The organism is Bacillus sp. XB1 (assembly GCF_053557995.1).
Genome location: NZ_JBNRIL010000006.1, coordinates 133,117 through 190,787, shown reverse-complemented (window position 1 = coordinate 190,787; position 57,671 = coordinate 133,117). Strand labels below are relative to the sequence as shown.

The 57,671-nt window shown below is 35.7% G+C and carries 55 protein-coding genes and 1 pseudogene (2 of these 56 only partly in view); 17 read left to right on the top strand and 39 right to left on the bottom strand.

Translation table 11 applies throughout. The annotated features are described in order from the left end of the window. The 7 genes from gerLC to ACK1U5_RS26050 form a co-directional block, all read right to left on the bottom strand. On the bottom strand, positions 1–1,069 hold the 5' portion of the coding sequence (gene gerLC, locus ACK1U5_RS26080; protein ID WP_113710806.1) for a spore germination protein GerLC. 98 nt of this gene lie to the left of the window's left edge; only the first 1,069 of its 1,167 coding nucleotides appear in the window; its start codon is at positions 1,067–1,069; its stop codon lies beyond the left edge, outside the window. Continuing rightward, positions 1,053–2,177: a spore germination protein GerLB gene (gene gerLB, locus ACK1U5_RS26075; protein ID WP_000802004.1), complete on the bottom strand. Its 1,125-nt coding sequence runs from the start codon at positions 2,175–2,177 to the stop codon at positions 1,053–1,055. Before gerLB ends, gerLC begins: the two co-directional genes overlap by 17 nt. Then, positions 2,178–3,656, bottom strand: coding sequence for a spore germination protein GerLA (gerLA, locus tag ACK1U5_RS26070; RefSeq protein WP_002004436.1), 1,479 nt, complete (start codon positions 3,654–3,656; stop codon positions 2,178–2,180). A gap of 221 nt (positions 3,657–3,877) precedes the next feature. After that, complete coding sequence (locus ACK1U5_RS26065) at positions 3,878–5,350, bottom strand: sodium:solute symporter family protein (RefSeq protein WP_000125933.1); 1,473 nt, start codon at positions 5,348–5,350, stop codon at positions 3,878–3,880. Beyond that, positions 5,347–5,544, bottom strand: a complete 198-nt coding sequence (locus tag ACK1U5_RS26060; protein ID WP_000719833.1) for a DUF3311 domain-containing protein — start codon at positions 5,542–5,544, stop codon at positions 5,347–5,349. The genes ACK1U5_RS26065 and ACK1U5_RS26060 overlap by 4 nt, the downstream gene beginning before the upstream one ends. A gap of 1 nt (position 5,545) precedes the next feature. Next, a complete protein-coding gene (locus ACK1U5_RS26055) occupies positions 5,546–6,721 on the bottom strand; it encodes an amidohydrolase (RefSeq protein ID WP_000382089.1) in 1,176 nt (391 codons plus the stop codon). Between the two features lie 132 nt (positions 6,722–6,853). Next, on the bottom strand, positions 6,854–7,564 hold the full coding sequence (locus ACK1U5_RS26050; RefSeq protein WP_000734482.1) for a C39 family peptidase: 711 nt from the start codon (positions 7,562–7,564) through the stop codon (positions 6,854–6,856). 375 nt (positions 7,565–7,939) lie between these two features. On the opposite strand from ACK1U5_RS26050, the gene ACK1U5_RS26045 reads away from it, so the two are divergent. The 8 genes from ACK1U5_RS26045 (at position 7,940) to ACK1U5_RS26010 (ending at position 16,222) form a co-directional block, all read left to right on the top strand. Then, on the top strand, positions 7,940–9,355 hold the full coding sequence (locus ACK1U5_RS26045; protein WP_113710807.1) for an amino acid permease: 1,416 nt from the start codon (positions 7,940–7,942) through the stop codon (positions 9,353–9,355). A 282-nt stretch (positions 9,356–9,637) separates the two neighbouring features. Next, positions 9,638–10,513: a cytochrome aa3 quinol oxidase subunit II gene (locus ACK1U5_RS26040; protein ID WP_001176165.1), complete on the top strand. Its 876-nt coding sequence runs from the start codon at positions 9,638–9,640 to the stop codon at positions 10,511–10,513. 33 nt (positions 10,514–10,546) lie between these two features. After that, positions 10,547–12,481, top strand: a complete 1,935-nt coding sequence (qoxB, locus tag ACK1U5_RS26035; RefSeq protein WP_000762367.1) for a cytochrome aa3 quinol oxidase subunit I — start codon at positions 10,547–10,549, stop codon at positions 12,479–12,481. Between the two features lie 13 nt (positions 12,482–12,494). Further along, the gene (qoxC, locus tag ACK1U5_RS26030; protein WP_000729318.1) at positions 12,495–13,097 is read left to right on the top strand and encodes a cytochrome aa3 quinol oxidase subunit III; all 603 of its coding nucleotides are present in this window, start codon (positions 12,495–12,497) and stop codon (positions 13,095–13,097) included. Then, on the top strand, positions 13,098–13,409 hold the full coding sequence (qoxD, locus tag ACK1U5_RS26025; RefSeq protein WP_000068425.1) for a cytochrome aa3 quinol oxidase subunit IV: 312 nt from the start codon (positions 13,098–13,100) through the stop codon (positions 13,407–13,409). Between the two features lie 221 nt (positions 13,410–13,630). After that, complete coding sequence (locus tag ACK1U5_RS26020) at positions 13,631–15,460, top strand: monovalent cation:proton antiporter family protein (protein ID WP_000399972.1); 1,830 nt, start codon at positions 13,631–13,633, stop codon at positions 15,458–15,460. Positions 15,461–15,512: 52 nt separating this feature from the next. Next, the gene (locus ACK1U5_RS26015) at positions 15,513–15,770 is read left to right on the top strand and encodes a DUF4022 family protein (protein ID WP_044129536.1); all 258 of its coding nucleotides are present in this window, start codon (positions 15,513–15,515) and stop codon (positions 15,768–15,770) included. A gap of 14 nt (positions 15,771–15,784) precedes the next feature. After that, positions 15,785–16,222, top strand: a complete 438-nt coding sequence (locus tag ACK1U5_RS26010) for a GNAT family N-acetyltransferase (RefSeq protein WP_000587680.1) — start codon at positions 15,785–15,787, stop codon at positions 16,220–16,222. 39 nt (positions 16,223–16,261) lie between these two features. On the opposite strand, the gene ACK1U5_RS26005 is transcribed toward ACK1U5_RS26010, so the two are convergent. From ACK1U5_RS26005 to ACK1U5_RS25995, 3 genes are all read right to left on the bottom strand, one after another. Continuing rightward, on the bottom strand, positions 16,262–16,690 hold the full coding sequence (locus ACK1U5_RS26005; protein ID WP_000706629.1) for a hypothetical protein: 429 nt from the start codon (positions 16,688–16,690) through the stop codon (positions 16,262–16,264). 1 nt (position 16,691) lies between these two features. Continuing rightward, positions 16,692–16,895, bottom strand: a complete 204-nt coding sequence (locus tag ACK1U5_RS26000; RefSeq protein WP_000301183.1) for a helix-turn-helix transcriptional regulator — start codon at positions 16,893–16,895, stop codon at positions 16,692–16,694. A 198-nt stretch (positions 16,896–17,093) separates the two neighbouring features. After that, entirely contained in the window at positions 17,094–18,386 is a 1,293-nt protein-coding gene (locus ACK1U5_RS25995) for an NCS2 family permease (protein WP_000487191.1), read from the bottom strand. Positions 18,387–18,667: 281 nt separating this feature from the next. On the opposite strand from ACK1U5_RS25995, the gene ACK1U5_RS25990 reads away from it, so the two are divergent. Further along, complete coding sequence (locus ACK1U5_RS25990; protein ID WP_069604829.1) at positions 18,668–20,059, top strand: amino acid permease; 1,392 nt, start codon at positions 18,668–18,670, stop codon at positions 20,057–20,059. Positions 20,060–20,240: 181 nt separating this feature from the next. Then, positions 20,241–21,788, top strand: coding sequence for a DNA-binding protein (locus tag ACK1U5_RS25985; RefSeq protein WP_000791508.1), 1,548 nt, complete (start codon positions 20,241–20,243; stop codon positions 21,786–21,788). A gap of 35 nt (positions 21,789–21,823) precedes the next feature. On the opposite strand, the gene ACK1U5_RS25980 is transcribed toward ACK1U5_RS25985, so the two are convergent. Together ACK1U5_RS25980 and brnQ1 are read right to left on the bottom strand one after the other, a co-directional pair. Continuing rightward, the gene (locus tag ACK1U5_RS25980) at positions 21,824–23,545 is read right to left on the bottom strand and encodes a DUF2339 domain-containing protein (protein ID WP_000710924.1); all 1,722 of its coding nucleotides are present in this window, start codon (positions 23,543–23,545) and stop codon (positions 21,824–21,826) included. A gap of 139 nt (positions 23,546–23,684) precedes the next feature. Beyond that, entirely contained in the window at positions 23,685–24,986 is a 1,302-nt protein-coding gene (brnQ1, locus tag ACK1U5_RS25975; RefSeq protein WP_061140060.1) for a branched-chain amino acid transport system II carrier protein BrnQ1, read from the bottom strand. Positions 24,987–25,238: 252 nt separating this feature from the next. Here brnQ1 and ACK1U5_RS25970 point away from each other — a divergent pair, with 252 nt between their 5' ends. Then, a complete protein-coding gene (locus ACK1U5_RS25970; protein WP_044584139.1) occupies positions 25,239–26,624 on the top strand; it encodes a peptide MFS transporter in 1,386 nt (461 codons plus the stop codon). Between the two features lie 29 nt (positions 26,625–26,653). On the opposite strand, the gene ACK1U5_RS25965 is transcribed toward ACK1U5_RS25970, so the two are convergent. The 5 genes from ACK1U5_RS25965 to ACK1U5_RS25945 form a co-directional block, all read right to left on the bottom strand. Further along, a complete protein-coding gene (locus ACK1U5_RS25965; protein ID WP_069604830.1) occupies positions 26,654–27,733 on the bottom strand; it encodes a YHYH domain-containing protein in 1,080 nt (359 codons plus the stop codon). A 139-nt stretch (positions 27,734–27,872) separates the two neighbouring features. Further along, positions 27,873–28,505 (bottom strand): class A sortase, encoded by a 633-nt coding sequence (locus tag ACK1U5_RS25960; protein WP_001041724.1) that lies wholly within the window; start codon positions 28,503–28,505, stop codon positions 27,873–27,875. Between the two features lie 116 nt (positions 28,506–28,621). Then, complete coding sequence (locus ACK1U5_RS25955) at positions 28,622–29,095, bottom strand: hypothetical protein (RefSeq protein WP_001080043.1); 474 nt, start codon at positions 29,093–29,095, stop codon at positions 28,622–28,624. Further along, positions 29,088–29,306, bottom strand: a complete 219-nt coding sequence (locus ACK1U5_RS25950; protein ID WP_000154020.1) for a helix-turn-helix transcriptional regulator — start codon at positions 29,304–29,306, stop codon at positions 29,088–29,090. The genes ACK1U5_RS25955 and ACK1U5_RS25950 overlap by 8 nt, the downstream gene beginning before the upstream one ends. A gap of 112 nt (positions 29,307–29,418) precedes the next feature. Continuing rightward, the gene (locus ACK1U5_RS25945; RefSeq protein ID WP_001105785.1) at positions 29,419–30,675 is read right to left on the bottom strand and encodes a 3D domain-containing protein; all 1,257 of its coding nucleotides are present in this window, start codon (positions 30,673–30,675) and stop codon (positions 29,419–29,421) included. A 631-nt stretch (positions 30,676–31,306) separates the two neighbouring features. On the opposite strand from ACK1U5_RS25945, the pseudogene ACK1U5_RS25940 reads away from it, so the two are divergent. From ACK1U5_RS25940 to ACK1U5_RS25930, 3 genes and pseudogenes are all read left to right on the top strand, one after another. Further along, positions 31,307–31,837: pseudogene (locus ACK1U5_RS25940) on the top strand (methyl-accepting chemotaxis protein); the annotation flags it as partial. A 136-nt stretch (positions 31,838–31,973) separates the two neighbouring features. After that, positions 31,974–32,786: an undecaprenyl-diphosphate phosphatase gene (locus tag ACK1U5_RS25935; protein WP_000434796.1), complete on the top strand. Its 813-nt coding sequence runs from the start codon at positions 31,974–31,976 to the stop codon at positions 32,784–32,786. 179 nt (positions 32,787–32,965) lie between these two features. Then, positions 32,966–33,253 (top strand): hypothetical protein, encoded by a 288-nt coding sequence (locus ACK1U5_RS25930; RefSeq protein ID WP_000471239.1) that lies wholly within the window; start codon positions 32,966–32,968, stop codon positions 33,251–33,253. A gap of 128 nt (positions 33,254–33,381) precedes the next feature. On the opposite strand, the gene ACK1U5_RS25925 is transcribed toward ACK1U5_RS25930, so the two are convergent. Beyond that, the gene (locus tag ACK1U5_RS25925; protein ID WP_001268332.1) at positions 33,382–33,585 is read right to left on the bottom strand and encodes a hypothetical protein; all 204 of its coding nucleotides are present in this window, start codon (positions 33,583–33,585) and stop codon (positions 33,382–33,384) included. A gap of 171 nt (positions 33,586–33,756) precedes the next feature. Here ACK1U5_RS25925 and ACK1U5_RS25920 point away from each other — a divergent pair, with 171 nt between their 5' ends. After that, a complete protein-coding gene (locus ACK1U5_RS25920) occupies positions 33,757–34,908 on the top strand; it encodes a VanZ family protein (RefSeq protein ID WP_000128014.1) in 1,152 nt (383 codons plus the stop codon). A gap of 94 nt (positions 34,909–35,002) precedes the next feature. Here ACK1U5_RS25920 and ACK1U5_RS25915 read toward each other — a convergent pair whose 3' ends face one another. The 6 genes from ACK1U5_RS25915 to bdhA all read right to left on the bottom strand — a co-directional run bounded on the left by ACK1U5_RS25915 (position 35,003) and on the right by bdhA (position 41,286). Continuing rightward, positions 35,003–36,319: a D-arabinono-1,4-lactone oxidase gene (locus ACK1U5_RS25915; RefSeq protein WP_000948949.1), complete on the bottom strand. Its 1,317-nt coding sequence runs from the start codon at positions 36,317–36,319 to the stop codon at positions 35,003–35,005. Continuing rightward, positions 36,307–37,479, bottom strand: a complete 1,173-nt coding sequence (locus ACK1U5_RS25910) for an amino acid deaminase/aldolase (RefSeq protein WP_000373747.1) — start codon at positions 37,477–37,479, stop codon at positions 36,307–36,309. The genes ACK1U5_RS25915 and ACK1U5_RS25910 overlap by 13 nt, the downstream gene beginning before the upstream one ends. Before the next feature lie 107 nt (positions 37,480–37,586). Next, positions 37,587–38,588 (bottom strand): sphingomyelinase C, encoded by a 1,002-nt coding sequence (gene sph, locus ACK1U5_RS25905; protein ID WP_000676789.1) that lies wholly within the window; start codon positions 38,586–38,588, stop codon positions 37,587–37,589. Between the two features lie 76 nt (positions 38,589–38,664). Further along, positions 38,665–39,516 (bottom strand): phospholipase CerA, encoded by an 852-nt coding sequence (gene cerA, locus ACK1U5_RS25900; RefSeq protein ID WP_000730997.1) that lies wholly within the window; start codon positions 39,514–39,516, stop codon positions 38,665–38,667. Between the two features lie 253 nt (positions 39,517–39,769). After that, positions 39,770–40,114 (bottom strand): potassium channel family protein, encoded by a 345-nt coding sequence (locus tag ACK1U5_RS25895; RefSeq protein ID WP_000948209.1) that lies wholly within the window; start codon positions 40,112–40,114, stop codon positions 39,770–39,772. Between the two features lie 119 nt (positions 40,115–40,233). Then, entirely contained in the window at positions 40,234–41,286 is a 1,053-nt protein-coding gene (gene bdhA / locus ACK1U5_RS25890) for a (R,R)-butanediol dehydrogenase (RefSeq protein WP_000645827.1), read from the bottom strand. Between the two features lie 225 nt (positions 41,287–41,511). On the opposite strand from bdhA, the gene ACK1U5_RS25885 reads away from it, so the two are divergent. After that, entirely contained in the window at positions 41,512–42,666 is a 1,155-nt protein-coding gene (locus ACK1U5_RS25885; RefSeq protein ID WP_069605039.1) for an MFS transporter, read from the top strand. Positions 42,667–42,682: 16 nt separating this feature from the next. On the opposite strand, the gene ACK1U5_RS25880 is transcribed toward ACK1U5_RS25885, so the two are convergent. From ACK1U5_RS25880 to ACK1U5_RS25825, 12 genes are all read right to left on the bottom strand, one after another. Next, positions 42,683–43,012 carry a hypothetical protein gene (locus ACK1U5_RS25880; protein WP_000964465.1) on the bottom strand — a complete coding sequence of 110 codons (330 nt, stop codon included), beginning with the start codon at positions 43,010–43,012 and terminating at the stop codon, positions 42,683–42,685. A gap of 21 nt (positions 43,013–43,033) precedes the next feature. Beyond that, the gene (locus ACK1U5_RS25875) at positions 43,034–43,375 is read right to left on the bottom strand and encodes a hypothetical protein (RefSeq protein WP_000658666.1); all 342 of its coding nucleotides are present in this window, start codon (positions 43,373–43,375) and stop codon (positions 43,034–43,036) included. A gap of 318 nt (positions 43,376–43,693) precedes the next feature. Next, complete coding sequence (gene inhA2, locus ACK1U5_RS25870) at positions 43,694–46,093, bottom strand: M6 family metalloprotease immune inhibitor InhA2 (RefSeq protein ID WP_001252961.1); 2,400 nt, start codon at positions 46,091–46,093, stop codon at positions 43,694–43,696. A gap of 384 nt (positions 46,094–46,477) precedes the next feature. Next, positions 46,478–47,125 (bottom strand): fructose-6-phosphate aldolase, encoded by a 648-nt coding sequence (fsa, locus tag ACK1U5_RS25865; protein ID WP_000667698.1) that lies wholly within the window; start codon positions 47,123–47,125, stop codon positions 46,478–46,480. 34 nt (positions 47,126–47,159) lie between these two features. Continuing rightward, positions 47,160–48,086 (bottom strand): ribose ABC transporter substrate-binding protein RbsB, encoded by a 927-nt coding sequence (rbsB, locus tag ACK1U5_RS25860; protein WP_000758974.1) that lies wholly within the window; start codon positions 48,084–48,086, stop codon positions 47,160–47,162. Between the two features lie 14 nt (positions 48,087–48,100). Further along, positions 48,101–49,036, bottom strand: coding sequence for an ABC transporter permease subunit (locus ACK1U5_RS25855; RefSeq protein ID WP_000162129.1), 936 nt, complete (start codon positions 49,034–49,036; stop codon positions 48,101–48,103). 2 nt (positions 49,037–49,038) lie between these two features. Further along, positions 49,039–50,523, bottom strand: a complete 1,485-nt coding sequence (gene rbsA / locus ACK1U5_RS25850) for a ribose ABC transporter ATP-binding protein RbsA (RefSeq protein ID WP_002100767.1) — start codon at positions 50,521–50,523, stop codon at positions 49,039–49,041. An 18-nt stretch (positions 50,524–50,541) separates the two neighbouring features. Beyond that, the gene (rbsD, locus tag ACK1U5_RS25845) at positions 50,542–50,937 is read right to left on the bottom strand and encodes a D-ribose pyranase (RefSeq protein WP_000716154.1); all 396 of its coding nucleotides are present in this window, start codon (positions 50,935–50,937) and stop codon (positions 50,542–50,544) included. Beyond that, positions 50,934–51,830, bottom strand: a complete 897-nt coding sequence (rbsK, locus tag ACK1U5_RS25840; RefSeq protein ID WP_001132861.1) for a ribokinase — start codon at positions 51,828–51,830, stop codon at positions 50,934–50,936. Before rbsK ends, rbsD begins: the two co-directional genes overlap by 4 nt. 13 nt (positions 51,831–51,843) lie before the next feature. Continuing rightward, the gene (rbsR, locus tag ACK1U5_RS25835; protein ID WP_000104056.1) at positions 51,844–52,815 is read right to left on the bottom strand and encodes a ribose operon transcriptional repressor RbsR; all 972 of its coding nucleotides are present in this window, start codon (positions 52,813–52,815) and stop codon (positions 51,844–51,846) included. Between the two features lie 137 nt (positions 52,816–52,952). After that, on the bottom strand, positions 52,953–54,566 hold the full coding sequence (locus ACK1U5_RS25830) for an MDR family MFS transporter (RefSeq protein WP_000437641.1): 1,614 nt from the start codon (positions 54,564–54,566) through the stop codon (positions 52,953–52,955). 19 nt (positions 54,567–54,585) lie between these two features. Next, positions 54,586–55,044: a MarR family winged helix-turn-helix transcriptional regulator gene (locus tag ACK1U5_RS25825; RefSeq protein WP_001132365.1), complete on the bottom strand. Its 459-nt coding sequence runs from the start codon at positions 55,042–55,044 to the stop codon at positions 54,586–54,588. Between the two features lie 269 nt (positions 55,045–55,313). Here ACK1U5_RS25825 and glpT point away from each other — a divergent pair, with 269 nt between their 5' ends. Next, positions 55,314–56,663, top strand: coding sequence for a glycerol-3-phosphate transporter (glpT, locus tag ACK1U5_RS25820; RefSeq protein ID WP_000466384.1), 1,350 nt, complete (start codon positions 55,314–55,316; stop codon positions 56,661–56,663). Between the two features lie 118 nt (positions 56,664–56,781). Here the strand turns inward: glpT and ACK1U5_RS25815 are convergent, their stop codons facing one another. The 3 genes from ACK1U5_RS25815 to ACK1U5_RS25805 all read right to left on the bottom strand — a co-directional run. After that, a complete protein-coding gene (locus ACK1U5_RS25815) occupies positions 56,782–56,898 on the bottom strand; it encodes a DUF4027 family protein (protein WP_000834733.1) in 117 nt (38 codons plus the stop codon). Positions 56,899–57,101: 203 nt separating this feature from the next. Beyond that, on the bottom strand, positions 57,102–57,524 hold the full coding sequence (locus ACK1U5_RS25810) for a universal stress protein (RefSeq protein WP_000277999.1): 423 nt from the start codon (positions 57,522–57,524) through the stop codon (positions 57,102–57,104). 65 nt (positions 57,525–57,589) lie between these two features. Further along, positions 57,590–57,671, bottom strand: partial view of a SulP family inorganic anion transporter gene (locus tag ACK1U5_RS25805; protein WP_000487871.1) — the 3' portion only. Its footprint extends 1,370 nt past the window's final position; 82 of the gene's 1,452 nt are visible here — the last part of the coding sequence; its start codon lies beyond the right edge, outside the window — the gene reads right to left on this strand; the stop codon is at positions 57,590–57,592.

Genomic DNA, 57,671 nt, shown 5'->3' with positions numbered 1-57,671 from the left:
CCCAATTCTTACTTACCTTTTTCCACTCTTTATAATTATGTCGCTTATACACTTCCCCTAACTCTAGTACATCTACCTTATATTTTTTTTGAACAAGTTTAATTGATTTTTGAATACGCTTCTCCATTTCTTCCGATATATCCTTCTCTAAACGCTTTTCACTCAAAACCTTTTTATGATCACTAAAATGCAACTCAGCCAATGTGCCTTCCAGAGATAAATGAATATCAAACTTTGGTTTTGTAGCATTCGTTGTGGATACTTTAATTTTTCGACGTAACTTATGAATTTCATATGTAATAAGTTGATTCTTTTTACGGATGGTAAAAAAACCTCCAATTTTTTTACCTATTATATAATTCATCCCTACTGTTTCTTCCCCACTCAAATTGCCTACACACTTATTATCCTTTCCACGAAACAATGCTGCACCGTTCATTTGTACCCCTTGTTTTGTTAGTTCAAGAATAGGTAATACAAAACTTCGGTTAGAGATCATCTTTTCCTGTACCTCACCAATTCTTGCAGCCTCAATCATTTGGGCATTTTTCGGAGGGTGTTCAGCTAACATATCAATATACTGCGCCGGTAAATTTTCAGGCTTGGCACTTTGTTTTAAAATAGCTTCGGCATTTTTATTAGAAACGAACAAACGAATATTTCTTCTCATCTCATGATCGCGAATATATACATCTAACGTATTTTGTAAAATGTATGGATGTGAAAGTAATTCTTCAGAGAAAATAATCACCTGTATATGAGGGAAAAATAACGTACGACTAATTTTTTTAGCGATTATTCTTATTTGTTCAAATACACTATCTGCTTTTGCACTAACATTAATATAATTTTCGCTATCCCCACCCCCTTGTCCACCCTGTTGAGACAATTTACTGGGGAGTACCATCTGATAGGTCCCTTTCATAATTGGATTCGCTTTCTTTTCCTTCACGATATCGTAAGCCGCTCCTACTACAAATCCTCTTTCTTCTATCTCTTCTAACTCAGAACACCCACTCATAAATCCAGTTAAAGCCATAACCATTATAATTTTAAGAAGGTGTTTCATTTCCACCATTCCTTCTTTTTATTTTATATACAATTAAAACGAGCAAAGGTGCTAACACAACACACCCCATATCTATCCAAGCTAAATAAGTCCCATAACTTGATAAAGCATTCAAACTACTAGGTATCATATTCGCCATAAAAATAATTGGGGCACTTACGAAAATAAAAATATGTTTCTTCACTTTCGGAAACATAGCACAAAACAATAAAGATGCAACGTCATAATACATTGCTGTCGTGTTATAAATAGTAATAATCCAAGTCGTAAAAAAAATCGCATCAAACCTTTCTAAAAATCCTCCACCAATTTCAATTTCTTTCCCTAATTCAATTGTTGGATATGTCAATCCACGTGTTGTCATATAAGTAAAAACACTAATACAAGTTACATAAATTAAAATGTATGACAGCACGTTTACCATCACCGCTTTCGCAACTGCCATTGGCGCTTTTTTCGCTGTCTTATCATTCAGCAAAACCGCATAAAATAACGCTACTTCAAATCCAATAAACGTAAAAATAGAATTTTTAACTCCAACAGCATATTGACTTACTTTCGTTTGAAAAGCTGGTAGTAAATTATTTATTTCCATTAAATTTATATTCAATAAAGAAAGAAGTACTATCGCAATTAAAACAATAGGCAAGAATAAAACATTTAACCTTAATAAGGCTGCTCTTGATCCTGCTATTCCATAAATAACAACTAATAAGAAGAAAAAAGACAGTAGTTGTATTGGTGTATCACTAAATAAATACGTTTGAGAAATAACTGAAATCATTCGCGATTCATACGCTGTCAAAGCAGCAAACGTTAATACTAAAATGCTACTAATTGTGTATGCAACAGGCTTCGTCAAATGCGCACTCGTATATTGAACAAAATTTTGTTTCGGAAATAAGATAGCCACTCTCGTCACAAACCAGCCTAAAACTGCACAGATCAATCCACCCAAAAGCAAAATAATCCAACCGTCCGAAAATAAAGTTTGGTTAGCAATATCTCTTGGCATAGACAATGCCCCTATACCAATAATGGTCGATGATACCGCAAACCCAATTTCCCGAGATCCAATCTCTTCATCGCCATACTCAAATGGTTTCAATTATTTTCGCTCCTTTGGACGTATTGTAGAATCTTTTGTTTGTAAGTACTCCGGTCTATCTTTCAACATCGCTTTTGGTATGCGAATAAATTCTTCTTTCCAATCTTTATAAAATGCAGGAGCAATTGGAGTTGTATACGGTATACCAACACTTGTTAAATTTGTAATATGAACAGCAAGTGCAATCAGAGCTAGAATGATTCCATACAACCCAAAAGCAGTTGCAGCTAATACAAAGACGAAAAGTAAAATCCGGAACGTAATCGTAATACTATATACAGGAAGCGAGAACGTAGCAATCGCAGTAACTGCAATAATAATAACTAAAAACGGATTTACAATCCCTGCATTTACCGCAGCTTCTCCAATTACAAGACCTCCTACAATCCCTATCGTTTGTCCCATTGGTTTGGGCAATCGGATTCCAGCTTCTCGTATTAATTCCATAGTCAAGGCCATCATTAACGTTTCAATATATGCTGGGAACGGAACACCTTCCCTCGCACCTGCAATTGAATAAGCCAGTTTAGAAGGAATAAGTCCTTGATGATAAGATACAAGTGCTACATACATAGCTGGTAACAAAACCGCAATTATGCCTGAACCCATACGTAAAAATCTTAATAACGTTCCAATCACCCAGCGCTCGTAATGATCTTCTACAGATTGAAAAATATCAACAAACACAAGTGGTGCAATAAGAGCAAACGGGGATCCGTCTACTAAAATGGCCGCCTTCCCTTTCGCTAATGAGGCTATAATATTATCAGGCCTCTCTGTATTCAAAAACTGTGGAAATGGGGATAAATTATTATCCTGAATTAATTGTTCAATCGTACCTGTTTCCAAAACGACATCTGTCACTATTGATTGAAGACGGCGATCTAACTCTTTTACAATGTGAGGATTAATAATATCTTCTATATATACTAGGGTTACTTCTTTCTGCGATCGCTTCCCCATAATATAAGATTGGAACCTCAACTTTGGATCGCGTAAGCTGCGTCGGATTAACATTTTATTCACATTAATATCTTCATTTAATCCAACTCTCGGTCCACGTATTAAATCTTCTGTCACTGGTGGTTCTAAACTTCGCTTCTCCCAAGCCCTACTATTAATAATGATAGCGGTTTGAATATTATCAATTAATATAACTGTATCTCCCGCTAAAATCGCATTTATAATATCCGGAAATGTTGTCTTCTTACCCACTTCCGCAATAGAAATAAAACGATCCAATAACGTCTGAACGACAGCCGCTTCATTTTGCACTTCTTCATATTGAAGAGTACGAACTACATATTTATAAACATTATCCTTGTCTGTTAACCCACATAAAAATACAACCGCACAACGTGTAAAACTCCCAGCAAGAGCAACTTCTCTAATTGTTAAATCATTAGGTGAACCTAACTCATCCCTAATTTCTTTCATAACTTCAAATAAGTTACCTTCAAGCTCTAACAATTTCCCCACCTAACTTCCTTTTCAACAAGTTTTTAGTTAGATTCCGCTAATTGAAGAAAATATATACAAAAAAGAGCTATCTCTTTTCAAAGATAGCTCTAATAAAGTAAAACTTTAATCAACCCTCACCAATCGGGCTTTTACAGGCAGCAGGGCCCCCACCTAACTTCTTTGCTTCCGCTGAATTTTGAGGTGGGGGTCTTACTGCTTGTTAATGCGGGATAAACGAATTACTTTTCCACTATTATAGTGTTTTTCTTTATAAATACACCTTTTGTAAATCCACTGACTCCAAACATCACAATTATATTAATTAGCAATGCGACTATACCTACATTCAAATCTTTTATATACTGCGGGAAACTCGGAAACATCGTGGCTATAGTTGAACCAGATAAGGTAATATATGCGACCACTAATAGCCCAACTCCCATTCCTGCAATAGCTCCTTGCTTCGTAATAATTTGACGTGGAAACAAACTACATACAAGTGCAGGGAAAAGTTGTGTAACGATACTGTATCCCATTAATAGAAGCGCTCCTATCGTTTCTCCTCCTTTAAATGTAAATAAAACTGCCACGAGCGTTACTACAGGCACAAATAATTTTGCCATCTTAGCAACTTGTCTATCTGAAGCAGCTGGAACTATCGTTCGATAAATATTTTTCGCTAACAATGTAGAAGCCGCCATAACAAGCATCGAACCCGGAACCAATGCCGTTAATACTCCCGCACTACCAATAATTCCAATAAACCAAGGGTCAAACGTTTGAAGAGCAAGTCTGAACAATGAAAGGTCTACATCCCCTCCTTTTAATCCCGGAACCTGTAATATAGCAGCAAATCCTGCAAAAAATACGAAAAGTAAAACTAAAGAATACAATGGCATAATTGCTGCATTTTTACGAAATACTTTTTCATTTTTTGCAGAAAAAGCAGAAGCAAATGTATGAGGCCACATATAGAAACCGAGGGCCGTTAATATAATAGTAGAAACAAACCAAGAAATACTCATTCCTTCTTCAGGTAAAGATAAAAATCCCGGTTTCGCTGCCTCTACAGCCTCAAACATCGGCTGAAATCCTCCATAATAATGATACGGTAAATATATACCTAAAAACATAACGATAAACAGTATCATAATATCCTTCAAAGCGGCCGTCCAAGCCGAACCATGTATACCTGAAACCATTACATATATAGTTATAACAATAGCACCAATCCAAACCGCAACAACAGGTGACACCCTTCCGTAAGAAGCTTCTGAAACGATAATTCCCAGTCCTTTTAACTGTAAAACAAGATATGGGATGATGGAAACAACACCAACAATTGAAACAATAATCCCAAGCGCTTTACTTCTATATTTCTTCGCAAAAAAATCCGACTGTGAAACAAGGTTATGCTCTTTCGCATACTTCCAAATCGGTGGCAATAAAAAATACGATAAAAGATAAGCTAAAGCGCCATAGCCTAAAATATAAAAGGTAGGTGCTCCTTTACTATACGCCCAGCCACTTCCTCCCAAAAATGTAAACGTCGTATAAATTTCACCTGCCATAAGGAGAAAAACAAAAATAGTGCCAAACCCTCTTCCCCCAACTGACCATTGCTCTAAATTCATATCTTTTCCATGTTGTGCCCGAATCCCTAAAAATAGTGCGAGAAACAAAAATAAAATAATGATAAGTAATGCAGTCATTTTACATCCTCCTTATTAGCAGGATCAAACACGTACACAAGCCCCATACAAAAAGATGTAATAAACACTGATAATAATACCCAAAATAATAAAAATGGCATCCCTAATACGTAAGGAGTAACTGAATTCGCAAATATTGGCCCAACTACTAAACAAAGAACTGGGATAAGCGCTAGAATGTGTATTTTCTTCATCTCATTCTCCTTTACTTATAAATTTCATAATGGCTGATACAAAGACTTCCACTCCAATCGGTAATGCATCTTCGTCAATCGTAAAACGAGGGTGATGGTGAGGATATATAATACCTTTCTCTTTATTTCCCGCTCCGATAAAAAAGAATGTCCCCGGTGCCTTTTGTAAAAACGCTGAAAAATCTTCTCCAGCCATCGTCGGCTGTAAACGAACAACTCTATCCCTTCCATAAAGTTGTAAGGCCGTTTGTTCAATAAGCTCTGTAGCTTCATAGTCATTTACAACTGGTCGATACCCATATTCATATGAAAATGTATATTTCGCTCCGTAAGATTCCGTAATATGCTTCACAATCCGCTCAATCTTCTTCTCTGTTTCACCTCGTAATTCATGTCTTAAACTTCTCACTGTCCCTTCAATCTCGGCTTGCTCTGGTATTACATTATGAGTTGTCCCCGCATGAAATTGCGTAACAGATATTACGAGAGAATCTAATGGATTCGTGAGGCGAGATACAATTTGCTGAAGTTGCGAAACGACTTGTGTTCCGATTGCAATACTATCCACCGTTTCATGAGGGATTCCAGCATGTCCACCTTTTCCCTCTATCTTAATTTTAAAAACATCCGGTGCAGCCATTGCAGGACCATAAATAACACCTATTTTCCCAACCTCTAACGACGCCCAAAGGTGAGCACCAATAATATAATCCACACCTTCCATTACACCTGCAGCAACCATCTCCTCTGCACCACCAGGAAAATTCTCTTCAGCATGTTGGAATAGAAAACGAATCTCCCCTTTAATCTTCTCTCTTTCTTCTACTAACTTATATACAACCCCAAGTAATATCGCTATATGTCCATCATGACCACATGCATGCATTACACCTTTATATGTAGAAATAAAATCAAACTCATTTTCTTCATGAATAGGAAGAGCATCCATATCGGCGCGAATCGCAACTGTTTTGCCCGGATGTTTACCTACTAACTTTGCCATCACACTATATTTAGTCGGTCGTGACACTTCTAAACATGGAAATTTCCGAAGTATATCGAACACAAACTGCGATGTTTTTTCTTCTTGAAAAGATAACTCTGGATACTTATGAAAATGCCTTCTCCACTCAACTAACTGATTTTTTAACAAAACAAGTTCCTTTGCAACATCCATTTCTCTTCTCCCCTTCTTCACCAAGTTAAATGTTATTATAACGTGAATTGTTAACTTTTAAAAGAATGTTCTGAATTTTCAGTGATGATAAACTAAAAAGAAAAAGCCATCCAAAAGATGACTTTTTCATTATTATAAAATAGTAATTGCTTGTTTTCCCATTTGCTCCCAAGCTTTCTCAAATTCTGCTCGCGGAACAGCCAAACGTGGATTATTTTTAAGAGGATCATTTACATATACAAAGTTTTGATCATATCCAATTACTACTGCACTATGCTCATAATATGTAATTTTCACTTCGCCTGAACTCGTATTCCATGTTTCAAAACTACTTTCAGCTAGCGGCTTAAACGTCGTATTAATAATGACCCATACCGGAGAGCCTGAACTAATTACTTTATATATATCTTGCATGTCTCTACCTGTTAAATTAATTACTTTTTCAGGAACATATTTTTCTGCTAAATCAAAGATTGGTTTATTGTACACACCATATCCAGGCTCTGCCTTTGTATAAATATTTCCCACAAATCCCTCGTAAGGATTTCCACGCAAACCATTTTGTTCAAATGGAACACGATGAATTTCGCTAGCAAGTTGCATCTTATCTACTTGTACACCTTTATATTGCAGCAACATAGCTAAACTTGTCACTTCACATCCTCGAGGTAATTCTGGTAATTGTTTAATAAACGGAACATCTTCAATCATAGCTGCTTCTTTCATTTCAGATAGAAATTCTAGGCGTAGAACTTGCGCCTTTTGCATGATTTTATCTTTCCCTATAAAAAACGCAGCAGCAATTATAATCCCAAAAACAAAAAGATATTTTAACTTTTTCATTATAAACAAAACTCCATTAATTATTATTTTACAGACACAACTCTTATCATTGTACCCTTCTTCTTACTAGTTTGCTAGAAAGATCATGTGAATTATCGCTCATAGAATGAATTATAAAAATTCTAATTATTTTTAATAAAAAGAAAAATAAATATACATTTCCAGAATATTTTGCTAAAATCAAAATTGTTAACATAGTGAAGATATCACCATGTTAACAAACATTCTTAGAGTATTTAGTCATAGTTCGTTTTTTTACATACTCCATTCATTTCATAGCAAATAAACCGAGTGTGTGTTGCATCCCCCACTAATGATTAAAAACTCAGAATAAAACGAAGTTCACACATTCAAGAAAATACGGGGTGAGGGCATATGAATCAACAAATTGAACAAACAGATTTAAAACGAACAATGAAAAGTAGACACCTATTTATGATTGCACTCGGCGGTGTTATCGGAACCGGGCTATTTATGGGATCTGGTCAAATTGTCCATAATGCCGGACCTGGTGGTGCTATTCTTGCATTTTTAGTCGGTGGATTTGTTATGTATTTAACGATGTTATGTCTTGGTGAATTATCCGTTGCTATGCCAGAAGCAGGTTCATTCCAAAGTTATGCAAGCAAATTCATTTCACCTGGTTTTGGATTTGTTATCGGTTGGATGTATTGGTTAAATTGGGCTGTTACAGTTGGCGTAGAGTTAACAACTGTAAGTATTTTAATGAAACGCTGGTTTCCAGACGTTTCTTCATGGATTTGGTGCGTTACATTTGCAGCGGCACTCTTCCTCGTAAACGCTTTATCAGCAAAAGCATATGCAGAAGCAGAGTTTTGGTTCGCAAGTGTAAAAGTCGCAACAATTGTTATTTTCATCGTACTTGGCGGCGCTGTTATGTTCGGTCTACTAGACTTTAATGGAAAGCCAGCTCCAATGCTTCATAATTTCACTGAAAATGGCGGGCTATTTCCAAATGGTGCATTAGCTGTTCTTCTTACGATGATTACAGTAAATTACTCCTTCCAAGGAACAGAATTAATTGGAATCGCTTCAGGCGAAAGTGAAAATCCTGAAAAAACAATTCCAAAAGCAATTAAAAACACAATTTGGCGAACTCTCTTCTTCTTCGTCTTAGCGATATCAGTTGTTGTAGGTTTACTCCCATGGCAAGAGGCTAATCTAGTCGAAAGTCCCTTTGTACTTGTATTTGATGTAGCCGGTGTCCCATATGCAGCAGACATTATGAACTTTGTTATTATTACAGCTGTATTATCCGTTGCTAACTCTGGTCTATACGCAAATTCTCGTATGCTGTGGGCGATGGCAAAACAAGGAATGGCAAGTCCAGCATTTACGAAATTAACTAAAAAAGGTGTACCGCTAAATGCATTAATTTTCAGCCTAATTTTCGCCAGCCTGTCCTTACTAACAAGTGTATTTGCGGCAGATACTGTCTTTCTAGTTTTAACATCTATTGCAGCAATGGCTGCCGTTGTAGTTTGGATGTCAATCGCCGCTTCACAGTTTTTCTTCCGTAGAAATTTCGTGAAAAATGGTGGCGACATAAATGATTTAAAATATCGTACACCGCTCTATCCACTCGTTCCAATCGTAGCGTTCTCGCTCAATTTCATTACATTTGTTAGTTTGGCTTTCATTCCAGATCAAAGAATTGCTCTTTATTGCGGCATTCCATTTATGATTATTTGTTACATTTTATACCAAGTTAAATATAAAAAAATTGTCACACTTGAACAGCCACGAACTGTCACACGAGAAATAAACTAAATATACAAAATATTCAGCTATCTTTCTTATCATAAGATAGCTTTTTTCTATTTCTTGGATATCCTGGTATAACTTTATTTATCTTAAAATTTTCACAATCACGTTTTTCTCTGGAAAATAGTTTACAATGTAATCAAGTTACAAATGATATTCACCTTAAAAAGTGTGCATTTGTGTCTATTTTTTAACAATATATCAAAAACTATTGCCTTCTATAAATTAATAGGTTTATATTGTTTTATTGGCATAGTTTCAATCCAAGGAGAAAGGAGATTTTCAATCGTGCAACTAAAGAAAGCGTTTTGGAAGTTGGCTTCGCTTCTTCCGTTATCATTACTTCTGTTCCTCGGTGGCTGTGATAAAAAACTCGCAGTATTAAATCCGCAAGGACCTGTTGCAAAAGCACAGTATGATTTAATTGTTTGGTCATTCTTGCTTATGTCATTAATTATCGCAATTGTATTCATTCTGTTTACAGTCATCTTGATTCGTTATCGTGAAAAACCAGAGAATATGGACTATGAGCCACCTGAACAACACGGTAACACATTACTAGAAATTATTTGGACGCTTGTTCCTGTTATTATCGTTATCGCATTATCGATTCCAACAGTAAAAGCAACTTATGCTTCGGAAGAGGTTCCGAAAGAGTCCAAACATATTAAACCAGTTGAAATTTATGTTACATCTGCAAACTGGAAATGGTTATTCAGTTACCCAGAGGAAAAAATTGAAACCGTTAACTATTTAAACATCCCAGCTGGTGTACCAATTCAATTCAAACTGACTTCTGTCGGCCCAATGAATGCTTTCTGGGTACCAGAACTTGGTGGTATGAAGTACACAATGGATGGCATGATTATGGATCTTTATTTACAAGCTGATAAGCCAGGTTCTTACCTAGGCCGTAGTGCGAACTTCTCTGGTGAAGGATTCACACACATGGAGTTCGAAGTTGAAGCAAAAACTAAAGAGAAATATGACAAGTGGGTTAAAGAAGTACAAGAAACTGCTCCTAAACTAACAGAAGCTAAGTACAACGAAATTGTTAAACCTGGTGTAGTTGGTCGTATGACATTCTCTAGTCACCACTTAAGTTATGTAGATCCAAAATCACTTGAATATTGTGATTACAACTACTACAAAAACAAAAAATAATAGCTATTATTCCAACAGATTGGAGTGAACACAGTGAAGCTTGATGAATTCTTTGTCACAGGTGACCCGATTATTTACGGTGCAGACGCTTCTATCGTTCTTGTGACATTAGCAATCATTTTCGTACTAACAAAGTATAAAAAATGGAAATGGCTTTGGGACGAATGGTTAACAACTGTTGACCATAAAAAAATCGGAGCTATGTATATTATTTCTGCGGTTATCATGTTATTCCGTGGTGGTATGGATGGTTTAATGATCCGTGCACAATTAACATTCCCAGAAACAACTTATTTAAACGCTGAACACTATAACGGGATCTTTACAACACATGGTACAGTAATGATTCTTTTCATGGCAATGCCATTCGTTATGGGATTAATGAACCTTGTAGTACCATTACAAATTGGTGCTCGTGACGTTGCATATCCGTTCTTAAATGCTTTAAGTTTCTGGTTATTCTTTGTCGGAGCAATGTTATTCAACATCGCTTTCGTAATTGGTGGTTCTCCAGACGCTGGGTGGACTTCTTACTTCCCAATGGCAGGTACAGAGTTTACTTCGGGCGTAGGAAATAACTACTACGCAATTGCATTACAGATTTCAGGTCTCGGTACGCTAATGACCGGTATTAACTTCCTTGTTACTATCTTAAAAATGCGTACACCTGGTATGACTTTAATGAGAATGCCAATGTTTACTTGGTCAATCTTAATTACAACAATTATCATTATTTTCGCTTTCCCAGTATTAACAGTTGCTCTTGCATTAATGACATTTGACCGTCTATTCGATGCTCACTTCTTTACGATGGCGAGCGGCGGTATGCCGATGTTATGGGCCAACCTGTTCTGGGTATGGGGTCACCCTGAAGTATATATCGTTATTTTACCGGCATTCGGTATTTTCTCTGAAATCATTAGTACATTCTCACGTAAGCGTCTATTCGGTTACAGTGCGATGGTATACTCAATGGTTGCAATTTCTTTACTAAGTTTCGTCGTATGGCTTCACCACTTCTTCACGATGGGTGCAGGTCCAGCGGTTAACTCATTCTTCTCGATTTCGACAATGGCGATTTCGATTCCAACCGGGGTTAAGATCTTTAACTGGTTGTTTACACTGTATAAAGGACGTATTCGTTTTACAGTTCCAATGCTTTGGTCATTGGCATTTATTCCAAACTTCGTAGTCGGTGGGGTTACAGGGGTTATGCTTGGAATGGCAGCAGCTGATTATCAATACCATAACAGCTACTTCCTAATCGCTCACTTCCACTACGTATTAATCGCAGGTACAGTATTCGCTATGCTTGCTGGATTCACATTCTGGTATCCAAAAATGACTGGTCATATGTTAAATGAACGCCTAGGTAAATGGACATTCTGGATCTTTATGAGCGGATTCAACATCTGTTTCTTCCCAATGTACTTCTTAGGTTTAGACGGTATGACTCGTCGTATGTACACTTACTCTGAAAGTCTTGGATGGGGATGGCTAAACCAAATCGCATCTGTTGGTGCGGTAATGATGGGTATCGGCTTCCTACTTCTTTGCTACAACGTAATTTGGAGTGCACGTCACGGTGAACGTGACACAACTGGAGATCCATGGGATGGTCGTACACTTGAATGGGCAACTCACTCTCCTGTACAACATTACAACTTCGCGAAGCTTCCTGAAATTAAAGAAGCTGATGCTTTCTGGTACATGAAAAAACGCGGAGAAACAGTTACACCAGCAGCAGAAGATATCAAACCAATTCACATGCCAAGTAACTCTGGTGTGCCTATTATTGCGTCTGGATTCTTCGGTCTTGCAGGTTTCGCATTAGTATTTAGCTGGTTCTGGCTTGCAGCAATCGGTGGAGTTGGTATTTTAGCTTGCTTAATCTATCGTTCATTCGATTATGATGAAGGTTACTATATCAGTGTTGATGAAATTAAAAAAACAGAACATATAGCATGAGAGGTGAAATGACATGGCGGCTTTAGATAAAAGCTTACCTTTGGAATATCAATCCGAACAAAGCAGATTGAATATCCTAGGATTCTGGATTTTTCTTGGGGCTGAAATTATGCTGTTCGCAACACTTTTCGCCTCTTATCTAGTCCTTGCTGGTCGTACGGCAGATGGCCCAACACCAGCGCAACTGTTTGAACTTAAAACGCTTTTAATTCAAACATTACTACTTTTAACAAGTAGTTTCACATGTGGTATCGTAATTCATGAAATGCGTAAGCATAACCAAAAAGCGATGCTTGGATGGTTCGTCCTTACATTACTTTTAGGTGCAGGTTTCCTATTCTTTGAGATCGAAGAGTTCATTATGTACATTGGTGAAGGCGCAACAATTCAAACAAGTGCTTTCTTATCTGGATTCTTCGTTCTTCTTGGAACGCACGGAGCTCACGTAACAGGCGGTATCATTTGGGCAACTTGTGTTATTATCCAAATTTTAAAACGAGGTTTAACACCAGTTACAGCTCGTAAAGTATTCATTATCAGCTTATACTGGCATTTCCTTGATCTAGTTTGGGTCTTTATTTACACACTAGTTTACTTGAACGGGATGGTGGCGTAAATGGCTCAAAACAACAATCAAGCAAACGGGCATGCGCATAGCGGATTCCCTTGGTCACACGTTTTCGGATTTATTTTATCGCTTGCATTAACGTTTCTAGCGTTATACGTGGCACTTTACACAACATTGCCACTTTCAACAGTCTTAACAACTATTATCATAATGGCTGTTGCGCAAGCATTGTTACAATTAATTATGTTCATGCATTTAAAAGAAGGAGAAGGAAGAGTTCAAATTCTTACAATGATATACAGTTTCTTCGTTGCAACTGCAACAGTTGGTTTAACTGTATGGATCTTCTTCTCAATGTAATGTACATGAAAAAGACTGCTGAGATTCCTCAGCAGTCTTTTTTTTATCCCCTCCCCTATTACATCCACATTACGGAATTAACAACAGAATCATGAAAAATATACTTATTATGACAAATGTTAAGAAAAATCTTTCTTTATGAAATCGAATCCATATGCGTTGCTTTTCTACCTATTATATGGCTAAATAGGTACTATATTTATTTGAAGGGAGAGAACGCAATGGAACATCATACTTCTGTTCTATCACTTATGGTTGTCGTTGCAATCGCGTTTTTCGTTCCCCTTTTGTTACAACGCTTTAAATTAAAAGCACTTCCTGTTGTCGTTGCAGAAATTATTGCAGGAATCTTTGTAGGTAAAAGTGGGTTTAATATTATTGAGCCAGATATATGGCTTCAAGTTTTATCAACATTAGGATTTATCTTCCTCATGTTCTTAAGCGGTTTAGAAATTGATTTTTCTATCTTTAAACAAAAAGGGAAAAAAAATACGACAAACGAGCCAAATACATTTCAAGTAGCAAGCATTATCTTCTTATTTATTTTCATCTTATCTTATGCCCTATCATTACTATTCGTATGGCTAGGATTTGTAGATAATGCAATGTTCATGACTTTAATTATTTCAACTATTTCTTTAGGTGTTGTTGTACCAACATTAAAAGAAAACAACCTAGGAAAAACTGCAATCGGACAAATCATTTTATTAGTTGCTGTTATCGCAGACTTAGTTACAATGATTTTACTCGCTGTTTTCGTCGGATTAAATTCCGAAAGCGGTCAAAGTATGTGGCTCTTACTTATTCTATTCGGTGCCGGTATTGTCATTTACTTTATTGCAAAACGCTTTAAAAACATTCCATACTTAGATAGTTTAAAAGCTGGTAGTGTACAAATTGATACACGAGCTGTTTTTGCACTCATTTTAATCTTAGTTGGGTTATCGGAATCTGTTGGAGCAGAAAATATTTTAGGTGCCTTCTTAGCAGGTGTACTTGTATCGTTATTATCACCAAATGAAGATATGGTGGAAAAACTTGATTCTATCGGCTATGGTTTCTTCATCCCTATTTTCTTCGTAATGGTTGGTGTAAATCTAGAGGTGTGGTCTATTTTCAAAGAACCTTCTAGCATGCTAATGATTCCAATCTTAATTGTAGGACTCTTTATTTCGAAACTCTTACCATCACTCGTCTTAAGAAAATGGTATCCACGTAATATCGTACTTGGAAGTGCAATCTTATTAACATCGACACTTTCTTTAGTTATTGCGGCTGCACAAATTGGTGAAAAACTGGAGATCATCAGTCCAAGTTTATCTGCCTCTCTTATTTTAAGCGCAGTTATTACTTGTATTTTTGCACCTATATTGTTTAAAAAAATGTTCCCAAAAGTAGAAACACCAAAACCAAAAGTAGCTATTATTGGCGCGAGCAGAATTACCCTTCCGTTATCACTAGATTTAAAACGAGAAGATTATGACGTAACGCTATATATGATGCGTCAAAACAAAATAAATGATGAAGAAGCGAAATCACATGACTTCCCTATCGTGAAATTAGATGACATCACAATCGCATCATTAACTGAACAAACAGCATTTGATGCAGATCGCGTCGTTGTTGCAACAAGCGATGATGAACAAAACTTATTATTGGCAGAACATGCAAAAGAGCTAGGTGTTGAACATGTTATTGCAAGTGTAGAAGATCCACTTCTACAAGAAAAAGCAACGCAAGAACATATCGCTGTATTCTCAACAATTAACTCTACACGTATTTTATTACGTGCACTTATTGATAAACCTAGTCTCGTTCGCTTAATTACAACAGCAAACGAAACAGTACGTGAAGTTGAACTGCGCAGCAATAAATATAACGGCGTTGCGCTTCGCCGCCTCCCGTTTTTAGGTGATGTACTTGTCATTCAAATCTACCGCGGTAACAAAGCATTAATACCACATGGTGATACAAGACTACAACACGGTGACACATTACTTGTAACAGGTTCAAAAGAACATATCGATACACTAAAAAACATATTAGAGTAAAAAAATGCCCCTCACATAATTGAGGGGCATTTTTTTAACTTCATATGGTAAAATGTTACTATCACATATTATGAGGATGGATCACATTATGTCTATTGTAACTTTAGCTCTTTTATTATTAGCAGAAATACTCGTTGCCATTATTCTCATCGGTGTTAGTATTGAGATTTGTAGTTACGGATGGAAAAAATCGAATGGAATAAAATATTCTTGCCTCCTACTTTCACTCCTTCTCGGAACTGCTAGCATACTCGGACTTCTCGCCGCACCTGCTTATTTCTTTATACAATTAACAGAAAAGGCCTTATAAGAAAGGATGTTAATATGATTATCGTGAAAAATATTGAGGGATCTGAAACTTACGTATTACGTCAAAAAATTTTACGCCCCAATCAAACATTAGCAGATTGTAAATATCCTTCCGATTATGAAACAGACACCTTCCACTTAGGCGCATTTATAAACGATGAACTAATTAGTATCGCTTCCTTCTCAAAAGAAATATACCCTGACCTACCAGCCGGTATTCATTATCGTCTACGAGGAATGGCCACATTACCTGAGTTTCGAAACAACCACGCTGGAAGCTCCTTAATTCAGAATGCAGAACAAATCTTACAAGAGCGTCAAGCAAATATGTTATGGTGTAATGGCCGAATTACTGTAACTGACTATTACAAGCGATTAGGCTTTCAGGAGCATGGTGAAATTTTTGAAATTGAACCAATTGGCCTTCATAAAGTTTTGTATAAAAAAATATAAGAAAAGCTTTCCTCAATACGGGAAAGCCTTTCTTATATTTCAATCTTCTCTTTTTATTTTTTTCATATATATGTATATAAACAAACTAGGAACTAAAAAACAAGCAAACATAATAAGTCCTGTCATACTAATTTCCTTTATCGAAATATCTGGTGTTACAACGATACAAATAGCTAAAATCCCAATAATAATACCCACCGGAATGAATAATAGCTTCATAAAATAACGACGCGACACTCCGCCCGTATGCTCATACACTTCCACTGAATTTTTCAGATTTAAAAAGTTAATAATTATTATCCCGCCCATAAATACCATTAATAAATCCGAAACACTTTCATATCCTGCCCCTTGCAAGACATAGCGGTAAAAGACGATAGCTAGTATGACGATATTTTGTAAGATGAAAGCTAATCTAATATGTTTTAACCCTTCAATCATTAAACGTTCATCTTTCACGATTTTCATCCTACCACTCCTTTTCCTCCCAAAATAAATCATTCAACGTTTTATCTACTGCATAACAAATTTTTAAACATAAATCTAAAGATGGATTGTATTTCCCCTTCTCAATTAAACTAATCGTTTGCCTTGTAACGCCTACTTTTTCTGCTAATTGTTGCTGTGTTAAATCTAACTGAACACGCGCGACTTTTATTTTACTTACAGCCATTCATGTTCCTCCTCTATCTATATTGTAACATATATATTCCATTACGTAATTTATATTTTACGAAACCAATTAAGTTTTCACCTTATCTGAATTGGTGTGGGCTAATACACAGTGAGGACATCCCCTACTGCCTATAGTTTCACTTTATTATACACAAAAAGGGAGCCTCCCATAAGAAGGCCCTCTCCTATATTTATATTATAAGAATAAATGACATCCAAATAAGAATGCAAATAAGTATAGTAATGGATGTACTTCCATCCCTTTACCCTTCACAATTTTCAAGACTGGATATACTAAAAATCCAATTGCGATTCCATTTGCAATACTAGATGTTAACGGAATACCTATAAAAATTAAAAATGCTGGTAACGCATCTTCAAATTCATTCCAATTAATATCTCGAATGCTTTGCGCCATTAAACTACCTACTATAATTAATGAAGGAGCTGTAATAGCGGCTACACTTGATAGAGAAGCAATAACAGGACTAAAAAATGCCGTTATAATTGTTAGACCAACAACTACAATCCCTGTTAATCCAGTTTTACCACCTGCAGCAATACCTGCTGATGATTCAATCGTCGCTGCTGTTGGGCTTGTTCCAAAGATAGAACCTGTAGTCCCGCCAATTGCATCTGCAATAAACGCTTTACCAAAACGCTTCTCTGTATTGTCTGTAATTAAACCTGCTTGTTTAATTAAACCGAGTAATGCACCTGTTGTATCGAATAAAAGTACAAGTAAAAATGAAAATACAACGCCGTATAATCCGTATTCAATTACATCTGAAAAGGCATTGATTGGGTTTGAAACGATGATACCCTCTGGTAAATGAGGCATCGCCACAATTTTATCAGCAAACTTCAATTGCCCTGTAAAGAAGGCAATAATTCCTGTCACAATCATACTAATAAATAATGCACCGCTCACACGCAATGTCATTAATACCGCCGCTAATATTAAACCAATTAAAGTTAAAATAACAGCTGGAGAATGAAAATCACCAATCGTAACTAAATTAGACGGATGATCCACGATAATTCCAGAAAGGCGCAATCCAATAAAAGCAATAAATAGTCCAATTCCACCTGCAATTGCATGCTTTAAACTATCAGGAATTGCTAAAATTAACTTTTGCCTAAACGAAGTAAAAGATAATAAAAGAAAAATAATCCCCGTTACAAATACAGCTGAAAAGGCAACTACATATGTAATCCCTTCTGCCTTCTGTACAACAGAATAAGCAAAATATGCATTCATTCCCATAGCTGGAGCAATAACAATCGGGTAATTCGCGAAAATCGCCATACCTACTGTTCCAACAACGGTTGCAATAATTGTTGCTGTAAACGCTTGGTCAAATGGTACACCTGCATCAGATAATATTTTTGGATTGATGACAAGAATATACGCAAATGTAAAAAAAGTTGTGATGCCAGCTAAAAACTCTTGCTTCACAGAAGTGTTATATTTTTGTAATTGAAACATGCTTATGTACCCTTCCTACACCTGAATTATTATCACACATTCTTTTTCTTACTAGTATGTGAGAAAATATAATACTTAATCTTAACAATCAATAAAAAGAAGAGTCAATATATTCCCTAATAGTTCGAATTTTAAGTTTAAGTCTGACAAGTACAGATGTAGTACAGTTCATTATGATTATTTTTGTAGCATAACAGATAGAAATGTTTTATAATTTGAAATAGTTAAATATTTAGTAAACGCATTCAAATATCGTTCACTCTACAAGGGGGATTCTTCTTATGCAGCACACAAACAAATCTGGAACTTTAAATCGTGGTTTAAAAGAACGACATATTACTTTAATGTCACTGGGCTCAGCTATTGGCGTTGGGCTATTTTTAGGATCCGCTTCCGCCATTAAACTAGCAGGTCCTTCTATTTTGCTAGGCTATATGATTGCCGGTCTCGTTATTTTTTTCATTATGCGAGCGCTTGGGGAAATGGCAATTGAACAACCTGTTGCTGGTTCTTTTAGTAAATATGCATATGATTATATTGGACCACTCGCTGGTTATATTACTGGTTGGAATTACTGGTTCTTATGGGTTGTTACTTGCATGGCTGAAATTACAGCAGCTGGCATTTACATGCAGTACTGGTTCCCTGATATCCCGCGCTGGACTTGGGCGTTACTTGCTCTATTATTAATGAGCGCTTTTAACTTCTTATCGGTAAAAGTATTTGGAGAACTTGAGTTTTGGTTTGCTCTCATTAAAATTGTCACAATTATCTGTATGATAGTAGTCGGAGCTGGTATTATTTTATTCGGATTCGGAAACGGTGGTATCGCTACTGGTATTTCAAATCTTTGGTCACATGGTGGCTGGTTCCCAAATGGATTTTCTGGGTTACTACTCTCCATGCAGATGGTACTATTCGCTTATTTAGGCGTTGAATTAATCGGTGTTACAGCTGGTGAGGCTCAAAATCCGAAGAAAACACTCGCAAAGGCAATTGATAACGTATTTTGGAGAATTCTACTCTTTTACGTTGGGGCATTATTCGTTATGATGGCAATTTATCCATGGAACGAACTTGGTGAGAAAGGCAGTCCATTCGTATTAACATTCCAGCAAATTGGTATCGCAAAAGCAGCAGGTATTATTAACTTTGTCGTATTAACAGCAGCTCTTTCTTCTTGTAACGGTGGTTTATTTAGTACAGGCCGTATGCTATATACATTAGCTCAGCAGAAAAAAGCTCCTGAAAGATTTGGTCGTTTAAATAAAAACGGTATTCCAAGCCAAGGAATTGTAGCAACTGCTATCGTTTTACTCATTGGTGTTATATTAAACTATCTCGTACCTGCAAAGGTATTTACATGGCTTACTAGCATTTCAACTTTTGGTGCAATTTGGACTTGGGGCATTATATTAGTCGCTCAAATTAAATTCCGTAAAAGCTTGCCTACTCAAAATAAACAAAAGTTATCATATAAAATGCCTTTATACCCATTAAGCTCATATTTCTCACTTGCCTTCCTTGCACTAGTCTTATGTATAATGGTGTATTCAGAAGATACACGAATTGCATTGATTGTCGGCCCAATTTGGCTTATCGGCTTAGCAATCGTATATTACATGAAAGGGTTTCATAAGATTGATGAAACACCTAACTCAAAAATTAGTTAAGCAAAACATCCCTTCCTTATTACTTGGAAGGGATGTTTTTATATCTATATAAATATTTCTCAACAAAATTCACGGTATTTTTACAATTTTTTAATATTTTTTATGTTTTCCGTCTTTATTTTTACAGAAAAATAAATTACATTATTAAAGCACATATATTTATTATTAGGGGGATTCTTCTATGAAGAATAAAAAATGGATTACATTTTCTTTAGCAACAGCAATTACACTAAGTATAGGGACCTCGTTCATACCGTCTACTTATGCCGAAAGCTCTGTAGACCCAGCTCCTGAAATCGCTGCAAAAGTTGTAAATCAAAACAATGGGAAGAAAGTATTATTTGATAATACACACGGTCAAACTGCTGGGACAGCTGACTGGGTTATTGACGGCGGCTTTTCTGACTTCGGAAACGGCATTGCAAAAAACGGATATCACGTAAAGGAACTTCGTAAATCAACACCTATTACGTACGAAGATTTAAAAGATTACAATGTATTTATCGTTCCAGAAGCTAATATTCCTTACAAAAAATCTGAGCAGGATGCTATGTTACAATATGTAAAAAATGGTGGTAGTATCTTCTTTATTGCTGATCATTACAATGCAGATCGTAATAAAAATCGCTGGGACTCTTCTGAAGTATTTAATGGATATAGACGCGGTGCTTGGGATAATCCAGCAAAAGGAATGTCTAATGAAGAAGCAAATTCACAAGCTATGCAAGGAGTAGAAAGCTCTGATTGGCTCTCTGACAACTTCGGTATTCGCTTCCGCTACAATGCACTTGGTGATGTTTCAGCGAAAACAATTGTATCACCTGAACAATCTTTCGGAATTACAAAAGGTGTTTCGTCTGTAGCAATGCATGCTGGTTCTACTCTAGCAATTACAAACCCAAAACTAGCAAAAGGACTTGTTTACCTTCCAGAAAATCCATCAAAATGGAATAACGCTGTTGATAGTGGCGTTTATAATGGCGGTGGTATTGCAGAAGGCCCATATGCTGCAATTGCAAAAGTAGGACTTGGAAAAGCTGCCTTTATTGGTGACTCTTCTCCTGTTGAAGATGCTACGCCAAAGTACGTTCGTGAAGATTCTGGCCAAACAAAGAAAACTTACGATGGTTATAAAGAAGAAAACGATGCTATCTTATTAGAAAACATCGTAAATTGGTTATCAAATAAAGAGACATTTACAAGTTTAGATCAAGTAAATGGTTTACAACTTGATTCACCTACAGCTCTACAGACATTTGAACAGCCAAGCTTATCAACAGAACCACAACCTGAACCTTGGGGTGCACCAAATGCAGGTTATCAATGGTTTAATACAAATACTTTCAAACCAGGTTCATACGGTTATAATGGTGCGGTAACAACAAGCGACTACGTCGTTACACACCCTAGCATTCTACCAAACAATGAAATTTTCCAAATGAAGATTCAAGTAAACAACTTACTACCTAATACAACTTATAACAACTATTCTTTAGGTATCTTCACTACTGGAGGAACACAAGTGGCTAAAGTACAAAATGCAAACGGCACTTGGCCATCTACTTTTGGATATAGCAGTGCATTTTCTTTCACAACAAACAGCTTAGGCTCTGCTGAGAAAGTTGTAAATGTACAGATTGATTCAAATACAATTGGACAAGCAACGCTTCGTCTACGCCAAAATACAACAACGAAATATAATGAAACTGTAACAATTAATAAGAAATAATAAAAAAGGCAATCCATACATGGATTGCCTTCTTCTCACTTCTCTTCCTTCGAGAAAAACATTCTTGAAATAACGATACCTATACTACCGACGATTAGGAATAACACTGCCCTAATCATCATCGATACCTCTGGTAAGTCAAGTAAGAATAACTTCCCTACCGTTACGACTAAAACGACTAAACCAGCATATAATATTTCATTCATATTTCTATTTCTTCCAAACCAAACCGCAAATAATGCATATACCATCCATAATAACGATACTGATACACTAATTACGCTTCCATCTGTAGATAAAACTTCACCGATTCTCGTAATTGTAATAAATACAATTATCATAAACCAATAGAGCACTATAGAATACATATATTTGCCGAAGCTCGCTAATACTTCTTTCGCTTCTCTCATGCAATAATAGAACGTTCCTATTAAAATAAGATGAGCAACAAAGCCTGCCGAAATAAATTGATCAAACGGGCTAAAAATAGTCTGTATCATTCCAATTGCGTAAACCGTCGCACTAACATACAATTTTATCTGTTGTTTTACTTTAATAGAAGTGACCATGCCGAGGAAACCTTGTAATAATAGTACAATCGCTGCATTCACTAAACTATACTCATATAAAATTGCTAAACTAAATGCTCCCATTGCGAAACCAAATAAGAGATTTGTAAATGTAGAATGTCTATTTTTCCTATATTCAAATACGAACATAGCGGCATGCACGATTGCACTAATAATTAATCCCCATGTTGTAAAATCAGGTATTTTTGAAATAGCTAGTATAAAGAACACTGCATTTGCACTAAATATCGCCAAACGTGGTTCTAGTATAAAACTTCTCTCCGTAAACATATGCCAAAATAATAGTAAATGAATCAAACCATATACAATCGTTAACTGTATTTGCAAGTTCTCTACTAACATTGACATAACAGCAAAGAAAACGAAAAGGACAATGGCAGCAACAGCGTAAGAAATCATATATAAGTATTTATAACGATTTTTCAACGCATACCATAATAAACTAAGTGTTAATACTGTCTCATATCCAAAGAAAATATAAGGATTAGGAGTCGTACTATTTAACAAGAATGGTACGAAGAACGCTCCGACCGCTACGAAAATAGTGAGATATTCCGATTGATATCTTTTCGCTAAATAAATACCTAAAATAACCCATGCAATATTACAGAGAAACGCGACACTTGCCGGAATAAATCCATATAAATAATGTGCTGCAAACGTTGTTAGAACAATCCCGGTAATACTTCCTCCAGCTAATACTAACCCTAACGCCTGCCGCTCTCTTTTAATTTGAATATCTCCTATATAATACAATCCGATAGATAATACGATACCAAACACAATTCGTATCGCTGGTGTTAATAAGCCAGCATCTACCCCTGCTTTAAATAACCAGATCACTCCAAGCAACATAATACCGACAAATACACGCGGTAACCATGTTTGACAAAACTTAATAATATTAAATGGCTCTGGTTTAAAAGCAGATATATCTACTTGTTTTACCTCACGTTCTTGCAAAGGCTCTTTTATCTTAACTATTTCTTCTTTTGGCTTTTCCTCCATTACCGTTTCAATATATTCTTTCTTGTTCTTACTAACATGTTGCTGAGCGTTTTCTACTTCTATTTCCCTTTGCTTCACTTTTAATTCAGCAAGTGCTTCTTGAATTGTTTCAATTGCCGTTTCGAGTGCTTCTATTTTCTTATCCAAATCCTTCTTCATACGCTCCCCCCTCATTTGTAACTCTCATTAAACCTATATATTACCAATTATCTTTATCATACTCTTAGTCTATTCATTTTCAATAGTATTTTTTCCAAAAAAGAAAGGCGTCTTCCAAAATCGGAAAACACCTTTTTACTCAGTTATTCTTATTTAAAACAATGCTAACGATGAAACCAAGACACATGCCTACAATAGCTGGAACAATCCACCCAACACCTTCTGTATAAAACGGAATGTATTTTAATGCTGACGTCCACTGATTCATCATTACATTTTTATTTAAAATATCAATTGCACTAAATATCGCTACAACCAAAACAGTTACTGCATATACGTATGCATACTTTCCAATATACTTATGGAATAACCCTAGAATAATAAGAGTTAATGCAATTGGATAAATAAATCCAAGAATTGGAACTGATACTTTTAAAATTTGCGTTAATCCTAAATTAGCTAAGATCATACTAACAACGCTTACTATAAATGCCCACACTTTATAAGATACTTTCGGAAATGCACTCGCAAAAAATTGACTACAAGACGTAACAAGTCCAATTGAAACACATAAACATGCGATAGTAAAAATAAGACCTAATAAAACGACTCCGCCCTGCCCAAATAATGTAGTCATAACTTGCGCTAACACTTTCGCACCGTTATCGAATGTTCCTAATGAGCCACTAATTGCCCCCACATATCCAAGGATGACATAAATAATCGATAATAATAATCCTGCCACAATGCCAGCAATACTCATATATTTCGCTAAACTTTTATCATCTTCAATATCTTTTGCACGTAATGCATTTGCAATAACAATTCCAAAGATTAAAGCAGCTAACGCATCCATTGTTAAATATCCATCTAAAAACCCTTGAAACATAGGAGCTTGTCCATAGTTCCCTATTGGTTCTTTCATATTTCCTACCGGTGTAAACATACTCTTTATAAAAATAAGTGCAATCATACATAATAATAACGGCGTCAATACTTTTCCAAACAATCCCATTAATTTAGATGGAGATAAACTTAACCAGTAAACAATACTAAAGAAAATAACTGTGTAAAACAACAATAGTCCGCTTCCTGCTTCAGGGAATAACTGACCTGGCCCCATTTCAAAAGCTAAACTTCCCGCACGTGGTATACCAAGCCCAGGTCCAATAAATACATACACGATACATGGAAAAATAATTGCAAATGAAGAATGAACCCTACCCGCTAACGTTTGAAAACTTCCTGCTTTTGCAATAGAGATAACACCTAATATAGGAAGACCTGTTGCTGATATAATAAACCCTACTAATGAAATCCAAACATGTTCTCCTGCTTCATACCCAAGGAAAGGTGGAAATATAAGATTCCCTGCTCCAAAGAACATAGAGAATAACATAAGGCTAATAAGTAAAATTTCTTTTTTCTGTAACAATTTCATTTCTTTCTCCTTCTTTAATTTCATCTTTTATGAAATCAATTTCACATATAAAAAAGTACAATAACCCGCTTCCTTACAAAGAAAACATAGTCCATAGTCTATCACAAAAGAAACACCCATTCTATAGCTATTCCTCTTTTCCAATTTCTTCTGAAAAATCAACCTTTATTGACTTATAATAGTTAATAAGGTAAAATATTAAATGTACAAAATTATTAACTTTGTTTTTGTTTGTGTCAGGAGGAAAATAACATGGAATCAGCGATACAACTAGAAAGAGAACAACAAAGAAAAAAGAAACATCCTCCAGGTTTATACTTACTCTTCTTTACAGAAATGTGGGAAAGATTTAGTTACTATGGATTACGAGGATTATTAACATTATATTTAACGACAGCTTTAGTAAGCGGTGGTCTTGGGTTTAGTCCCGCATGGGCACTCTCTATTTACGGATTTTATACTGGAGCCTGTTATTTCACACCAATGATTGGTGGATACTTAACAGACCGTTTTCTAGGTAGACGAAAAGCAATCACAATTGGTGGTATAACAATGGCAATCGGTAACCTTACACTATTTGCCTTGCAAAACCAATTAGGTCTATACCTCGGATTAGCGCTTATTATTATAGGTAACGGATTCTTCAAACCGAACATCTCTACACTGGTTGGAGAATTATACGAAGAGAACGATCCAAAACGTGATAGTGCATTTACCATTTTCTATATGGGTATTAACGTCGGGTCATTTTTAGCTCCACTCGTTTGCGGATTTTTATCAGAAAATTTATTCAAAACAACAGTTGATGGCGTTGTACATTACGGATTCCGTTACGGTTTCTTAGCCGCTTCAATCGGAATGATCATTGGACAAATTTTATTTACAACACTATCAAATCGCTTCCTTGGTAATATCGGTAAAAAACCAACTCGCGATTTACAAACAGCTGCTGGACAACCATCAGTAGGAGATACACCGTTAACCAAAAAAGAAAAACAACGTACCGCAGTTATTGTCATTTTAACATGCTTCGTTGTCTTCTTCTGGGCTGGCTTTGAACAAGCTGGTAGCTCATTAACATTATATACAAACAAATTTGTAGACCGCTCTGTGTTCGGATGGGAAGTTCCAACATCTTGGTTCCAATCGGTCAATCCATTATTTATTATTTTACTTGCTCCAGTCATTTCTGCATTATGGGCAAAACTTGCAACTCGCAAGCAGGGTGATTTAAAAATCCCAACTAAAATGGGACTTGGTATGATCTTACTCGGTATCGGTTATATCATTCTCGTTATCGCTACATTAAAAACAGGTAGTGATGAACATAACATTACAGAAAAAGCAAACTTACTGTTTATCGTCTTTACGTATCTTTTCCATACGTTAGGTGAGCTATTCTTATCACCTGTCGGACTATCAATGGTTAGTTCGCTTGCTCCGGTAAAATTAGCATCTTTATTAATGGGTGTATGGCTAGCAAGTTCAGGTATCGCCAACATTTTAGGCGGACAACTTGCAAGCTTCACAACTTCACTTGGATACGCTGAAGTATTCACAGTTATTGGCGCTGTGGCAATTGTATTAGGCTGTGTTTTATTATTAATTTCTAAGAAATTAGTGAAATGGATGGATTAAAAAAGATGAGGAATTTCTCCTCATCTTTTTTATGCTGTTTTACCTTTTTCTATTGCTTGTTCGTACAGCTCTTTATGTTCTTTATATTCACTTGGTACGAAACTCTTATAGAAGAATGAGAACCAGCTGTCTCCTTTTTTATACCCTTCTTCTCGAATTTCCGCTGCTTTTTTATTCGATTTAAATCCTTCAGTAAACCACTTCTTTAACAATTCATTTCGTTCATACTTAGCAGGAACTTTTAAATCATAGTTTTCAAATGCATACTTATAGCCAGCCTTTTCTACTGCCTTTTTTGTAGACTTATAGCCTTTTTCATACGCTGTTTCATATGCCTTCACGTATACTTCTTTCTCTCTATTTTCAGGATTCTTTTCAGCTAGTTCTTTCCCTGTCTTTTCCCCTAATTCAGCTTGCTCTTTTTCAATTTTTTCGGTTCTTTCTTTATTCCCTACTTTGAACCCGTCTGCAAAGTTTACCTTAAACTCTGGAGCAACTTGACTATCGTCCTTCGTCTCTTGTGCTAAACCTTGTTCTTTTCCTTTTTCAAAATGCGTTTTCTTCTGCTCTTCTAAAGACCATGCGGCTGCATAAGTCGCTTTAAACGCTTGTTTATATGCATCAGATTTTCCAGCTACATGCACTTCTGCATCATTTTTTCCTGCTTTAAAATCAGTTTCTCCATTCTTTTGACCTTCAAGTTGACCTTTTTCCATATCAGCTTGGCGCTGCGCTTCCTCTTGCTTACGTGCCTCTTCAGCTTTTCTTTGTTCCTCGGCTACACGTTGTTTCTCTTCTTCAGCTTTACGCTGTGCTTCTGCAGCACGTTGTTTTTCAGCCTCAGTATTGCGCTGTGCTTCTGCTTGTCTCTCAGCTTCTACAGCACTATTATTATTCTGACTAGGAGCTGGGCTCGTTGCGCCACTACTAGAAGCTGGTTTATTGTGATAATGATATTCCCCGTACTGTAATCCCCACTTCTCACAATTTGTACGACACGTATGTCCGCCATTAGCATCTGTACGCCCTGGATGCGCATAAGCTGAAATTGGAGCTACCAATAACGCTATACTCGTTGTTAAAAGAAGTTTCTTCACCTGTTGTCTCACTCTTGTTCCTCCCAAAATATAGAATTCTAACTTTATTATACATAAATAGAAGAATAATTAAATGCAAACCGAAATATTCTATTATTTCTCAACATTAGTAAAAAAGAAGGGGAACTCTTTAAAGAGTTCCCCTTCTTTTTTACTTCTTCGCCTTCGTTCCTACTAAATCACCAGCAACAACATAACGCTTAGAATTGTCCTTTACAGATACACATGTAATAAGCGTTATCTCATCTTTCCCATGATCCTCTACAACTTCCCACTTATCAGGAGTCACTTCAGATACACCAGTAACCGCATACTCATATTCATTTTCATTGTCATACAAATAAATTTTATCGCCTTTTTTCAAAGAAGCTATATCACTAAATAAAACACCTTTTTTAGACATATTATGTCCTGCTAATGCGTAATTTCCTTTTCCCATAACTTGATTCTCTTTTACTGTCGCTGCACCTGATAATAAGTTTTTTTCAGTAGAAGCTTTTAAAACAGGCAGTTCTACTGAAACACTTGGAATCGAAATACGACCAATTACTTGTTTCTTATCTAATGATGCATTCGCTACTTCCGCCAAGTCTGGTTGATTAATTTTGGAAGCATCTACAAATTCCGTCTCATGCTTTTCATAATCCATCTTTTGAACAGCCTGCACATTTTCAGTCTGTTTCTTTTCAGCCTGATATCCATCATAAAATGGCTTTCCAATTAACACGCCACCTACAACAAATAGCAGAATTGCTACTATACTATAAATTCTTTGCTTATTCATACACTGTTCCTTTCCCTTACAAAATCTTACTCTATATAAAATGATAAAATAATATCGCTATATGTACAAGTATTAGCTGAAAAGAAACCTTCTTGCCGGTGCAAGAAGGTTTCTTTTTAAGCTAATTTATTTCTGTATAGTGATACGTGAAATACTGTCATTTGAATAAAGAAAATAGAAAATAGAATATATAATGGGTATCCAGGAAGATATTCATTAATAATAGGTGAAAAAGTTAAAAATCCAACTGCACAAGGTAAGACAAACCATAACGATACAAATGTTGTTCTACAAGCTTTATCCGTAATCGCTTTTTCACGTTCATCTTCTAGTGGAAATAATAATGGATACATCCAAAAAGATAAATTCTTATATTTTTTCTTTTGAATTCTATAAAAAATTGTAACTATAATTGCTCCAATAAATAATAAAATGAATGGTACTCCATTAAACCATACTTCAAACGGGAATTTCTCGTTTTTAATTATATCTGCTAACTCTGTAATAACACTATAAAATTCAACAAATGTCCAACATGCTAGTGCAGTATAGAGTACATTTATAATATAAGAAAAAACAATTCTATTCATCCTTTTCCCCCTCCTTATTTAAAACAAACACATCTTCCATCTTTAACTGAAACACATCACAAATCGTAAGTGCCAATAACAACGAAGGAACGTAATCCCCTTTTTCAATTGCTGCAATTGTTTGTCTCGTTACTCCAACCTTTTCTGCTAATACGCTTTGCGTAAAGTTAAAACGAGCTCTTAATTCTTTTACTCTGTTTAAAATGGTCAAATTTACCACCTCTCACCATTATTGTATGCTATCCTTAACAAAATGTAAACTCAACTTAACATTATTATTATAAAAAAATCCAACTCTACGTATTGTAAAGTTGGATTACATATTAATTTAAAATTTTAACTTTAACTGTTCTTCTACCCCAGTCATTAGCTTGAGCTGAATTTGGCATTAATAAATCAATGATATGCCCTTTTATTGCACTACCAGTATCTCCAGCAATTGCTGTTCCATATCCTTCTACATATACAGTAGAACCTAATGGGATAACAGATGGATCTACAGCAATTAATTTCATGTTTGGATTTGCAGTTAAATTATGTCCTAACTTAGATTTTACAGTTTCACCCGGTTTATAGCCATTTTCAGATGGATCAGCTGTATAAGCGGTTGCTGTTACGTAAAATTCTTTTCCACCTTGAGTTGGTTTCGTATCAGGCTTAGACTGTGTTTCTGTATTTTTTGCTACAGGTTCAGCTGGTTTACTAGCTTTTTCCTGCTTTTGCTTTTCAGCAATTTCTGCTTGTGCTTTCGCTAAAGCTTCTTGCTCTGCTTTTGCAGCTGCTTCTGCTTTTGCACGCTCTTCCGCTGCGATTCTTGCTGCTTCTTGCTCACGAGCAATCGTTTCTTGTACTGTCTTCATATTTGATTCAATTTTAGCTTTTTCTTCCGCTGCTAAATTAAGTTGACTTGCAACTTCATTATATTTAGCTTGAACTGTTTGTAAGTTATCTTGACGCTTTTTCAAGTTATCTTGCAGTTCAGCTTGCGCTTTTGCTAATTTTTGTTTGTCTACTACTAAAGATGCTTCTTTTTCGTCAATTGTTTTCTTATCTTCTTCAATTTGACGAAGATCTTGTTCTTGTAGACGTAAAATTTCTTTATCAGCTTCTAGAATAGTAGAAACTGCGTTCATACGTTGTAAGAAGTCTGCAAAGTTTTTTGACTCTACTACAACTTCTACTACTAAACTTGTATTTGAACTGTTTTGAACAGAAACCATACGTTTTCTCATAATATCTTTACGAGCAAGGACTTTATCCTCCAAAACGACAATTTCTTGCTTTTTTTGCTCAATCTGCTTATGTGTTTCATCGATTTTACGTTGAATAGCAGCTTGATCCTCTTTATTTTTTGCAATTGTATTATTTAAATTATGTAGTTCGTTTTCAATACCTTTAATTTCTTTACTAACAGCTTGCTTCTCTTGCTCTTTCTTTTGCATTTCTGCATCGTTTTGTTGCAATTGCTGTTGCATGTTGTTAAGTTTCTCGTCGTTTGACTCTGCTTTAACAGCGACTGTACTAGAAAGACCGATAATTCCTGCTAATACTAGACAGCTGATTCGCTTAAAATAGTTCATAATCCGACTCCCTTCTTATACAGTTATACATGATTTATTTTACAGTTTGTTTACAAAACGATTAAATACAGTTTATTTTTCGTGACGAAAAAAAGAGAATTATGAATAAAATGTAATAGATTCTTAAATATTTAACAATTCCTATATTTAAAAAATACAAAAGATGCTAAAATCCAAATATAGAGAAAATATAACTTTCGAAGGCGGTTGAAATAAATACATGTTTACTCAAAAAAAATCACTCCAACATACAATTGCTCAATTAGAAGAGCGTATACAAGAATTAGAAGCAGAATTAAAACAAAAAGATATTGAAAAGCAAGAGACTATTTCTACTATCCACGATCGTGTACAAAGCGTTGTACAAGAGCATCAACTTGTAAATAACCAACACAATACACTTCAAAATTTAGTTCAACAGTTAAGTTCATGTTTCGAAAATGTTTCAACACGTACGACACATTCCAATGAGTTAAATAATGAAATGTTACAAAAGGAACAAAGCTTAATTCAGTCTATTGCAGAAATTATTGACTGCTCTAATGAAGGAAAAGAATCCGTTCACCGCTTACTTATTGTAATTAATAAATTAGGTGAACAATCTCAACGCACGTCTAATAGTATGAATCATCTAAGCGAACGCTCAAAGGAAATCGAGCAAATTGTAGAAGTCATTCAAAACATTGCAGCACAAACAAATTTACTTGCATTAAATGCGAGTATTGAAGCCGCGCGTGCTGGAGAGCACGGTAAAGGATTCGCTGTCGTTGCCAATGAAGTAAGAAAACTAGCGGAAAGTACAGCAGAAAGTACAAAAAACATCGGCAACTTAACGAAAAAAATTCAAGAAGAAATTGAAAAAGCATATGATAACACAAAAGATAATTTACATTTAGTCGATGAAGGTGTAGAAATGAGCGCCGATACAAATGCTAGAATTGAAAATATTTTAGTTATGATTCAAACGTTACAAAATGGTGCTACAAATGTTATTAAGGCTATCGAAAACCAAAAGTCTTGTAATGATGACATATTACGAGAATTTGCTAACACACAACAAATGTTCCAAAAATTAAATACTACTATTATGAATCATATTCATGATGCTGAAAAAGTCGATGTTCAATTGTCTAAAAGTCTTCAAGGAACAGTGACTTCTTAATTAAAAATAAAAATCCCTTATACTGCTATAAGGGATTTTTATTTTATTTCGAATATTTATTTCTTTTCAATATTCATCCATATCTTTGTTATAATGGAAAAGTTGTTTCTTTCAACTAATAAACAAGGAGGTTATTATGGAACAATTTTACTACGTTTTAAAATATTTAATTCTCGGTCTGTTCCAAGGATTAACAGAACCAATTCCGATTTCTTCAAGTGGTCATCTCGTTTTAGCACAACATTTGCTAGGACTAAAAATAGAAGGGTTTAGCTTCGAACTACTTGTTAATTCAGCTTCATTATTAGCTGTATTACTTATTTATAGAAATGATTTAATTCGTCTAACAAAGAATGGTCTCTCTTATATATTTACAAGAGCAGAAGACGCAAAATCAGATTTCTTCTTTATTATTTATCTTGTTATTGCAACCATTCCAGCAGGTGTTATTGGTGTTTTATTTAAAGATTACATCGATCAGTACTTAAAAGGTGTGAAGATGGTTGGGGTTTCCCTTCTTATTACTGCTGTCGGCCTTTGGATTATTAGAAATTTACGCGGTCGTAAAAATGATGGCGACCTTTCTATGAAAGATGCAATCATCGTCGGATTAGCACAAGCTTGCGCACTGATTCCCGGAATAAGCCGATCTGGTGCCACAATCGTAGCAGCAATGTTACTTGGTATGAAGCAAGAAACAGCTCTTCGCTTCTCATTCTTACTATACATTCCTGTTAGCTTAGGTGGCTTATTGTTAAGCATTACAGACATTGCAAATGACCCAAATCTAGACACATTATTCGTACCATATGTCGTTGCATTCATCGCAACATTTATCATGACGTATATTTCACTAAAATGGTTTATGAACATTATGGCAAAAGGAAATTTAAAATATTTCTCTTTCTATTGTATTATCGTAGGTGTACTTACTCTTATTTTCTTATAAAGTAAAACTTACAAATTAAAAGCGAGTCATCTAGTGTAATAGAATGACTCGCTTTTTTATACCTTTATTAAGTTAAAACCTATTATTTACTTATAATTTTCAGAATAGTATAATATTTATCGAATTCACTATTACAGTAATTCTATCTTTCCTACTATTATCGTAAAAGAGGTGTTTATATGTTTATAGTTACTAAACTCATTCACATTAAGTACGAATATGAAAATGAGCTACTTTATGGGCTTAAACAATATTATCCTTCCCCCGGAACGAACGGTTGTATTAACATAGAGTTTTCACCTGTTCATCGTACAAATGATAAGGCAGAGTATATGATTCGTATGTTATGGAAAACACAACAAGATTACCATACATGGCTTTCTCAAAAAGAAGGCAATGAAACTTTGAAGCACAAAATACAAGGCTATATCCTTTCTTCCAAATCAAATGCTACCTATGTGCATTAATCCTTCTCTTTTTATTCCTTACGAGGGCCAAAATGATAAAGTTAAATTAATCAGCCCTCATCAATTGGGCTGTTCACAAATAACGAGATAAGGACCCTCTTACTTTTCATACTGTAAGAGGGCTTCTCTTATGCATACACTTTCTTCTCTTGACAATACAAACGAATAACATGTTTATTTTGTTGAAATACATCATGCGTCAGCCGAATAATAATAAAGTTTCGTTTTGTTTGATCATCATGAACAAAAATCTGTTCTCCCTCCTGAAAACGCCATGCACTTTCAAAAGTCGTAATATGATCCCCACTTACAGAAAAAAGTTCATATCGCATCTCTTGTACCCTCTCTCAACTTATATAATCACAATATCCTTATATTAAATTTATTATAACTTAATCCCTATCAAATTAGTAATTTTTTCTATTTAGAAAGGTTTTAACTTTGTATTTAAATATTTTTAGCGCTATAATGATAAACGAATTTTTATTGAAAGGAGTTTTACTTTGACTGCATATTTATTTCCAGTGAAAACAGCATTTATTTTATTTCCTTTTTTAGCAATGTTTCTTTTAATCCCTTTTTTAATATTTAATTATCGAAAATACGGTTATTTAAATAAATGGCGCTCATTTATTTTATACTCATTATTACTTTACTTATTAAATGCCTATTTTCTTGTTATTTTGCCGTTGCCACAAACGTTTGATACTTGTAGCCTACAACCGGCTAATACACAACACATGCAACTCGCACCATTTTATTTCATACAAGAGATTAGTAGTCATACATCGGCAGTTTTAACGAAACCAGCTACTTATTTCTACTTATTAAAAGAGTCTGCGTTTTTACAAGTTGCCTTTAACGTTCTATTAACTGTTCCATTCGGTATTTACTTACGTTATTATTTCCGACGTAGTTTCTTACAAACAATTTGCATTTCCTTTTTCCTTTCACTATTTTTCGAGCTAACACAAGTGACTGGATTATACGGTATATACAATTGTGCATACCGATTATTTGATATCGATGATTTGTTTTTAAATACATTAGGTGGCGTAATTGGTTTTATCATTGCACCAATATTTACGTACTTCCTTCCGAAGACAAACGAGTTAGATAGTCATATTGATTTGGAAACGAAACCAGTCGGATTCATTCGTCGCCTTATCGCGATGCAAATTGATTGGATTTTCTTATCTATCGTCGTACCTGTCGTTAAAAACAAAGGAAATTCTTTCTTCGTTTCTAATATGCAATCTTACACCAATATGTATGAACTCATTTTCATTACGTGTTCAATCCTTATTTACTTTATTATTATTCCATACTTTACTAACGGAAAAACAATTGGGAAAGCATTGCTTCGCATTCACGTGAAAGGAAAATCAAATCGTATTACATTAAAAGAACTATTTATTCGCTACGGTATATTTTATTTTGCATTAGGTGGAATCAATTATATTCTTTCTAGTAGCTCTATTTTAAATCACACAGAGCCTTTAGTATTACTCGTTACATTATTATTCCTATTCATCATTAACGGCCTATTTATTATTCATGTTTTACTGCATGTATTTAGCCGTGATAAACTACTATTTTATGAACATATTAGTCATACAAGAAATGCAATTACACTAAAAAAAGGTGACAAATAATTATTTGTCACCTTTTTCATATACATAATGTGAAACTTTAATTAGCCCTCACCAACCGGGCGGTTATCTCCCACCGAATTTTGCGACGAGAGTGTTACTGCCCGACAAATAGCGGGATAAATAACTTTTCTGCATAAGGATTAAAAAACATTCCAAGTTCATCTAGAGATTTCCTCACCTGTAAAAACGAATGAAATTCTGGATATATATATTGTAATTGCTCATATGATAATGTATGCATTTTCCCCCAATGTGGACGCCCTTCATACTTTAGAAAAATCTTTTCCACTTCGCCAAAGTAAGCAGCATATTTCATACCTTTATACATATGAACAGCGATATATGCTGAATCTCTTCCATAGGCCGGACTAAGCCATATATCATCCCCTTTCACATAACGGCATTCGATTGGGAAGTGCACCTTATACTTTTTCTTTTCAATAAGATTTGAGATTTCTTCTACAACCGTCCTCATATACTTTGAAGGAATGCTATACTCCATTTCATAAAATGGCACCGTACGTGATGTAGCAAATACTTCATAGCTCGGGCCAATTATTTTTGTGTTTGGTACAGCTTTAGCTGATAACCGACTCACGCCTTTACTTATAGAAGGAAACCATTTACATCCTTTAGATAGTAAAGAGAACATCCTATTTTCAAGTAACTCCACCTTTAGTTTATGCCATTTCAAATCACTGCCTTTATTCGTTGTTTCGTTCGTAAGTTTCACTTGTACTTCATCAGAATAAGGAAAAACGAAAAATTCAAAATGACGATGCTTCTTATATTCTTCTAGTTTGTTCATTACAGTGGATAATGACTGTTTTTCACTTTCATAAACGAGTGAATACGCTGGAATAACCTTCAATTTTATCTTTACAATGATACCTAACATTCCAAGTGACAACTGAAACGCTCTCCAATATTCTACGTTCTCAGCTTCCGAACAAACTATACTCTCACCATTAGATAGAACTGCCGTAATCTCTATAACTTGTGTTGATAAACTCCCAAAGGTAATACCTGTTCCATGAGTCCCCGTACTAATCGCTCCTGCAATAGATTGCGAATCAATATCCCCTAAATTTTCTTGCGCATAACCTTTTTCCTCAAGTAACTTCCCTAAATCATATAACTTTGTTCCTGCCCATACTTCAGCAACCATCTTCTCTGCATCAATATTCACAATACCCTTCAATTCATCTAAAGAAACTAAAACTTCTTCCGTTTGCACAAGGGGGGTAAACGAGTGTCCTGAACCGACAACACGAATTTTCTTTCCCTTTTTTCGCGCAAGCCCCACAACTTCTACTACATCTTGTATACTTTCTGGATACATCGTATAATGCGGCGTTCCTTCTACATTCCCTGTCCAATTTCTCCACTTTTGTCCCTTTATAGAAAGCATTGGCCATCCCCCCGATATGTTGAATACTCCCCGACAATCTCTCCTTTTTTAACACGATACAAAAAAGGAAAGCGTTCACATAATTCACCAGCCTTACTATGACGAAACAAAATGGTCTCTCCTATATCCACTCGTTCCTCGCCGTTATAAAAAATTGGCGTTTGTACCTCGCCAGCACCTTCTAAAGCTAATAATTTTGCACCCTTCGGTCTCCAAACTTCAGGCTCTTTATCTTTTCCAACTGCTCCTGAAGCAATATATCCACCACCTAGGCAAGTGTAAATAAACGGGACTGGTTTACGTACAACTGGTAAGGCAAATCCGACCGCTGGATGAAATTTCACCTCTTTATAATAATCAAACAGCTTCGGAGAATAAAAAGCAGAACCTATTGTAATCTCTGAAACTGAATTATCTTTCTCGGTTGTTTTTATGCTTCCTGTTCCGCCTCCATTTACAAACCTTAGCTCAATACCAATGTTTTGTATTGCTTTTACAATATGTTCTCTTCTTTCTTTAACTTCTAGCACTGATTTCTGCTTTAAATACGAAATCACTTTACTTTTCAACCATTGATTCGGTATATAATCGCCCACCCCGGCAATTTGAGCTTCATATCCCATTACACCATCTAACATTAAATATGATGACCTTCTCACCTTTTCTACTACTTTCAACGCATCCTGCACATTTTTTACTGGGGACCTTTGTACACCAAAATGAAATTGAAAGAAGCGACTACTCATATCAATATCCAAACAAACACGAAAACATCCTTTAGATTGCTCAGCAATGTTTTCTAAATACACAATATGCTCTTCACAATCCACCATACAAGTTATAATGAAACCTTTCTTTGTTAACAAACTAATTTCATACAGAGCTCTTTCATCGTAAGCAGGATATCCAAGCAATAAATCATTAAATCCTTGTTCTATTAAAAATAAAATCTCTCTAGGTGAAAAGCACATAATACCTTGAAATCGATCATTTGCAGCTAGTATCTTTTGCATAATCGGAACAGAGCGTAACGATTTACTCGCTATACGAATCTTTTTATTTCCACTTAACTCTATAATCGATTGAATATTTCTATCTAAAGCCACTTCATCCAAAAATGCACACGGTAATGGAACTTCTTTAAAAATTCCTCGATCCACATTTTTCTCTCCTCTTCTCAATATGTCTTATACATATTGGAAAGAAAGTGTGATTTTCCTGTTTGCAAATAAAAAAAGTTTCTTCTTTACGAAGAAACTTTTTGAAACTACTTCATAGAAATAGTCGCCTCTACTGGATAATGATCAGAGTAATCATTATACGTATATTTTTGGAACCATGATGTAACAGTCCATTGTGGAGATTGCGGCTGTAACACCTTATTCTCTATATACGATGGGTTCGCATGGTCTTTACTTGCAATAATATAATCTAAATACTCAGCAGGACTATCAGGGAAATTATATTTTGCAATACTGTTTGTCGTTGCGTCCCAAGTCGCTGTATGTCCAGTATAAGATGGTACAGAAGCGTTCAATGTTTTAAACATAGATGCATACTCTGAGTCATTCTTGTTCTCTGCATTTATTTTATTTACGTTCATATCACCACCAATTAACACATACTCATTATTTGGTATATTTTTATTTTTAATAAAGTCTTGAATTTCTTTTAATTGGTCTGTACGTACAGATGCAGGTGAAGTTTTTCCGCACATACTATCTTCCGCTTGCAAATGCGTACCAATTACATGAACAAAGTGATCATTTTTCTTAATTTTCGTGTATACAAATCCTTTATTCGATAAATTATCTGGCCCGCATCCTTTTGCAAATACATATTGAATCTTTTCAGCGATTGGCCATTTGCTCACAATCGCAACGCCACCATCTTCAGGAGTTGAAGATGAATAGTTTCCTAACGTTTTATCCCATTCACTTCCACTACTACGACCTAATACTGCTGTTTGATTTGGATATTCTTTCTTCAAATTCCCTAATAAACGATCTGATGCGCTATTATCAAACACTTCATTTAATATAACTACGTCTTGATTCTTTATATAATCTGCCGCCCCGATTAAATCAGCACGCTCAGTTTGTCCCCAGTTCGGATATAAGTTTGTTGATAGCATATATACATTATGCGTCATCACTTTTAATGTATCGTTTTGATTTGTAGACGCTTCTGCTTGAGCTGACGTTCCGCTATATAAAGCTCCTAGACCAACACCTAAGCTAAGTACACCTTTTAGCAATTTACCTTTCACGTTTCATACCTCCATGTATTGTATAGTGATAAAAAGGCCAAATACTCTATTCTGAGATTTGACCTTTTTTAAATACTTAACGATTTCCGTACGTATCAAACCAAAGCTGAATATATCCAGCAGTAACACGTTGTGCATCCATTAAACGCTTACCTGTCATTGGTGTAACTTCAGCGCGCCATTTATCTGCATATTCTTGTGATACAGCAGCTCTCACGAACCAATCTTTCGTATTATCATTTACAATGCCAGCGTAATCTTGTTTCGCAACTACTGCCGCTCCATGAATCCAATCTTCTGGATTCGTACCTTTCCAGTTCCAATATCCATTTCCATCCGTTACTTTATAGTTATCTTTTATCGTATCTACAAAGTTTTCATATTTAGAATGGAACCCTTGTGGATACGAAAGGTTCGTAAAGTTTGCTGCATGCATCGGTTGGTTTACATCCCCTAGATAATGAAGAGATAATCCTAAATAGAAGAATGCTTGTTTCATATCTTTATTTTTGTAAGACTCACCAGCTAATTTAAAATACTTAGCTCCAGTTTCCTTTGCCTGCTTTGCATACGGAATATAAGTTTTCCCATTGTCAGGGTCATAGAAATGTGAAGCAAATGTGCTATTATCATAGTAAGGATTTTCATAGTCAGCAGCATAAATACCGTTCTCTAACTCCGTACGCCATTCATTTAATAGTGCAACTCGATCTTGTTTTACAAGTGTTGTATTACGAGACATAATATCAATTGCACGGTTTACAATCCATAAATGAGAATTCACGCCTTCTTTATGTTTATCTTCAGCAGACCAGCGCGGAATAACTCCAAATCTCTGTCCCCCATCATTTTCATGAGCAAATGCAACACTTTGTAATGGAGCAACTAATGTAATAGCTGCCGCTAAAGCAAGTACTTTCTTTTTCATATAAAATCCTCCATTTTATAATTGAATTATTGTAAACATTTTGTTAGGATCCTATGATGTCGTCCGGTTAACCTATGACTAGAATATCCCACCTTTCACGAAATTTCTATCAATAAATTAAAATATGCAAATGTTCATATCATTATAACTTTATACACAGTGAATATAATGAATGAATACACTTTCATTTTAATAAACTATTATTAAGGCTTGTCTAAACTAATGTAAAAAAAGAGTAAAGCATCTGAATGCTTTACTCTTTTTTTCTATTCGATAATATACTTGGCAATTGTACATTAACTGCTAACTTATGAATAAATCCAAACACTAATCCAATCCCAATAAATATGTATAAGATTGTAAATATCTTTCCGAAATCAGTTTGCGGACTAAAATTCCCATCACCGACAGTCGTCAACGTGACCACACTAAAATATAAAGCGTCAATAGGACGTAATTCTTCAACTGTACTATAAAAAATCGTACCCGATATTAAAGTCAAAATTGTTAATACGAATAATACTTGAAATTCTTTATCTTTCCACGCTCGTAAACAGGCTCTTAACATTCGCTTTAAAGTTAACAAAAATGAAAGCATTAGATTCTCCCTTCCAAACAAAAATACATTTAGTCAAAGGAAAGTCTATCACCTTTCAGTATAGAAAAAAAGTAGCCCTCTTCTATTTCTAGAAAAGGGCTACTCTATTCGATTCTATCTTATTTAGGTGAAACAAGAATTTTCACTTGTGTTTTATCTTTTACAAGTGCTTCAAATCCTTCTTCAACAACTTGATCGACTGTAATTTTTTTCGTAATTAATTTCTCTGCTTGAATTTGACCAGAGCTAATTAATTTAATAACAGCTGGGAAGATGTGACGGTATCCTAAAATACCAATAACTTCTTTTTCTTTTAATACTAAGTTATTTGGAGTAATTGTTGCGTCTTTTTCCCATACACTAACAATTACAGTTTGTCCTTCGAAGCTTGTACTTTCAATCGCTTGTCGTAGTACAACTTCAACACCTGTTACTTCAAAGCTAACATTTACACCTAAACCATTTGTTAAGTTACGGATTTCAGCTAACACATCTTGAGTTGCTGGATTTAATACATAATCCGCACCTGCTAATTTCGCTAACTCTTGACGTTCTTTAGAAAGTTCAACTGCAATAACAGGAGTCGCTCCTGCTGCTTTAGCTGCTTGGATAACAAGAAGTCCAATTGGACCGCAACCAAATACTGCTACAGCTTCCCCTTCTTTTAATTTACTTTGACGTACTGCATGAACTGCTACTGCTGCTGGTTCTACAAGCGCACCTTGTTCATACGTCATTTCATCTGGAATGTGATGAACCATATCTTCTGGTACTACTGTATATTCAGAGAAACCGCCGCCTTCTCCGCCAAGACCGTGGAAAACAAGTTGTTCACAAACATTGTAATGTCCATGTTTACAAGCTTCACATTTACCACAAGAATAAATTGGTTCTACAACAACGCGGTCTCCCACTTTATGAGATGTAACTCCTTCACCAATCTCTATTACCTCACCACTAAACTCATGACCTAAAATAACAGGTGCTTTCACATGTGTTAATGGATGTTCTTCTGTTGGAATAAAAATAGGCCCTGCTAAATATTCATGCAAGTCTGTCCCACAAATACCACACCATTTAACTTTGATTTTCACTGTTCCTGGTTTTACTGTTGGTTCTGGTACTTCTTCTACTCGTACATCACGTTGATTATGCCAAAGTAGTGCTTTCATTTTATACATCCCTCTCTATGTATATACTTAACCTGGTGAAGTTTACAATTCTATTATAATACTTCTATCCATATATTTCAAAAAAACAATCGCATCTCTACTAATTTTTTACAAATAACGTTCAATATTTTGTCACTTTGTACTTTTTTCCACATCTGTTAATTCAATTTCATTGCAGGTGAAATTAGCATTATGCCATAATAGCATAGGAGAGGTGAATATCGCTTGAAATATTTTATTTACTTTATCGTTATCGTGGCATTTTTAGATACATTTTCACAATTACCTATTATGAGTACTTTCGCTCAAAGCCTTGGAGGAACCCCTCTTATTATCGGGCTAGTTGTCGGTATGTACTCATTCGCTAATATGATCGGTAATATTATTGCTGGAGCAGCTGTCGATAAATTTGGTGCAAAAAAAACCCTTTATATAAGCATGGGAATTACGAGTTTCATAGTCTTGTTATACACCGTTGTTCAAAGTGGTGAACAACTATTAGTTGTTCGCTTTATGCATGGATTTAGTGATGGCTTTTTAATTCCTGCTGCCTTTACATTTTTATCAAAACAAACAACTGCAAAAAAACAAGGAAAAGCAATGGCTCTATCTGGTGCTGCTGTTGGAACAGCGGCAATCGTAGGACCTGCTTTCAGCGGTATTATGAAAGCAACAGCTGGCGTAGAATGGGTCTTCATTACTATTTCTATTTTAATGGCTCTTGGTACGATCGTATCTCTATTCTTCTTACCAAATAACGTATCAAGAAAAGATACATCAAGAACGCAAATGATGAACAAAGAAGATATGGTTGAACTTTTAAAATCAGAACCGTTATTACAAGCATATATTGGTGCTTTCACATTAATGTTTTCACAAGGAATTGTCACTTATATGTTACCAGTAAAAGTTGAGGCATTGGCGCTTAAAGCATCCACAACAGGCATGATGTTAAGTGTATTTGGTATAACTGCTATCCTCTTCTTCTTGCTTCCAACAAATCGTATTTACGATCGATTTAATCGTTCGAAACTAATGCTAATCGGAATTGCAGTTATGGCATTCGCATTATCTTTACTCGGATTATTTGCTACAAAAGGTATGCTCTTTATCGTAATGATGATTTATGGAATTGGATTCGCAATCCTCTTCCCGTCTATTAACGCTTTACTCGTTGAAAATACTACAGACGATAATCGTGGAAAGGCATTCGGATTATTTTATGCCTTCTTCTCATTAGGAGTTGTTGCTGGCTCCTTTACAGTCGGTGCAATCGGAGCATCACCTAGCATCAGCTTCATTATCGGGACAGCATTTTTATTAACATTTGCTGGGATGATTTATGTAAGAAGCAAAGTAAAAAAGACAATGATGGGATAATCCATCGTTGTCTTTTTTAAAATGCATATTGATATAATCCGTAATATAATGGAAGCGTTGGAATAATGCCAATTAATTTAAATATAAAAGGTAACGGCTCATCTCGCTCTTCATATAAACGAAAAACAAAAACTGCAGTTAAAGTCCAAATGACGCTAAACAAGAAGATACATTTCCAAACAATTGAGGTTAATATTTGTATATCAAATACAAAACCAAAGAGCCCTATCCACGTAATAATAGAAACTACAAAGTCAAACTTTTGAATTGGTGTTTGAAACATGCCCCTTACTAACGAAATAATAGCTAACATTGCTACAATAACTAAATATATTTTCCAAAGCATTATGATAATCTCCTATTCAATTCAACTTTTAACTTTCAATAAGCCGTATTTAATAAACAATATAGCATTATATTTTTCATAGAAATAATACAATGGATAACAAAATAAGAAGAAAATAAGTACAGTTGGTACATCATCTATAATAGAAAAATATTTTACTAGTAATTCCTTAATACTCTCTCCAATTATAATAAACAGTGGAATGATACAAATTGCTGCTAATATTAAGCACGGTGTGATTCTCATTTCTTTTAACTTCACCTTGCAGTGTGGACATCTGAATGAAAAAGGATGCGGGAGATCAATAATATGTTGCGCAGTAATCTCTCCTTCACACTGTGGACATTCAATTATTTCTTTCATTTAACTCAACTCCTTTCTATCTACAAAAAGAGCACTATCCAATAGCGCTCTTTTACTGCCGAATATATTACTTTTGTGTGTAACCAAGTAACAATGTAAATAAATTAAACTGTAAAGGCAATACTACATTTCTTCTTTTACAAAAAAGGTGTATAAATACCGACGATACTTCGACAATTTCCTCGGAAATATTTCCTTTCCCCACATAATTTGATACACTACACATGAATAAAAACTTGTATTACATAAGCTAAAATAATAACTTACTGTACAAATTAAAAAGCACACTCTTCATATGAAGAATGTGCTTTTATGTTATTAGCGTTTAATCCAAACAGCGCCTGCCGATTTATCTTCTGCCTGTCCAACAACTTGGAATTTAAGTCCAAGGTTTGGAACTTTTCTTCCTGCGTCTGCAATTTGCTTGTTACTATATACTTTTGAATCATCAAAAGTTGTAACACCTTGTAATCCAGAATAGTTAAACTGACCACGTGTTAATGAATTTACACTCCATGCTGGTGTTTTATCAAATGAAAATGCAGCATCTGCAATTTGCATGCCCGTATTACCGTATGCTGGTTTCCCGTTTAAATTACCAACTAGCGCTTCTGGATGAGAGTCAACAACACCAAGGAATCCTTCACCTGGATGCATCCCAACCCAGTTATCTTTAAAGCTATCATCTGCATACCAAACGACAAGACCTGTATTGTACACTGGACCTTTTCCTGCTTTTAATCCATTATCTGATCCCGCATAGTTTCTCCATTCTAAGTAGTAATAATGAGCTTTCTTCTCTGTCCCATCAGAAACAACAAAACCATTTAAATTCATTTTAGAATTTCCTTCTGCATCATCAGAAAATACAACTTGTCCATCAACAGTTACATTTACATTATCCATCGCAAAACCTTTATATGTTACAGCCGGATCTGTAATATAGTCGAATTGTAGTTTCACTTTTTTGCCTTTAAATTGACTTAAATCATATGATTTATCAATCCATTTCCCATCTGTTGTATCTTTATCTCCTTGGACTACTTTTTCTCCAAGTCTATCAATTAACGTCTTCGTTCCATCTTCTGTTACTGCATGTACTTCGACGAAATCGCACTCTGCTTCTAACTCATAATTTGCTTTATAATCGAATTTTGCATTTGTTCCCTTTGTTAAATCAAAGAATGGTGTCTCTAACGTTGTATGCATATCATCGCCTCTTGTACTATAATATGCATGCTTTCCAAACTCCGGTTTAATCGTTTCAACACTTTTACCTGGTAAGTTAACACGTACAACGCCTGGACGATTTGATTTCGTAACACTTTGATCAATATAGGTAGGAACTCCCACACCACTCTTAATTTTATCGTAATCTACTTCTAATATTTTTGCCCAGTTGCCACCCATATTCTTTTGTAAGAAGTCTTTATTTTGTGGTGAAAAACTAGTCGGCTCTGTTCCTGCGATTTTCCCTGTCCAACTACCTCCACTCATTAATGACCAAGCTTCGACTGGTGAACCATTTCCAGTATATTTCGTGTCATATTCATCTGGTAATCCAAGATCATGTCCAAATTCATGTGCAAACACACCTACAGCTCCATCTTCTGGTTCAATTGTGTAATCATGTGCTGCTACTTTACCACCAAAGTAATCTACCTTTGATTTCGTACCTTCAATCGCTACTGGATCTACTGCTAATTTTGAACGATGTGACCAGATCGCATCATCACCTAATTTACCGCCACCAGCTTCTTGACCAACACCAGCATGGATTACCATTAAATGATCAATTACACCGTCAGGTTCATTTTGATTCCCGTCCCCGTTTGTATCATATCTATCAAATTGATCAAACTGGGATAAATCTAGTCCTTTCTCAGCAGCTGCATGCAAAGCTTCTTTCACTAAATCACGTGCACCTTTCGGACCTTTATTATCGTGCCCACTGCTACCATCAGCTCCATAATCAGATGCTTTTCCTGGAACAGTTAGCCACTCCGTTACATATCCATCTGTCGTATAACTACCACCAGACTGCTCTTCATAGTATTGTTTAAACGTTTTTACTTTTGAACCATCAAATAAAGTATACGGCTCATTACCGAACAACATCTTTTGATAATGTTCTCTACTAAAGTCTTTCGAATACATATAACCTGGTGTTTGATCAATATTATTATGTTTATAATCACTAAATTCAACGAGTAGCACTAATACTTTATCTGATCGAACAGATCCCTTATATGGAGCTTGCTTTGCTTTTGAAGTTGGAACTTGCCCATTCAATTGATTTTTATTTGGTTCTGGCTTTTGCTCAAGGCTAACATTTTTTTCAGCCTTTTTTACATTTTCCTTTTCTTCCATCTTTTTCTCTTTTACTTTTTTTGTGAAATCAGACGTTTCTTGTGAGTGAGCATCTGGAAGAATTTCTTTATTCGCCTGATCTCCTTGTTTCTTTTCAATATATTGCTCAACAGCTTTTTTCGTCTCTTCTTTAGAAGATGATGGATTAATTGTTCCTCTTTCTTTCAGTGCTTCCGCTAAACGATCTTCTTGAATTAAATTGTAATCAATTGGTGTTGTAGATACATTATCTTTCTTTTTTGCTGCCGTTTCTGCATATGCTAACGGAGCACTCATTACAGATGTACATCCGATAATTGCCGCAATTGCTAATGATGACAACACTTTAAATGGTGCTTTTCTCCTCATTCCATTTCTCCCCTTTTATAAAACTTAAAATTCAGATAAATCGGTGCGTTTTTGTCGAAATCTCTGTTTACTACCCTCCCTATATAAAAAGACATAATTCTATAAACATTAAGCTTTTTGTTATAGAATCATGCCCTCCAGTTTTCTGGTCAGACCCTCTATCTTTTTATCCCTTGGTTCAATTAATAATCAGTGGGGGGATGAACAAAGCCCCCACTGATTAAAGTTTCACTTTATGTCGAAATATGAAAAATAAAGAGTTATGTGATATATATTAAATATCTTATATAACAAATTTAAAAGACAATATGCAAAATTGCATGAAAATTCTTTTAAATAAAAAAAAGAATCCTAGTCAATTAAACTAGGATTCTTGCTTTTCTATTATTTCTCTTGTGTTTTTTCCCAATCAGCTAAGAATTTCTCAATTCCTTGATCTGTTAATGGGTGCTTCACTAATGAAGCAATTACGTTTGCTGGGATTGTTGCAATATGTGCACCGTTTAATGCTGCGTCAGTTACGTGAACACTGTGACGTACAGATGCTGCAATGATTTCTGTTTCGATGCCATGAATTGCAAAGATTTCTGCGATTTGACGAATTAAGTCCATACCGTTATGACCGATATCGTCTAAGCGACCTAAGAATGGTGAAACGTATGTTGCACCAGCACGAGCTGCAAGTAATGCTTGAACTGCTGAGAACACTAATGTAACGTTTGTACGAATTCCTAAATCAGAGAACGCTTTTACTGCTTTTAAACCTTCTGTTGTCATTGGAACTTTTACTACAACGTTTGGAGCAATCTTCGCTAGTTCTTTTCCTTCTTCAATCATCTTATCAGCTTCTAAGCTAATTACTTCTGCACTTACAGGTCCTTCTACAACGTTGCAAATTTCACGAATGCGTTCGTGGAAGTCTACGCCTTCTTTTGCTACAAGTGATGGATTTGTTGTTACTCCAGCTAATACACCTAATTCATTTGCCTCTTTAATTTCGTTAACGTTTGCTGTATCAATAAAGAATTTCATTTGTTGTTCTTCCTTCCTAATTTTCATTTTATATTTATTTATTTTTCTTAATAAGCTCTAATTCAATCGGAATAGATTTGTCCACTTTTTTACCTTGTGTTATCTCTTTTGCTGTTTGCATCGCCTTCTCCCCGATTAATTCCGGTTTTTGAGCAACTGTTGCAGCCATACGCCCATCGTTAACCGCTTTCACTGCATCGTCTGTTGCATCAAATCCAACAACGACTACATCTGTTTTTCCAGCAGACTTCAATGCTTCAAGTGCACCTAATGCCATCTCATCGTTATGCGCAAACACGGCTTTAATATCACCATTTGCTTGCAAAATGTTTTCCATAACAGATAATCCTTTCGCTCTATCAAAATCAGCTGCTTGTTTTGCAACTACTTTTAAAGACTTATCGGCTACGTTATGGAATCCTTTCCCACGTTCACGAGCAGCGGAAGATCCAGGGATTCCTTCTAACTCAGCAACGTTTGCTCCTTCGCCAACTAATTCACGAATGTAATCACTAGCCATTTGACCACCTTCGATATTGTTAGAAGCAATGTGAGAAACAACCTTACCTGAATTCGCAACGCGGTCTACTGTAATAACAGGAACATTTGCTGCATTTGCCGCACTTACTGCTGAAGCAACAGCATCTGAATCGGTCGGATTAATAACAACTACATCGACACCCTTTTGAATTAAATCTTCAACATCGTTCGTTTGCTTTGCTGCATCATTTTGTGCATCAACAGCAATTAATTCAATGCCACTATCTTTCGCTTTCTTTTCTGCACCCTTTTTCAAAGTTACAAAAAAGGGATTATTTAAAGTTGAAACAGAGAATCCAACTTTAATAGTTTTATTTCGACCTTTATCGCTAGAATCCTTTGCCCATTCTGGCGGTTCCATTGAACAACCAGCAGTAATGACCATAATACATGCAACGAGTATAAGTAACCATTTCTTCATGAACTGTCCCTCCATTACGCTTCTTTTCTGCGATCAATTAATACAGCTAGTAAGATTACAAGTCCTTTTACAACTTGTTGGAAGAAAGAAGATACACCTAATAAATTTAAACCGTTATTTAATACACCGATAATAAGTACACCGATGAATGTACCAACAATCCATCCTCTTCCCCCAGAAAGACTTGTTCCACCTAATACAACTGCTGCAATTGCATCTAATTCATAAGAAGTACCTGCAGTCGGCTGTGCAGAATCTAATCGTGATGTTAAGACAATACCTGCAAGCGCTGCCAAAATTCCGGAAAGACCGTAAATCATTACTTTAATTCTCGTAACATTAATACCTGATAGTGCTGCTGCTTCTTCATTTCCACCAATTGCAAATGTACGGCGACCAAATGTCGTTTTCTTCAAAATAAAGTACAGTACTGCGAAAGCGATCATCATTGTAACAGCTGGTACCGGAATACCAAGAAAATAACCGCGGCCAAACATTTGGAACATTAAATGATCACCAAGACCAGTGATCGGACGTCCGTCCATATAAACAAGCGTCAACCCACGAAAAATAGTCATTGTTGCCAAAGTTGCAATAAATGGAGCTACTTTTCCTTTCGCAATGATGATACCGTTTACAATTCCCATTACAAGACCTGCTAATAATCCAACTGCCATTGCAAGGAACGGATCCATGCCACTTGCCATCATTCCAGCAACAAGTGCACTTGATAATGCTAAAATAGAACCTACCGATAAGTCAATACCCCCTGTTAAAATTACGAAGGTCATTCCGAATGCAATAAGCGCATTAATCGATACTTGACGCAGTATATTAAATAAATTTGGAATTTCAATAAACGCTGGATTTAAAGCTGTAATTACGACGATAATTAATACTAAACCGATTAAAGAACCGAGTTGTTGTAATACATTCCCCTTCTTAGTCATCCTTACTCTCCCCCTGTAGCTAGTGCCATAATAGACTCTTGTGATGCCTCATCTTTCCCTAAAATTCCGCCTACTTTTCCTTCATGAATAACAAGAACACGATCACTCATCCCTAAAACTTCTGGAAGCTCAGATGATACCATAATAACGGCATCTCCTTGCTCCGTAAGCTTATTCATAATAGAGTAAATTTCTTTTTTCGCTCCAACATCAACACCCCTTGTTGGTTCATCTAAAATGAGTAACTGCGGATGAATGCCTAGCCATTTTGCGATTACAACCTTTTGCTGATTTCCACCAGAAAGAGATTTCACTGCCTGCTCTCCGCTAGATGCTTTCACATTAAGAAGTTTCATCATATCCGCCGTAAACTGTTGTTCTAGCTCGTTGCTTAGAACACTTCCCTTTGAAAGACTTTCTAAATTTGGTAAAGCTAAATTTTCTCGAATTGAAAAATCTAACACTAATCCTTCAGACTTTCTATCTTCTGTAATGAAAGCAATTCTTTGTCTAATTGCATCTATTGGACTATCAATCTTTACTTCTTGTCCATTTATAAAAATTTGTCCAGAGTCTAAAGGTTCATAACCAAATATCGCTTTCATAATATCAGTGCGACCAGCCCCCATCAAACCAGCTACACCAAGGATTTCACCTTTCCTCACTTGAAACGAAACATTTTCAAATTTCCCTTTCTTCGTTCCGTTACGCATTTCAAAAATGACATCACCAATTTGACTATTTCGCTCTGGGTAACGTTCACCAATGCTGCGCCCCACCATCATACTCACTACTTCATCAAATGATGTTTCTGGAATTAATCTCTTTCCGACGAATTCTCCATCACGCAAAATCGTAATAGCATCACATATTGAGAAAATCTCTTCCATACGATGCGAAATGTACACGAATGAAACACCTTCTTTACGTAACTTATTGATTACTGTAAAGAGCGTTTCGATTTCACGATCCGTCAGTGCCGCAGTAGGTTCATCCATAATAATAACGCTCGCGTTTGTCATTAATGCTTTCGCAATTTCGATAATTTGCTGTTGTCCAACCGATAATTCCTCTGCTAACATAGCGCCTCTTACATGCAACCCTAACTCCGCTAGTTGCTGCTGCGCAATCGCATTCATTTGTCGAGTGCGTAAAATACCTGTTTTCCCATACATTAACTCTTTACCGAGAAACATATTTTCAGCTACTGTTAAATTCGGCAATATGTTTAGTTCTTGATGTATAAATGCGATGCCGTACTCTTCAGCTTCTTTCGCATTTTTAAAGGTGCGCTCTTGCCCATCAATTGTGATTGTCCCACCATCTTTTTTGTATACACCTGTTAAAATCTTCATGAGCGTTGATTTACCCGCTCCATTTTCCCCCATCAATGCATGGACTTCTCCTGTTTCAATCATAAACTGTGCATTCTTCAAAACAGGATTTCCATTGAACGCCTTTGAAATGTTTTTCATTTCAATATGCATTCCCATCACTTCCCTTTATTAAAAAATCACGCCCGCATGTAAAATTACATTTGCATAAGGCGTAGCCTCGCCTGTACGAATAATCGCCTTCGCTTTCTTTGTATGCTCTTTAAATTGCTCATGAGATACATACTCAAATGCTGGCTCTATTAATTTCTGCTCTATTTCTTTATTTACTTCCGCATTATTTATAATGACTTCTTCTGCTAACGTCACTTTTTCGATTGCCATATCATCAGCTACCACTTGCAATACATCTAAAAAGCTAGGTTTTCCAATTTCAACAGCTAAATCAATTCTTTTTACTCCGTCAGGAATTGGTAAACCGCAATCAGCAATTACAATCGTATCCGTATGCCCAAGTAAAGCAAGGATTGATGCAATCTCACTGTTTAATACGCCGTGCTTCTTCATCCAACAATCACCTGCACTTCACGTACTTTATCTCTCGTTGGCATGCCGCCTTGCGCCCCAAGTTTCGTTACAGAAAGACCACCGGCAATATTCGCGAAACGAATTGCTTTTTGAAGTGTCTCTCCTTCAGAAAGTGCAACTGCTAACGCACCATTAAATGTATCACCAGCTCCAGTTGTATCCACTACATCAACAGCAATGCTAGGAACATGCACAATCTCCGTACCATTATGGAAACGAACACCGTTAGAACCTTCTGTCATCAATAATTTATTTGGATACTTCGCCAATAAATCTTCAATTGGTGAGATGAAATCATCTAATACGATGCGGCACTCATGTTCATTTGGCGTAATATAAGTTGCCTTTTCTAAAATGTCTTCTGATAAAACTTGTGCTGGCGCTGGATTTAACATAACAGGAATATTATGTTCCTCACAAATAGCCAATACATATTTTACTGTTTCAAGTGGAATTTCTAGTTGAAGAACAACCATATCCGCTTTTACAAGAAGATCTTTGGAGCGATCTACAACTGACTTATTTACAAGAGCATTTGCCCCTTGTACGACAACAATACTGTTATCTTCTTCTGCTAAAACGATATGAGCAATTCCTGTCGTTCTATCTGTAACCGGTACCACATAATCGATAAAAATGCGTTCGTTCTCTAGATTTTTTCTAACTACTGTTCCATAATCATCATTTCCTACCGCTCCAACCATTGCTACATTTGCTCCTAATCTAGCTGCAGCAACTGCTTGGTTTGCTCCTTTCCCTCCTGGAATTGTATGAAACGCTTCACCAATTACTGTTTCTCCTGCTTTCGGCCGTTTTTTTGAAACAGCCACTAAGTCCATTGAAATGCTCCCTACTACTGCAATATTTGGCATCTGTTTCATCTCCTTACTTCGTTGTATTTCGTTCTATAATTTCAATCGGCAAACGATAATGTTTCTCTTCTAATGTATTTCCTTCCATTTGCTCTAACAACAACTCTGTTGCAATTTTCCCCATTTCATATATCGGTTGTGCAACTGTTGTAATAGATGGATACATCATTTCCGTTAAAGAAATGCCATCAAATCCGATAATTTGTAAATCATTTGGAATGACAATCCCCTTTTGAAGTGCAGCCTTTACAATACCGATCGCAATTAAATCATTCCCAGCAACAATACCATCAATATGCGGGTATTCTTCTAATAATTCCATCGCTACAAGCTCACTATTTGCTGGATCAAACGTACTCTCTGCAATCATATACGAAAGATTATTTTGCGTAATAACGTCTACAAAACCTTCAAAGCGTTCATTTGCAGTACTCACATCACGTGGACCGCGAATATGTGCAATATGTTTACATCCTTTATCTAGTAACAACTTTGTCGCAGCCTGACTTCCTGCATAGTTATCTGCATATACAGTAGGAATACGCTCATTAAACATACGGTCAATCGCAACAACTGGAACAGATACATTCATGTAATTAACACTATTTTGTGGATTCGTTGCTACAATAAATCCATCTACATTATTTTGTCTAAGCACATCAATATATTGTTTCTCTTTTTCTAAACTTTCATCAGAGTTACAAAGGACAACTGTGTAACCTTGTTTATGTGCTACATCTTCTACGGCACGTGCAACTTCCGGAAAGAATGGATTCACGATATTTGGAACAACTAAGCCAATTAAACGAGACTTTTTATTATACAGTGAACGCGCTACTGTACTAGGCTTATAATCTAACATCTCAATTGCACGTTCTACCTTTTTTAATGTATCTTCGTGAACATATCCATTTTTATTTAGAACTCTGGAAACGGTCGCAACAGATACTCCCGCTAATTTCGCAACGTCTTTGATCGTACTCATTCTCTTTTCTCCTCATTTCATGTAACCGTTTACATAAAATAATATAACGTATTTCTAAAAATACGTCAATCATTTCTCACTAAAAAGCTTTTAAGGTTATACTCAAAAAAGCACCGCCATAAGGCGATGCTTCTTCATTACGAGTATGATACAGTTTTTTCTTTTTCTTCTACAACAGGCTCTTTAGCATCTTTTTTACGATCTGATAATTTAATTTTTTGTAAGAAAATCGTAAAGATAGCACCTACTACGATAAATACTAATCCTGTTAAGAATACAGTATGAAGCGAGTCTACTAAAGAGTTTTTCAAAATAGGTACAATACTGTTAGCGAACGCTTCTGGCATTTGTTTTAATGCCTCTGGGCTAAATAGCATCGAATATAAACCTTGTGGATCTGTGTGAATCATATCTTTAAATTTCGTTACCATTTGTCCCGCTTCTTTCGGGAATGTATCTAATACAGGTACTAAATTCTTTGTTAATGTCGTACCTGAAGTGTTATTCATAATTGATCCTAAAATTGTAATACCAAATGTACCACCGATTTGTCGGAAGAACTGACTTGATGATGTTACAACACCAAGGTCTTTTTTCGGGAAGCTTTCTTGTAACGCTAATGTTAATGTCGGCATTACAAGACCCATTCCTAAACCGATAACCATCATATAAGAAGTAGCTGTAAGCTTCGTTGTGTGCATATCCATCGTTGTTAATAACCAGAAACCACCGGCCATAATAAGCATACCTGCGATAATTTGTGGTTTTACACCAACTTTTAATACAAGTTGCCCACCGATAATACTCATCACAATCATTGTAATCATCATTGGAGTCATAATTGTTCCTGATTCAGCAGCACTTACTCCTACAATACCTTGCATGAAGAATGGTACGAACATAATCGCGCCGAACATTCCAATACTCATAAAGAATCCAATCGCATTCAGTATTGTAAATGTGCGATTTTTAAAGAAATGCATTGGTAAAATTGGCTCTTCAGCTTTCGTTTCAACGATAACAAAGCTAACGATACCAATTACAGCTAGTGCAAATAAACCGATAATTTGCCAAGAATCCCATGCATAATCTTTTCCGCCAAACGTTAGCGCAAGTAATAAACTTACAACACCGAGAATCATCGTAAAGATTCCAGCGATATCAATTTTAATTGGTCCTGTTTGTTTATGCGATTTTAATCCCATTGCAATAAAGATTGTTGCTAAAATACCAACCGGTAAGTTAATGTAGAATACCCATCTCCAGTTCACTGCATCTACAATCCAACCACCAACTTGTGGTCCAATTACAGAAGCAAGGCCGTATAACGCACCAAAAATACCTTGCCATTTTGCACGTTCTTTCCCCGTGAACATATCTCCAATAATAATCATAGCCATTGGCATCATAATACCGCCACCAAGACCTTGAATACCACGGAAAATAATTAATTCTGTCATACCATTTGCCATACCACATAACGCCGAACCAATCATGAAAATAACTAGCCCTGTTATATATACGTTACGACGACCAAGTAAATCCGCTAATTTACCTGCAATTGGTACAACTGTCGTTGATGTTAACATATAAGCTGTTGTTAACCATGTCATTAAACTTAATCCACCTAGGTCACCGACGATACGTGGCATTGCTGTACCAACAATTGTTCCATCTAATGCAGCAAATAGCATCGCGATAATTAAACCGATTAACAACAACTTTCTATTTTGATTTTCTTGTTGCTCCATGTAATCTCCTCAATTCCTCTTAGTTATTCTCTTTTTTCTCTTGTGTCCCGCAAATAATGGTTTCTAACTTCTCAAAGAGACGTAATAAATCTTCTCTTTCTTGCAACTCTAAATGTGAAAAGTATTTTGCAATATGCTCGTTACGAGCTGTCATTGCCTCTTCTACTCTAGCTTTCCCCTTTTTTGTTAACTCGATGATGACAACGCGACGGTCATCTTTGTCGTGATAGCGTTCTACAAGTTCTTGATCGATTAGACGATCAATCATCACTGTAATCGCGCTAGGCTTCACATACATCTTTTTCGCTAATGTTGTCGCTCTTGAAGCCCCATAATGATCTAAAATCTTTAAAATATAAAACTGCGGTGGTGTAAGTCCTGTCGCTTGCATTTGTTCTAATAACTCCGTCTGCATTTTCTTTCCAATCGAAAAGGCAAGAGCTTGAATTTTATCGATATGCGTCATATCATTTGGCATGTTATCCACCTCTTATTTAAACAATAAAATATTTAATGTATTTAAATATTAATCCCACGAACAAAATCCGTCAATACTTTTATTCATAAAAACGTTTACATTTTTGTCACAAAGTTGTATAATTTTCGACGAAGTTAATATTGACAGTCACGGAGAAACGGAGTACACGGCTATGAATCATAAAAGAGGAAACTTTTTTATATTTCATGGCCTTTTTATGTTCTCTGTCTTAAAACGCTTCGAATTAATTAGGGGAGGATTTTCATTTTATGTTTTTCACACAATTATTTAAACCTGCGCCCCATGCGGAACGCTTACCAGCTGATCGCGTTGATAGCGAATACCGTAAATTACGTTTACAAGTATTCTTAGGTATCTTCATCGGTTATGCAGGTTACTACTTTGTTCGAAAAAACTTTTCACTAGCAATGCCATACTTAATCGAGCAAGGCTTTAGTAAAGGGGAACTTGGGGTTATCCTTTCAGCAGTTTCTATCGCTTACGGATTAAGTAAATTTCTTATGGGTATCGTATCCGATCGTTGTAATCCTCGCTACTTTTTAGCAGCTGGGCTATTTTTATCAGGTATCATTAATATTATTTTCGGCTCATTTTCTTTCATTACAACGAGCATTATACTTATGTTTGTACTTCAGTTTTTAAATGGATGGGTACAAGGTATGGGATGGCCTCCTTGTGGTCGTACGATGGTTCACTGGTTCTCTATTAGCGAACGTGGTACAAAAATGTCTATTTGGAACGTCGCTCATAATGTTGGCGGAGCGCTTATGCCTTCACTTGTAACATTAGGCTTATACTTCTTCGCAGATGACTGGAAAAGTATTTTTTACTTCCCAGGTATTCTTTCAATTTTAGTTGGTATTTATGTATTAATTACGATGAAAGATACGCCTCAATCTTGTGGGTTACCTTCTATTGAAGAACATACTGGGGAATATCCACCAGATGAAAAAGTAAAAGATCGCGAACGCGAGCTTTCAGTAAAGGAAATTTTATTTAAATACGTATTAAACAATAAGTTTTTATGGTACATCGCTATTGCGAACGTTTTCGTATATTTCGTACGTTACGGAGTTGTAGACTGGGCTCCTACTTATTTAGTAGAAGAAAAAAGCTTTACTCATAGTAGCTCACGTACTGCTTACGCTCTATATGAATGGGCTGGTATTCCAGGTACACTTCTTTGCGGATGGATGAGTGATAAACTATTTAAAGGACGTCGTGCACCTGCTGGTATTTTATTTATGGTCGGTGTATTTATCGCAGTTCTTGTTTACTGGTTAAACCCTCCTGGTAATCCAATGGTTGATAGTATCGCACTTGTCGCAATTGGATTTTTAATTTACGGACCGGTTATGTTAATTGGTCTACACGCTCTAGATTTAGCACCAAAGAAAGCTGCTGGAACTGCAGCAGGCTTAACTGGATTCTTCGGTTACTTAGGCGGAGCCGCTTTCGCTAGTGCAGCTATGGGCTTTATCGTGGATGCATTCGGATGGGATGGCGGATTCATCTTATTACTTGCATCTTGTGTACTTGCAATGTTCTTCCTTGCTCTTACTTTAAATACAGGGTCAGTAAAACAAAAGCAAGCTTAAATAATATATAACAAGCATAAAAATAGCTCTTAGCATTTACATACATGCTAAGAGCTATTTTTTATTTTCATTGCTGTTCCTACTAATGATAACAACCAATTCCTTCCCTACTATAAGATTAAAAGATTTGATGAAACACCTTTATTAAAACAGCTAACGTAACAGATGCAGCAAATCCCCCTAAACAAATAAGACTGACACCTTGGCTATATGACAAATTTTGAAATGATTTCATTGCTTCCATCCTCCCTATCTCCCCTTTGATACTTTTATTTTACCAATGGGAAAAATTTCATAACATCGATTTCTCTAACAACTAACTTACAAATTTGTAAGTTAACATCTTTTCAACTTATATATCTAGTATTTCCACAAATAAGAGTCATTTATACATAAAAAAAGACCTCAGTTATACTAAGGTCTTCGTTACATTCTATTTCATTTTACAATCATCACTGGACATTTCACACGCTTTGCTATTTTATGACTTACACTTCCCAGCACCATTTCTTGCAGTGTATTGAGCCCTCTACTTCCAGCAATGACAAGATCTATATCTCCTGTATTTACATATTGAACAATTGTATCTCCAGGATCACCATGTAATATCGTAATTGTATAAGAAATGTTCTCTTTCTTTAATAAACCTTCAATCTCTTTTAATTTATCTTTTCGACTAGCCGATATTGTTTCTAAATCTGTTTGACCTTGTATAATATCTGATTTTGCCGTTCTATTATCTACTACGTACACAACTTCAACATTTGTTTCTTCGCTACATTTCGCAATATAGGTTGCATGCTCCGCTGCTCGAAGTGCATGTTCAGAACCGTCACATGCTAATATAATTTGTTTGTACATATGCTGAATCCCCTTTTCGTTATCCTATTCGTATTATATAATAAAGCCCCCTAAAAAGGAGGCTTTTAACTAGCAATTCTTTTATTATAAGTAGCTAAATTTGCAACAAGTTTTGAACTACGTTCATTTAATCCTGTTATAGTTACT

What these genes read in the sequence shown, in the direction of transcription:
- ACK1U5_RS26065 (WP_000125933.1), bottom strand. Translation starts at nt 5,350, where the DNA reads ATGACTGCATTACTTATCATTATTTTATTTTTGTTTCTCGCACTATTT.
- ACK1U5_RS26060 (WP_000719833.1), bottom strand. Translation starts at nt 5,544, where the DNA reads ATGAAGAAAATACACATTCTAGCGCTTATCCCAGTTCTTTGTTTAGTA.
- ACK1U5_RS26055 (WP_000382089.1), bottom strand. Translation starts at nt 6,721, where the DNA reads ATGGATGTTGCAAAGGAACTTGTTTTGTTAAAAAATCAGTTAGTTGAG.
- ACK1U5_RS26050 (WP_000734482.1), bottom strand. Translation starts at nt 7,564, where the DNA reads ATGAAAAAGTTAAAATATCTTTTTGTTTTTGGGATTATAATTGCTGCT.
- ACK1U5_RS26045 (WP_113710807.1), top strand. Translation starts at nt 7,940, where the DNA reads ATGAATCAACAAATTGAACAAACAGATTTAAAACGAACAATGAAAAGT.
- qoxC (WP_000729318.1), top strand. Translation starts at nt 12,495, where the DNA reads ATGGCGGCTTTAGATAAAAGCTTACCTTTGGAATATCAATCCGAACAA.
- qoxD (WP_000068425.1), top strand. Translation starts at nt 13,098, where the DNA reads ATGGCTCAAAACAACAATCAAGCAAACGGGCATGCGCATAGCGGATTC.
- ACK1U5_RS26020 (WP_000399972.1), top strand. Translation starts at nt 13,631, where the DNA reads ATGGAACATCATACTTCTGTTCTATCACTTATGGTTGTCGTTGCAATC.
- ACK1U5_RS26015 (WP_044129536.1), top strand. Translation starts at nt 15,513, where the DNA reads ATGTTACTATCACATATTATGAGGATGGATCACATTATGTCTATTGTA.
- ACK1U5_RS26010 (WP_000587680.1), top strand. Translation starts at nt 15,785, where the DNA reads ATGATTATCGTGAAAAATATTGAGGGATCTGAAACTTACGTATTACGT.
- ACK1U5_RS26005 (WP_000706629.1), bottom strand. Translation starts at nt 16,690, where the DNA reads ATGAAAATCGTGAAAGATGAACGTTTAATGATTGAAGGGTTAAAACAT.
- ACK1U5_RS26000 (WP_000301183.1), bottom strand. Translation starts at nt 16,895, where the DNA reads ATGGCTGTAAGTAAAATAAAAGTCGCGCGTGTTCAGTTAGATTTAACA.
- ACK1U5_RS25995 (WP_000487191.1), bottom strand. Translation starts at nt 18,386, where the DNA reads ATGTTTCAATTACAAAAATATAACACTTCTGTGAAGCAAGAGTTTTTA.
- ACK1U5_RS25990 (WP_069604829.1), top strand. Translation starts at nt 18,668, where the DNA reads ATGCAGCACACAAACAAATCTGGAACTTTAAATCGTGGTTTAAAAGAA.
- ACK1U5_RS25985 (WP_000791508.1), top strand. Translation starts at nt 20,241, where the DNA reads ATGAAGAATAAAAAATGGATTACATTTTCTTTAGCAACAGCAATTACA.
- ACK1U5_RS25980 (WP_000710924.1), bottom strand. Translation starts at nt 23,545, where the DNA reads ATGAAGAAGGATTTGGATAAGAAAATAGAAGCACTCGAAACGGCAATT.
- brnQ1 (WP_061140060.1), bottom strand. Translation starts at nt 24,986, where the DNA reads ATGAAATTGTTACAGAAAAAAGAAATTTTACTTATTAGCCTTATGTTA.
- ACK1U5_RS25970 (WP_044584139.1), top strand. Translation starts at nt 25,239, where the DNA reads ATGGAATCAGCGATACAACTAGAAAGAGAACAACAAAGAAAAAAGAAA.
- ACK1U5_RS25960 (WP_001041724.1), bottom strand. Translation starts at nt 28,505, where the DNA reads ATGAATAAGCAAAGAATTTATAGTATAGTAGCAATTCTGCTATTTGTT.
- ACK1U5_RS25955 (WP_001080043.1), bottom strand. Translation starts at nt 29,095, where the DNA reads ATGAATAGAATTGTTTTTTCTTATATTATAAATGTACTCTATACTGCA.
- ACK1U5_RS25945 (WP_001105785.1), bottom strand. Translation starts at nt 30,675, where the DNA reads ATGAACTATTTTAAGCGAATCAGCTGTCTAGTATTAGCAGGAATTATC.
- ACK1U5_RS25935 (WP_000434796.1), top strand. Translation starts at nt 31,974, where the DNA reads ATGGAACAATTTTACTACGTTTTAAAATATTTAATTCTCGGTCTGTTC.
- ACK1U5_RS25930 (WP_000471239.1), top strand. Translation starts at nt 32,966, where the DNA reads ATGTTTATAGTTACTAAACTCATTCACATTAAGTACGAATATGAAAAT.
- ACK1U5_RS25925 (WP_001268332.1), bottom strand. Translation starts at nt 33,585, where the DNA reads ATGCGATATGAACTTTTTTCTGTAAGTGGGGATCATATTACGACTTTT.
- ACK1U5_RS25915 (WP_000948949.1), bottom strand. Translation starts at nt 36,319, where the DNA reads ATGCTTTCTATAAAGGGACAAAAGTGGAGAAATTGGACAGGGAATGTA.
- cerA (WP_000730997.1), bottom strand. Translation starts at nt 39,516, where the DNA reads ATGAAAAAGAAAGTACTTGCTTTAGCGGCAGCTATTACATTAGTTGCT.
- ACK1U5_RS25895 (WP_000948209.1), bottom strand. Translation starts at nt 40,114, where the DNA reads ATGCTTTCATTTTTGTTAACTTTAAAGCGAATGTTAAGAGCCTGTTTA.
- bdhA (WP_000645827.1), bottom strand. Translation starts at nt 41,286, where the DNA reads ATGAAAGCACTACTTTGGCATAATCAACGTGATGTACGAGTAGAAGAA.
- ACK1U5_RS25880 (WP_000964465.1), bottom strand. Translation starts at nt 43,012, where the DNA reads ATGCTTTGGAAAATATATTTAGTTATTGTAGCAATGTTAGCTATTATT.
- ACK1U5_RS25875 (WP_000658666.1), bottom strand. Translation starts at nt 43,375, where the DNA reads ATGAAAGAAATAATTGAATGTCCACAGTGTGAAGGAGAGATTACTGCG.
- inhA2 (WP_001252961.1), bottom strand. Translation starts at nt 46,093, where the DNA reads ATGAGGAGAAAAGCACCATTTAAAGTGTTGTCATCATTAGCAATTGCG.
- fsa (WP_000667698.1), bottom strand. Translation starts at nt 47,125, where the DNA reads ATGAAATTCTTTATTGATACAGCAAACGTTAACGAAATTAAAGAGGCA.
- rbsB (WP_000758974.1), bottom strand. Translation starts at nt 48,086, where the DNA reads ATGAAGAAATGGTTACTTATACTCGTTGCATGTATTATGGTCATTACT.
- ACK1U5_RS25855 (WP_000162129.1), bottom strand. Translation starts at nt 49,036, where the DNA reads ATGACTAAGAAGGGGAATGTATTACAACAACTCGGTTCTTTAATCGGT.
- rbsA (WP_002100767.1), bottom strand. Translation starts at nt 50,523, where the DNA reads ATGCATATTGAAATGAAAAACATTTCAAAGGCGTTCAATGGAAATCCT.
- rbsD (WP_000716154.1), bottom strand. Translation starts at nt 50,937, where the DNA reads ATGAAGAAGCACGGCGTATTAAACAGTGAGATTGCATCAATCCTTGCT.
- rbsK (WP_001132861.1), bottom strand. Translation starts at nt 51,830, where the DNA reads ATGCCAAATATTGCAGTAGTAGGGAGCATTTCAATGGACTTAGTGGCT.
- rbsR (WP_000104056.1), bottom strand. Translation starts at nt 52,815, where the DNA reads ATGAGTACGATCAAAGACGTTGCGAAATTAGCGGGAGTATCTGTTGCG.
- ACK1U5_RS25830 (WP_000437641.1), bottom strand. Translation starts at nt 54,566, where the DNA reads ATGGAGCAACAAGAAAATCAAAATAGAAAGTTGTTGTTAATCGGTTTA.
- ACK1U5_RS25825 (WP_001132365.1), bottom strand. Translation starts at nt 55,044, where the DNA reads ATGCCAAATGATATGACGCATATCGATAAAATTCAAGCTCTTGCCTTT.
- glpT (WP_000466384.1), top strand. Translation starts at nt 55,314, where the DNA reads ATGTTTTTCACACAATTATTTAAACCTGCGCCCCATGCGGAACGCTTA.
- ACK1U5_RS25815 (WP_000834733.1), bottom strand. Translation starts at nt 56,898, where the DNA reads ATGAAATCATTTCAAAATTTGTCATATAGCCAAGGTGTCAGTCTTATT.
- ACK1U5_RS25810 (WP_000277999.1), bottom strand. Translation starts at nt 57,524, where the DNA reads ATGTACAAACAAATTATATTAGCATGTGACGGTTCTGAACATGCACTT.